At 44.5% G+C, this 56,903-nt stretch carries 60 protein-coding genes and 1 riboswitch; of the genes, 34 read left to right on the top strand and 26 right to left on the bottom strand.

Translation table 11 applies throughout. The annotated features are described in order from the left end of the window. Nucleotides 1-211: 211 nt before the first annotated feature. On the top strand, nt 212-1,450 hold the full coding sequence (locus tag GLW00_RS18620) for a dicarboxylate/amino acid:cation symporter (protein WP_160916616.1): 1,239 nt from the start codon (nt 212-214) through the stop codon (nt 1,448-1,450). Between the two features lie 857 nt (nt 1,451-2,307). Then, a complete protein-coding gene (locus GLW00_RS18615; RefSeq protein WP_160916614.1) occupies nt 2,308-2,529 on the top strand; it encodes a hypothetical protein in 222 nt (73 codons plus the stop codon). On the opposite strand, the gene GLW00_RS18610 is transcribed toward GLW00_RS18615, so the two are convergent. Continuing rightward, nucleotides 2,526-2,684, bottom strand: coding sequence for a hypothetical protein (locus tag GLW00_RS18610; RefSeq protein WP_160916612.1), 159 nt, complete (start codon nt 2,682-2,684; stop codon nt 2,526-2,528). The genes GLW00_RS18615 and GLW00_RS18610 overlap by 4 nt on opposite strands. Nucleotides 2,685-2,841: 157 nt before the next feature. Between GLW00_RS18610 and GLW00_RS18605 the strand changes: the two genes are divergently transcribed. The 4 genes from GLW00_RS18605 (at nt 2,842) to GLW00_RS18590 (ending at nt 6,793) form a co-directional block, all read left to right on the top strand. Continuing rightward, nucleotides 2,842-3,399 (top strand): methyltransferase family protein, encoded by a 558-nt coding sequence (locus GLW00_RS18605; RefSeq protein ID WP_160916610.1) that lies wholly within the window; start codon nt 2,842-2,844, stop codon nt 3,397-3,399. A 12-nt stretch (nt 3,400-3,411) separates the two neighbouring features. Beyond that, nucleotides 3,412-4,923 carry a phytoene desaturase family protein gene (locus tag GLW00_RS18600; RefSeq protein ID WP_160916608.1) on the top strand — a complete coding sequence of 504 codons (1,512 nt, stop codon included), beginning with the start codon at nt 3,412-3,414 and terminating at the stop codon, nt 4,921-4,923. A gap of 149 nt (nt 4,924-5,072) precedes the next feature. Next, nucleotides 5,073-6,059, top strand: a complete 987-nt coding sequence (locus tag GLW00_RS18595; protein WP_160916607.1) for a sodium:calcium antiporter — start codon at nt 5,073-5,075, stop codon at nt 6,057-6,059. 98 nt (nt 6,060-6,157) lie between these two features. After that, nucleotides 6,158-6,793, top strand: coding sequence for a uracil-DNA glycosylase (locus GLW00_RS18590; RefSeq protein ID WP_160916605.1), 636 nt, complete (start codon nt 6,158-6,160; stop codon nt 6,791-6,793). 69 nt (nt 6,794-6,862) lie between these two features. On the opposite strand, the gene GLW00_RS18585 is transcribed toward GLW00_RS18590, so the two are convergent. Together GLW00_RS18585 and GLW00_RS18580 are read right to left on the bottom strand one after the other, a co-directional pair. Further along, complete coding sequence (locus GLW00_RS18585) at nt 6,863-7,507, bottom strand: hypothetical protein (RefSeq protein ID WP_160916603.1); 645 nt, start codon at nt 7,505-7,507, stop codon at nt 6,863-6,865. After that, the gene (locus GLW00_RS18580; RefSeq protein ID WP_160916601.1) at nt 7,500-8,066 is read right to left on the bottom strand and encodes a sigma-70 family RNA polymerase sigma factor; all 567 of its coding nucleotides are present in this window, start codon (nt 8,064-8,066) and stop codon (nt 7,500-7,502) included. The genes GLW00_RS18585 and GLW00_RS18580 overlap by 8 nt, the downstream gene beginning before the upstream one ends. Before the next feature lie 169 nt (nt 8,067-8,235). On the opposite strand from GLW00_RS18580, the gene GLW00_RS18575 reads away from it, so the two are divergent. Next, nucleotides 8,236-9,192 carry a YndJ family transporter gene (locus GLW00_RS18575; RefSeq protein WP_160916599.1) on the top strand — a complete coding sequence of 319 codons (957 nt, stop codon included), beginning with the start codon at nt 8,236-8,238 and terminating at the stop codon, nt 9,190-9,192. A 194-nt stretch (nt 9,193-9,386) separates the two neighbouring features. Here the strand turns inward: GLW00_RS18575 and GLW00_RS18570 are convergent, their stop codons facing one another. The 5 genes from GLW00_RS18570 to GLW00_RS18550 all read right to left on the bottom strand — a co-directional run bounded on the left by GLW00_RS18570 (nt 9,387) and on the right by GLW00_RS18550 (nt 14,964). Further along, a complete protein-coding gene (locus tag GLW00_RS18570; protein ID WP_075037849.1) occupies nt 9,387-9,482 on the bottom strand; it encodes a putative holin-like toxin in 96 nt (31 codons plus the stop codon). Nucleotides 9,483-9,697: 215 nt separating this feature from the next. After that, entirely contained in the window at nt 9,698-11,107 is a 1,410-nt protein-coding gene (locus tag GLW00_RS18565) for an ammonium transporter (RefSeq protein WP_160916597.1), read from the bottom strand. A gap of 29 nt (nt 11,108-11,136) precedes the next feature. After that, complete coding sequence (locus tag GLW00_RS18560; RefSeq protein WP_160916595.1) at nt 11,137-11,478, bottom strand: P-II family nitrogen regulator; 342 nt, start codon at nt 11,476-11,478, stop codon at nt 11,137-11,139. A 215-nt stretch (nt 11,479-11,693) separates the two neighbouring features. Continuing rightward, on the bottom strand, nt 11,694-12,734 hold the full coding sequence (locus GLW00_RS18555; RefSeq protein ID WP_160916593.1) for a ribonucleotide-diphosphate reductase subunit beta: 1,041 nt from the start codon (nt 12,732-12,734) through the stop codon (nt 11,694-11,696). A 16-nt stretch (nt 12,735-12,750) separates the two neighbouring features. Then, nucleotides 12,751-14,964 (bottom strand): ribonucleoside-diphosphate reductase subunit alpha, encoded by a 2,214-nt coding sequence (locus GLW00_RS18550; protein ID WP_160916591.1) that lies wholly within the window; start codon nt 14,962-14,964, stop codon nt 12,751-12,753. Nucleotides 14,965-15,121: 157 nt separating this feature from the next. After that, nucleotides 15,122-15,295, bottom strand: a riboswitch (cobalamin riboswitch). A 170-nt stretch (nt 15,296-15,465) separates the two neighbouring features. Between GLW00_RS18550 and GLW00_RS18545 the strand changes: the two genes are divergently transcribed. Then, nucleotides 15,466-16,146 carry a class I SAM-dependent methyltransferase gene (locus GLW00_RS18545; protein ID WP_335808495.1) on the top strand — a complete coding sequence of 227 codons (681 nt, stop codon included), beginning with the start codon at nt 15,466-15,468 and terminating at the stop codon, nt 16,144-16,146. Between the two features lie 122 nt (nt 16,147-16,268). On the opposite strand, the gene GLW00_RS18540 is transcribed toward GLW00_RS18545, so the two are convergent. Then, on the bottom strand, nt 16,269-17,117 hold the full coding sequence (locus GLW00_RS18540; protein WP_160916589.1) for an alpha/beta fold hydrolase: 849 nt from the start codon (nt 17,115-17,117) through the stop codon (nt 16,269-16,271). A gap of 208 nt (nt 17,118-17,325) precedes the next feature. Between GLW00_RS18540 and GLW00_RS18535 the strand changes: the two genes are divergently transcribed. Beyond that, nucleotides 17,326-17,751 carry a pyridoxamine 5'-phosphate oxidase family protein gene (locus tag GLW00_RS18535; protein ID WP_160916587.1) on the top strand — a complete coding sequence of 142 codons (426 nt, stop codon included), beginning with the start codon at nt 17,326-17,328 and terminating at the stop codon, nt 17,749-17,751. 37 nt (nt 17,752-17,788) lie between these two features. Here GLW00_RS18535 and GLW00_RS18530 read toward each other — a convergent pair whose 3' ends face one another. After that, nucleotides 17,789-18,670 carry a cation diffusion facilitator family transporter gene (locus GLW00_RS18530; RefSeq protein ID WP_160916585.1) on the bottom strand — a complete coding sequence of 294 codons (882 nt, stop codon included), beginning with the start codon at nt 18,668-18,670 and terminating at the stop codon, nt 17,789-17,791. Between the two features lie 182 nt (nt 18,671-18,852). Continuing rightward, the gene (locus GLW00_RS18525; RefSeq protein WP_160916583.1) at nt 18,853-20,226 is read right to left on the bottom strand and encodes a DUF2254 domain-containing protein; all 1,374 of its coding nucleotides are present in this window, start codon (nt 20,224-20,226) and stop codon (nt 18,853-18,855) included. A gap of 248 nt (nt 20,227-20,474) precedes the next feature. Between GLW00_RS18525 and GLW00_RS18520 the strand changes: the two genes are divergently transcribed. Together GLW00_RS18520 and GLW00_RS18515 are read left to right on the top strand one after the other, a co-directional pair. Further along, nucleotides 20,475-20,915 carry a GNAT family N-acetyltransferase gene (locus GLW00_RS18520; protein ID WP_160916581.1) on the top strand — a complete coding sequence of 147 codons (441 nt, stop codon included), beginning with the start codon at nt 20,475-20,477 and terminating at the stop codon, nt 20,913-20,915. A 73-nt stretch (nt 20,916-20,988) separates the two neighbouring features. Further along, entirely contained in the window at nt 20,989-22,443 is a 1,455-nt protein-coding gene (locus tag GLW00_RS18515) for an aldehyde dehydrogenase family protein (protein ID WP_160916580.1), read from the top strand. Nucleotides 22,444-22,482: 39 nt separating this feature from the next. On the opposite strand, the gene GLW00_RS18510 is transcribed toward GLW00_RS18515, so the two are convergent. Both GLW00_RS18510 and GLW00_RS18505 read right to left on the bottom strand, forming a co-directional pair. Then, nucleotides 22,483-22,686 (bottom strand): hypothetical protein, encoded by a 204-nt coding sequence (locus tag GLW00_RS18510; protein ID WP_160916578.1) that lies wholly within the window; start codon nt 22,684-22,686, stop codon nt 22,483-22,485. Between the two features lie 236 nt (nt 22,687-22,922). Then, nucleotides 22,923-24,095 carry a pyridoxal phosphate-dependent aminotransferase gene (locus GLW00_RS18505; protein ID WP_160916576.1) on the bottom strand — a complete coding sequence of 391 codons (1,173 nt, stop codon included), beginning with the start codon at nt 24,093-24,095 and terminating at the stop codon, nt 22,923-22,925. Nucleotides 24,096-24,231: 136 nt separating this feature from the next. Between GLW00_RS18505 and GLW00_RS18500 the strand changes: the two genes are divergently transcribed. Both GLW00_RS18500 and GLW00_RS18495 read left to right on the top strand, forming a co-directional pair. Next, nucleotides 24,232-25,560, top strand: a complete 1,329-nt coding sequence (locus GLW00_RS18500) for an FAD-dependent oxidoreductase (protein ID WP_160916574.1) — start codon at nt 24,232-24,234, stop codon at nt 25,558-25,560. Nucleotides 25,561-25,626: 66 nt separating this feature from the next. Next, nucleotides 25,627-26,718, top strand: coding sequence for a nitric oxide synthase oxygenase (locus tag GLW00_RS18495; RefSeq protein ID WP_160916572.1), 1,092 nt, complete (start codon nt 25,627-25,629; stop codon nt 26,716-26,718). A 104-nt stretch (nt 26,719-26,822) separates the two neighbouring features. Here the strand turns inward: GLW00_RS18495 and GLW00_RS18490 are convergent, their stop codons facing one another. Next, nucleotides 26,823-27,605 carry a carbon-nitrogen family hydrolase gene (locus GLW00_RS18490; protein WP_160916570.1) on the bottom strand — a complete coding sequence of 261 codons (783 nt, stop codon included), beginning with the start codon at nt 27,603-27,605 and terminating at the stop codon, nt 26,823-26,825. 406 nt (nt 27,606-28,011) lie between these two features. On the opposite strand from GLW00_RS18490, the gene GLW00_RS18485 reads away from it, so the two are divergent. The 7 genes from GLW00_RS18485 to GLW00_RS18455 all read left to right on the top strand — a co-directional run bounded on the left by GLW00_RS18485 (nt 28,012) and on the right by GLW00_RS18455 (nt 34,436). Next, nucleotides 28,012-29,757 carry a sensor histidine kinase gene (locus GLW00_RS18485; RefSeq protein ID WP_160916568.1) on the top strand — a complete coding sequence of 582 codons (1,746 nt, stop codon included), beginning with the start codon at nt 28,012-28,014 and terminating at the stop codon, nt 29,755-29,757. Next, entirely contained in the window at nt 29,754-30,482 is a 729-nt protein-coding gene (locus GLW00_RS18480) for a LytR/AlgR family response regulator transcription factor (protein ID WP_160916566.1), read from the top strand. The genes GLW00_RS18485 and GLW00_RS18480 overlap by 4 nt, the downstream gene beginning before the upstream one ends. 142 nt (nt 30,483-30,624) lie before the next feature. Then, on the top strand, nt 30,625-32,067 hold the full coding sequence (locus GLW00_RS18475; RefSeq protein ID WP_160916564.1) for a carbon starvation CstA family protein: 1,443 nt from the start codon (nt 30,625-30,627) through the stop codon (nt 32,065-32,067). Nucleotides 32,068-32,272: 205 nt separating this feature from the next. Beyond that, the gene (locus tag GLW00_RS18470; protein WP_160916562.1) at nt 32,273-32,548 is read left to right on the top strand and encodes a GNAT family N-acetyltransferase; all 276 of its coding nucleotides are present in this window, start codon (nt 32,273-32,275) and stop codon (nt 32,546-32,548) included. Nucleotides 32,549-32,562: 14 nt separating this feature from the next. Beyond that, entirely contained in the window at nt 32,563-33,021 is a 459-nt protein-coding gene (locus GLW00_RS18465) for a GNAT family N-acetyltransferase (RefSeq protein WP_160916560.1), read from the top strand. 26 nt (nt 33,022-33,047) lie between these two features. Then, complete coding sequence (locus GLW00_RS18460; protein ID WP_160916558.1) at nt 33,048-33,929, top strand: diacylglycerol/lipid kinase family protein; 882 nt, start codon at nt 33,048-33,050, stop codon at nt 33,927-33,929. Between the two features lie 63 nt (nt 33,930-33,992). Then, complete coding sequence (locus tag GLW00_RS18455; RefSeq protein WP_160916556.1) at nt 33,993-34,436, top strand: YueI family protein; 444 nt, start codon at nt 33,993-33,995, stop codon at nt 34,434-34,436. A gap of 61 nt (nt 34,437-34,497) precedes the next feature. Here the strand turns inward: GLW00_RS18455 and GLW00_RS18450 are convergent, their stop codons facing one another. Then, nucleotides 34,498-34,689 carry a hypothetical protein gene (locus tag GLW00_RS18450; RefSeq protein WP_160916554.1) on the bottom strand — a complete coding sequence of 64 codons (192 nt, stop codon included), beginning with the start codon at nt 34,687-34,689 and terminating at the stop codon, nt 34,498-34,500. 1,066 nt (nt 34,690-35,755) lie between these two features. Here GLW00_RS18450 and GLW00_RS18445 point away from each other — a divergent pair. Beyond that, on the top strand, nt 35,756-36,424 hold the full coding sequence (locus GLW00_RS18445) for a lytic transglycosylase domain-containing protein (protein ID WP_439108905.1): 669 nt from the start codon (nt 35,756-35,758) through the stop codon (nt 36,422-36,424). Between the two features lie 85 nt (nt 36,425-36,509). On the opposite strand, the gene GLW00_RS18440 is transcribed toward GLW00_RS18445, so the two are convergent. Then, nucleotides 36,510-37,061, bottom strand: a complete 552-nt coding sequence (locus tag GLW00_RS18440; protein WP_160916552.1) for an NADPH-dependent FMN reductase — start codon at nt 37,059-37,061, stop codon at nt 36,510-36,512. A gap of 316 nt (nt 37,062-37,377) precedes the next feature. Here GLW00_RS18440 and GLW00_RS18435 point away from each other — a divergent pair, with 316 nt between their 5' ends. The 6 genes from GLW00_RS18435 to GLW00_RS20835 all read left to right on the top strand — a co-directional run bounded on the left by GLW00_RS18435 (nt 37,378) and on the right by GLW00_RS20835 (nt 40,798). Beyond that, nucleotides 37,378-37,659 carry a YkvA family protein gene (locus GLW00_RS18435; RefSeq protein ID WP_160916551.1) on the top strand — a complete coding sequence of 94 codons (282 nt, stop codon included), beginning with the start codon at nt 37,378-37,380 and terminating at the stop codon, nt 37,657-37,659. Between the two features lie 73 nt (nt 37,660-37,732). Continuing rightward, the gene (locus GLW00_RS18430; protein ID WP_160916549.1) at nt 37,733-38,149 is read left to right on the top strand and encodes an organic hydroperoxide resistance protein; all 417 of its coding nucleotides are present in this window, start codon (nt 37,733-37,735) and stop codon (nt 38,147-38,149) included. A gap of 148 nt (nt 38,150-38,297) precedes the next feature. Beyond that, nucleotides 38,298-38,582 (top strand): iron-sulfur cluster assembly accessory protein, encoded by a 285-nt coding sequence (locus GLW00_RS18425; protein WP_160916547.1) that lies wholly within the window; start codon nt 38,298-38,300, stop codon nt 38,580-38,582. 106 nt (nt 38,583-38,688) lie between these two features. Continuing rightward, nucleotides 38,689-39,300, top strand: coding sequence for a metal-dependent hydrolase (locus tag GLW00_RS18420; RefSeq protein WP_160916545.1), 612 nt, complete (start codon nt 38,689-38,691; stop codon nt 39,298-39,300). 327 nt (nt 39,301-39,627) lie between these two features. Further along, a complete protein-coding gene (locus tag GLW00_RS18415; protein WP_160916543.1) occupies nt 39,628-40,644 on the top strand; it encodes an AimR family lysis-lysogeny pheromone receptor in 1,017 nt (338 codons plus the stop codon). A 22-nt stretch (nt 40,645-40,666) separates the two neighbouring features. Continuing rightward, complete coding sequence (locus GLW00_RS20835) at nt 40,667-40,798, top strand: hypothetical protein (protein WP_272482827.1); 132 nt, start codon at nt 40,667-40,669, stop codon at nt 40,796-40,798. A gap of 60 nt (nt 40,799-40,858) precedes the next feature. Here the strand turns inward: GLW00_RS20835 and GLW00_RS18410 are convergent, their stop codons facing one another. Next, nucleotides 40,859-42,367, bottom strand: a complete 1,509-nt coding sequence (locus GLW00_RS18410) for a BCCT family transporter (RefSeq protein ID WP_160916541.1) — start codon at nt 42,365-42,367, stop codon at nt 40,859-40,861. A 90-nt stretch (nt 42,368-42,457) separates the two neighbouring features. Then, nucleotides 42,458-43,009: a GNAT family N-acetyltransferase gene (locus tag GLW00_RS18405; RefSeq protein WP_160916539.1), complete on the bottom strand. Its 552-nt coding sequence runs from the start codon at nt 43,007-43,009 to the stop codon at nt 42,458-42,460. Nucleotides 43,010-43,134: 125 nt separating this feature from the next. Here GLW00_RS18405 and GLW00_RS18400 point away from each other — a divergent pair, with 125 nt between their 5' ends. From GLW00_RS18400 to GLW00_RS18380, 5 genes are all read left to right on the top strand, one after another. Further along, nucleotides 43,135-43,701, top strand: coding sequence for a nucleotidyltransferase domain-containing protein (locus GLW00_RS18400; protein ID WP_160916537.1), 567 nt, complete (start codon nt 43,135-43,137; stop codon nt 43,699-43,701). Between the two features lie 195 nt (nt 43,702-43,896). Continuing rightward, nucleotides 43,897-45,411, top strand: a complete 1,515-nt coding sequence (locus tag GLW00_RS18395) for a glycine betaine uptake BCCT transporter (protein WP_160916535.1) — start codon at nt 43,897-43,899, stop codon at nt 45,409-45,411. A 255-nt stretch (nt 45,412-45,666) separates the two neighbouring features. Further along, on the top strand, nt 45,667-46,482 hold the full coding sequence (locus tag GLW00_RS18390; protein WP_160916533.1) for a DUF368 domain-containing protein: 816 nt from the start codon (nt 45,667-45,669) through the stop codon (nt 46,480-46,482). A 71-nt stretch (nt 46,483-46,553) separates the two neighbouring features. Next, nucleotides 46,554-46,871, top strand: a complete 318-nt coding sequence (locus tag GLW00_RS18385; protein WP_160916531.1) for a thioredoxin family protein — start codon at nt 46,554-46,556, stop codon at nt 46,869-46,871. A 55-nt stretch (nt 46,872-46,926) separates the two neighbouring features. Then, nucleotides 46,927-48,009 (top strand): FAD-dependent oxidoreductase, encoded by a 1,083-nt coding sequence (locus tag GLW00_RS18380; RefSeq protein ID WP_160916529.1) that lies wholly within the window; start codon nt 46,927-46,929, stop codon nt 48,007-48,009. 105 nt (nt 48,010-48,114) lie between these two features. On the opposite strand, the gene GLW00_RS18375 is transcribed toward GLW00_RS18380, so the two are convergent. The 5 genes from GLW00_RS18375 to GLW00_RS18355 are packed head-to-tail and all read right to left on the bottom strand — an operon-like array spanning nt 48,115 to nt 52,573. Further along, entirely contained in the window at nt 48,115-48,759 is a 645-nt protein-coding gene (locus GLW00_RS18375; RefSeq protein WP_160916527.1) for a TVP38/TMEM64 family protein, read from the bottom strand. Beyond that, nucleotides 48,756-49,721 carry an ABC transporter ATP-binding protein gene (locus GLW00_RS18370; RefSeq protein WP_160916525.1) on the bottom strand — a complete coding sequence of 322 codons (966 nt, stop codon included), beginning with the start codon at nt 49,719-49,721 and terminating at the stop codon, nt 48,756-48,758. Before GLW00_RS18370 ends, GLW00_RS18375 begins: the two co-directional genes overlap by 4 nt. Continuing rightward, on the bottom strand, nt 49,718-50,518 hold the full coding sequence (locus tag GLW00_RS18365; protein ID WP_160916523.1) for an ABC transporter permease: 801 nt from the start codon (nt 50,516-50,518) through the stop codon (nt 49,718-49,720). The genes GLW00_RS18370 and GLW00_RS18365 overlap by 4 nt, the downstream gene beginning before the upstream one ends. Next, nucleotides 50,515-51,366 (bottom strand): ABC transporter permease subunit, encoded by an 852-nt coding sequence (locus GLW00_RS18360; protein ID WP_160916521.1) that lies wholly within the window; start codon nt 51,364-51,366, stop codon nt 50,515-50,517. The genes GLW00_RS18365 and GLW00_RS18360 overlap by 4 nt, the downstream gene beginning before the upstream one ends. Next, nucleotides 51,347-52,573 (bottom strand): ABC transporter substrate-binding protein, encoded by a 1,227-nt coding sequence (locus tag GLW00_RS18355; protein ID WP_237417573.1) that lies wholly within the window; start codon nt 52,571-52,573, stop codon nt 51,347-51,349. Before GLW00_RS18355 ends, GLW00_RS18360 begins: the two co-directional genes overlap by 20 nt. A gap of 157 nt (nt 52,574-52,730) precedes the next feature. Here GLW00_RS18355 and GLW00_RS18350 point away from each other — a divergent pair, with 157 nt between their 5' ends. Together GLW00_RS18350 and GLW00_RS18345 are read left to right on the top strand one after the other, a co-directional pair. After that, entirely contained in the window at nt 52,731-53,333 is a 603-nt protein-coding gene (locus GLW00_RS18350) for a class I SAM-dependent methyltransferase (RefSeq protein WP_160916519.1), read from the top strand. A gap of 19 nt (nt 53,334-53,352) precedes the next feature. Beyond that, a complete protein-coding gene (locus GLW00_RS18345; protein WP_160916518.1) occupies nt 53,353-53,604 on the top strand; it encodes a DUF2164 domain-containing protein in 252 nt (83 codons plus the stop codon). A gap of 15 nt (nt 53,605-53,619) precedes the next feature. Here the strand turns inward: GLW00_RS18345 and GLW00_RS18340 are convergent, their stop codons facing one another. The 3 genes from GLW00_RS18340 to GLW00_RS18330 form a co-directional block, all read right to left on the bottom strand. Beyond that, the gene (locus GLW00_RS18340; protein ID WP_160916516.1) at nt 53,620-55,359 is read right to left on the bottom strand and encodes a methyl-accepting chemotaxis protein; all 1,740 of its coding nucleotides are present in this window, start codon (nt 55,357-55,359) and stop codon (nt 53,620-53,622) included. 12 nt (nt 55,360-55,371) lie between these two features. Further along, entirely contained in the window at nt 55,372-56,325 is a 954-nt protein-coding gene (locus GLW00_RS18335) for a BMP family lipoprotein (protein WP_335808494.1), read from the bottom strand. Between the two features lie 355 nt (nt 56,326-56,680). Beyond that, nucleotides 56,681-56,903 (bottom strand): IS3 family transposase (locus GLW00_RS18330; RefSeq protein WP_160914866.1); only part of this gene is annotated, 223 nt, incomplete at its 5' end.

Here is a 56,903-nt window from a genome sequence, read left to right as displayed (position 1 = left end):
ATAAAGCACATTTACACCCGCGTTGGTTGCAACCATCTATGCCGAGCCTGAAACACATTCTTCAAGGCTCTAATGTAACAAAACCCATACTATTAGTAAGTCTTTTTTTAATGTTTTCTGATGTGGTTAGGCCCATGTCGCCTTTGAAATTTTTCACTTTTTAAACAAAATAATAAGTAAGCGTTTTCATAATGTTGTAGGAGGTAACTTCATGAAACTAACAACCAAGATTTTTATAGGTTTGATTCTTGGTGCTATTGTAGGCCTGGGTCTTCATTTAGCTGCACCGGATCTGTTCAGTACGTTAGATGCTTATGTTTTTGGTCCTTTAGGTACGGTATTCTTAAATCTTATTAAAATGCTCGTTGTACCGATCGTATTCTTCTCTATTACACTGGGTACCGCTTCTCTTGGCGATCCTAAGAAATTAGGTAGAATCGGTGGGAAGACCATTGCGTTCTTCCTTGTTACAACGACGATTGCGATCAGTATCGCGATTTCCCTTGCTTATCTTTTCCAACCGGGAAGTGTGGATATCAACCCAGCTGGCGCAGAGTATGAAGCGCAGGAAGCACCTGGTGTCGTTGAAACATTTACAAACATTATCCCGACGAACCCGATTCAGGCCATGACAGAAGGAAACATGCTTCAAATTATTGCCTTCGCTATCTTCATCGGTTTCGCGCTAGCGATGCTTGGTAAGAAAACCGAAGGGATTTACAAGCTTGTCGAACAGGGAAATGAAATCATGATGTTCCTTGTAAACCTAATCATGCGCTTTGCTCCTTATGGTGCCTTTGGTCTCCTTGCTTCTGCAATTGGAACAATGGGGATTGACGGTATGAAAGGGATGGCTATGTACATGTTCGTCGTCATCTTAGGATTGGTCATTCACGCCATCGTCACGTACGGTTCCGCTGTCGCTTTCCTTGGTAAGATGAATCCAATCAAGTTCGCTAAGGGTTTCTTCCCTGCGATGACCGTTGGTTTCAGTACATCAAGCAGTAGTTCAACACTACCGATATCCATGAAGACAGCTCAGGAAAATCTGAATGTGCCGAAGCCTGTCAGTAGTTTCGTGCAGCCTCTGGGTGCAACCATCAACATGGATGGTACAGCCATTATGCAGGGTGTAGCGACCATTTTCATCGCTCAAGTCTACGGTTCTGATCTTTCCTTTGCGCAATTGGTCATGGTTGTCCTGACAGCGGTTCTTGCGAGTATTGGTACCGCAGGGGTTCCTGGTGTAGGGCTGATCATGCTTGCGATGGTTCTTAACCAAGTATCTCTGCCAGTCGAAGGGATTGCGCTGATCATCGGTATCGACCGCCTGCTTGATATGTTACGTACATCCTTGAACATCACTGGTGATGCTGCATGTGCCGTCGTAGTCGCTGAATCTGAACGAAAATATGGCATCGATGAAGATGCCAAACGTATGGAAGCATAAAGCATAATAAACAAGAGTGCAACCTTTTTGGTTGCACTTTTTTTATTTTATTTAAAATGAAGTCTCCCAATCATCCATTTCCTTATATAAGTTATTAAACTAAATGGCAGGATTGTTGAAGACTTAGTTTCGAGACTTTCCAGGGTTCGTTGCCCGGGTTGAGCGTCAGGGGTGGCTGGGAAGCTACTCGCTTTCCTGTGGGGGAGCGCCGAGCTTCCTCGGACTGCGTCCTGCGGGATCTCGCCTATCTCCTTCTCCCACGGGAGTCTCGCAGCTTCCCAACCACCCCATACAATAAAGGTGAGAAACGACCACCTTTGCCTGGTATGAGTCACTTTCACAAATCCTGAATCTATAGTAATAAAGCGTTCTATAACAGGATTTATACATTCATAATGCGGTTGGAGAATCCATGTTGCTTCACTTTCCTTAGGATTCCCTTTCCTGGAAGTGGTTTCGAGATACTTGTATGGCAAAGGGGCGGAGGGGAATGGCGAGACTCCTGCGGGAAAAAAGTGCTTGGTGAGACCCCACAGGACGCAGTCCGAGGAGGCTCACCGCGCTCCCGCGGAAAGCGAGTCATCCCCCGCAGCCCCAACCCACCGCACAAACATCTCGAAACCAAGTCTTCAAGAAAAGGGGGCGTTTGTGTAAGGGGAATAATTATTTATATGAGTCCGGCTGTCATCTTCAAGCAGCCGGACTTTTTTTATAAGGAGCACGAATTGTTAGTAGGAAACAAAGGGTTTTGGCCGGGAAAGCAGAATATTAGTAACGAAGAATAGGAGAGGGGTGACGTGTATCCGAGGCCTCTGATGGGTATAGTAACAGATAGATAATTTGGAAGAGGTGATACGATGTTTTATTCAGTGACTTTACAAAAAATAATCTTTCTTACAGGGATCGGTGTCATTATTGGTGCCATCATCGGCTTTTCGTCTGTCCTGGGATTCGGTCTTGATGGTTCCGTATTCGTCCTTTCTATGTTCTTGAGTATCATCAGTGTTTATGCGACGGCTATGTATGCGGAACTCTATCATATCCGGGAAGCGATCAATAAACAAAACAAGGATTTTTAAGGTAAATCATAGAAAAAACTGAATAATAGAATGGATATGTATAGGGCGCCTACAATCGCCATGGTCCAATATGTGGACTTCGTCAATTTTTTAAAAATCACGAAGAAAGTGGCGATGACAGCGCAGATGATAAAAACACTATAAAAAAGGTCCAACGTCTATAACCCCTTTCTTTATTATTGTTGCTATTGTAATGGAAATGGAACGAATATGCGAGGGGTGGAATGGATGAAAATGAGTAGGGAGCCGCGGTTTATATGCAGGCCGTAAAGGGAAGAATGGAAGATAGTATCCAGAGAGGATGGGTGCTCCATGACCCTGTTTGACGGATTATTTTTAGTAGTGACAACCTTTTGGCTGGCAGAGTTTTTTATCTTCAGAAATGATCGGTCAGGAGGAAGTGGTTCTTATGAACGCCGTTCTTTTCTGCTGATTCTCGCGACCGTGGTCGTGACGCTCGTGTTTTCTCTTTTTATGCAGGAATGGAACATTGGAATTTTCTATCATCGTGGTATCTGGTGGATGGGGTTGTTGTTCTATGCCTTTGGAGTGGGTCTGAGGTATTGGGGGATTCTTCATCTGAAAGATCAATTTACCCGAAACGTCTCAGTTCAGGAAGGGGACCGCCTTGTAAGCAGTGGTCCATATCGTTTACTCAGACACCCTCTTTATACAGGGCTTTTATTCATCATTATCGGGTTTTGTTCAGGACTCGGCAACCTGTATGCTGCACTCATCAGTGGAATTTTCATGACGATCGCATTACTACATAGAATTAAGCTCGAAGAAGCGATGCTCGTGGAGCAGCATGGAGACAGGTACAGGGAATGGCGCCGTACTAGGTACCGGCTGATTCCTTTTGTTTACTAATTTTGGAGGTGGATGGTTTTGAAAAAGAAAACAGCGGTTGTAGTGGGAGCAGGTTTAGGTGGTATGTCAGCAGCAATTCGATTGTCAGCGGATGGATATGACGTAAAGATCATTGAAAAAAACAGCAACATAGGTGGGAAGCTGAACCGCAGGGAAGGGAAAGGATTCACGTTTGATACGGGACCTTCGATATTGACGATGCCCTGGGTTCTTGAACAGCTTTTTGAAAGTGTGCACCGTCGACTTGAGGACTACATCACTGTAGAGCGGGTTGAACCGCAATGGCGTACCTTTTTTGAAGATGGTACACAACTTGATGTCACAAGCGATCTACCTAATATGCTGGAGGAGATGGCCAAGGTCACCGAACGGCCGAACCGAAAGTTGACAGATTTCCTGTCCTACAGTCAGGATATGTATGAACTATGTATGAAGAGTTTTTATAAATATAGTATCGAAGACTTAAAAGATTTGAAGAAGCATCACAAATTGAGTGAATTATTCCAGATGGATCCAATGAATACAGTAGCGAAAGCGACGCACAAGCACTTTGATAACAAATATTTGGAACAGCTGTTCAATTATTTCGTGATGTACGTAGGTTCCAATCCTTATGCTACACCGGCTATTTTAAATCAGCTTGCTTATGTTCAGCTTGGGCTTGGTATACATTATGTAAAAGGCGGCATGTACAAAATTGCGGAAGGCATGGGGCGTCTGATGGAAGAGCTGCGTATCGATGTGGAACTGAATACTCCGGTCCAGCAATTGGTGGTGGATGGTGATCGTGTCATTGGTGTAGAAACGGCCGAAGGAACGATTCACGAAGCGGATGTTGTTATTTCGAACCTTGAGGTCATTCCGGCATACCGGAAGCTGGCCCCGCAAACATCCAAGGTGAAGAAAGAAACAAAAGCGCTCGAGAAAAAATTCGACCCGACTGTATCGGGGCTTGTGTTGTTGCTGGGTACAGATCGCAAATTCGAGAACTTGAAGCATCATAACTTCCTTTTCTCTGATGATCCGGAAAAAGAATTCAAACAAATTTTTGAGGAAGGCAAGCCGGCGGATGACCCGACGATTTATATCGGAATTTCTGCTAGGTCTGATGAAACGCAGGCGCCTGAAGGCAAAGACAACTTGTTTGTTCTGACGCACGTCCCACCGCTTGAAAACAAGAAGCGTAAACCGATCGACTGGGATGCTTACCGTGAAACGGTGTTGGATAAGTTAGAACGCATGGGCATGGAAGGGTTGCGTGATTCGATTGAATTTGAGTACCGTTTCACTCCTGAAGATCTCGAAGCTTTGTACGGTCCGAATGGCGGATCTATTTATGGAATAGCGGCTGATCGCAAGTCTAATGGTGGATTTAAGATACCTTCCAAGAGTCAAATTTATGAGGGGCTCTATTTTGTCGGCGGCTCCACCCACCCAGGTGGGGGCGTACCGATGGTAACATTGTCCGGTCAGCTGACCGCGGATTTAATTAAAGAGAGAGAGACAGAACCTGTTCACCAGTAAAACAAAAGCTCAGTGCCGCCGAGGCGCTGAGCTTTCTGTGTGAGAAGGGGAAATACTTGTCGCGTTCCATTCATTTACTGTTTACGGGTGTGGAGGGAAGGGAATGGTTGAAAAATGCCATATTGAAGTTGATTTGAAGGAGTTTTTTTATGAGCGACTGGATGATTTTTGCTCTATTTTTTATATCAGGAATCTTAACCTTTTTCATAGCCTCAAGGCTTGCGGTGTTTGGGGATGCGGTAAAAGAAAAAACGAGAGCGTCTTCCGCATTCATGGGCGCGATCATTGGTATAGCCATATCGCTACCTGAACTGACCTCAAGCGTTACGGCGATTGTCATCGACAGTCCTGACCTGGCTGTTGGAAACTTAATCGGAAGCAACCTGTTCAACATCATGGGGCTTGCGATTTTTGATATTGTCTACCGCCGCTATCAAATATTGACACACGCAACGGTGGAAAGTAAGTTGTATGGCTGGCTTGTGATTTTTATGACACTCATCGTCATGGCCGGTTTGAGCTTGACTCTTCCGACCCATATTTTCCACATAAGTTACACATCCATTGTCATTGTGGTTCTCTACTTTATTGGTTCGAAGTTCATCAATGACCGGACAGAGTACCAAGGTAGAAAAGTGAAACGGCAAAATGAACGATACAAAGAATATTCATACAAAGATGTCCTTTGGCGCTTTATTCTATATGCTTTTCTCATTATGGTTATCGGTAGTGTGCTGACCATTACGGCTGAGAGGATTTCTGTCATTACAGGAATCGGTGCTTCATTCATTGGTGCCTTCTTGGTAGCCATCAGTACGTCTTTACCGGATGCCGTCAGTGTAGGAACCGCCCTCAAACTCAGGAATTTCAATCTTGGAATCAGCTCGTTGCTTGGGAGTAATGCTTTTAACCTGATGATTCTTGCGATTACAGATTTTATCTATTTAAAAGGAAACCTTCTACAGCAGTCCTCTCCTGCAAACATGGTTACAGGAGTGACATCCATCGTGTTCATTCTGTTGATTATTTACAGCATCACACGTAAGAATGTTCGCGCATGGAATTACTTGATCCCTTCTTTTTTAATTATTGTGAGCTATTTTGTCACTACGTATCTAGCGTTTCAGATGAAATGATAGAGTTGGCGCGAAAGAGAATGGATGTATTTTCAACCAGGCAATTTCTGAACGAATGAAAGAGGAAAAGATGATGAGGAATAAAAGGGGGTGAGAGGATGGAGTGGCCTGAACATTTAGTGAATGAAGCGAAAAAGAGAATAGAACCATATGATGTCGAAGGTTTCGTTCTTGGAAAAGGTGACGATCGTGGGAGGGTCATGATTGTCGGCGAAGCTCCTGGTGAAAACGAAGCGGTGAAAGGGGAACCCTTCATTGGGAGGGCGGGGGACGAACTGGACAAACAGCTCGACTACCTCGGTTTGTCCCGAGAAGATGTTTACATCACCAGTGTAGTGAGGAGCCGCCCCTACAAGTGGGTGAAGACGAACAAAAAGGGGATGGGTGGCAGAAGGAGAGCCAACCGAAAACCAAATCAAAAAGAAATCTATGCTCATGCTAAGCTGCTCGATTACCAAATTGAACAAATGAAACCCGATATCATTATCGCTCTTGGGGGAGTGGCTTATGAGCGGTTGACCGGTAACAAAGGAAAGCTTAGTGATGTCGTTGGTGAAGCGATCACCACTTCCGTTCAGAAGGAGGAAGATGGGGGATATGGGATGTCGGAGGATGAATATACCGTCGTTCCTCTCTACCATCCGGCTGCTGTTTTTTATAATCCGAAAATCAAGGAAGACATCTATCGGTCCCTTGATCAATTGAAAGGTTATTTGAAGCGTGAGGGAGAGTAATATTGTCCATCACTAGGAATTCGGATGAAGGGGAGAGCTGCCATTAACGGGGGCTCTCCGTCTAAGGGGTCAGCTTTCTTTATTGTGGTTGATCTGAACTTTTTCAAATACAAAGTAGCCTTGTGTACTGGCGGTTACAGATCCTATCCCTGTACTTCTCCAACTTCGGATGGCAATTCGCCCTTCTTCTTCCCCTCTGATTCTGTAAATCTTTGTTTCGGGAAGAAAAGCGGTCACACTGTCTAGTGCATCAGACTCCTCGCCAGGGTTTTTGTGATTGATGGATCCAATTACTTCTCCAAGCTCTTCGGGTGTGACTCTCTTTGCTGTTTGAAAAAATTGCTCGTCCTCATGAATGACGTACGTTTCCCTGACCATCATCGATGTCTTATGTTTTTGCGAGTTGTCGGCTTTTATAAAAGTAGATGGAGCCTTTACAGCTGCTGTCTTCAGCTCGGGAATGGTGTCTTTAGTCATCAATAAACCAGCCGTTTGTGGTGGTTGTTGGTCTTGTGAAAGCTGCCAGCCGGTAAACAGAAGAATGGTTGCCGTTGGGATGAGAAGAGTCTTCGCGCCTCCGTGTGGTTGTTTCTTTGGCTTTTTTTTAGAAGATTTCAAGACCATTTTTTTCATATGTCTTTTATCAAATGGGACTTGATCATACTTCACGCTTTGATCCATTTTTTTTAATTTGCGATCAATCAAATCACTCACTCTGGGAACTCCCTTCCGATGTTAACCGTTCTTGCAGTAGTTGGCGTGCGCGCCTTAAACGAGTCTTTACTGTGTTAGGACTTGTATTCAGCACGTTAGCCAATTCATTGATGTCGAACTCTTCAAAGTAATATAAAATGATAATTTCCCTGTATTTATCTTCAAGTTTCAGCACGTGTGCCAGCAGTATTTCATCCTCATCCTGCTGCAGCACAAATTCTTCCGGCGTCTCCTTTGTTGAAGGGATGGAGCGGAAAAGTTCCGTGCCTTTTTTGACAACCCTCTTCATGTAGGAACTTTTTAAATGATCTTTACACAAGTTAATAGTGATCTTGTACAACCAGGTTTTGATGGTTGATTCTTTTTTGAAAGTGGCATATTTCTGGTATGCTTTAATAAATGTTTCTTGAGTGATATCTTCTGCAATTGCATAATCTTTTACATACGAATAAGCGAGCCATTTTAAATCATGGCCGTATTCTTGAATCCATTCTTCCAGGCGTTCCTCACCATGTTCTTCGGGTTCATATGTAGATTGTGAGCGTTGGTTCCGTATCAATTTTTCCCACCTCATCTGTTAGACGACACTCCCCGAGAATAAGTTTTGGTTGGTTTCATTTCTTATGATCTTATCTATGTATTCGATAGACATCACCGTTTTCCTTTTTAAAAAAGAGGGGAGGGTCGTGGGTGTATGCGGTCCTCTCCCATTATCGGAGGGGTTTGGAATGCAAAGACCTGGACGTTGGCTAGCTGTTGCGGGGTTTTTCTTATGGCTGATATGGAAGTTTTCCTTTTCTGTGGAGTGGCTGGAATTTTCGATCGGTTTCAGTTTATTTATCCTTGTTCCGCTTTTGCTTGAAGAAGCAGTCAAAGAGTCCAGGGGAAATCGTGCGGAACATTGGTTGTGGCAGTGTCTGGTCTGTTTACTCCCATTTTCCATAGCGGGCGTCTTGTCATTATCCACGCAGGCTGGATGGGAAGCAGCAGCCTGGGGGTTGATATGGTTCCTATACACATTATCCGTGGCAGTGGGAGGGGTTTGGCGCTTTCGGCTGCGGCAAGGGGCGAAGGTGGAAGAGCTGAGCATTGATGTTGGATTTCTATATTTAGCATTCGCTGGCCTTTTCCTTTTCATCTCCCGTCTTCCTATTAAGAATTTCGGTTCACTTTCGACACGGGAATGGATTGTTTTAGCTTTGTTTTTTCATGGAGTCGCTTTTTTATTGGCGGTAATCACTGGATTCTTTGGCCGGTATCGAAAAGAGATGGCGGTTAAGCCAAGAAAAAAAGTCGATCGTCCTTACCGCTTTTTAGTGATCATGGTTCTCATCAGTCCGGTGATTGGTTTCTTCAGCCTCTTGTACGGAACGGAAGCCATCATTCTTTCTGTCGCCATCTTTTCGGTGCTGCTCATTTGGATGTGCCTTTGGTGGTTCTGGTTATCGGTTGAATTCAAGCCGTGGGTACAGACAGCGTTGATACTAACGAGCCTTATGGGATTCAGTATTGTTGGTAGTGCGTTGTGGAAGGGTTTAAGCATTGGGCGTTTGAGTAGTGTCGGGATGCTTGCGACCATTCCGCCATATGGTTTCTTTTCTGCCTTACTCTTTTCATGGCTGATCGTTTTTGCGTGGAGGGGTGTAAATAAACCTCGGAGAATGATGCCTGAGAGTGATGGATAGGATGGAAAATGTTTCACGTGGAACTTCGGTTATCCTGTCGATGTTTGTCTGTGGTGCTAGGAAGAAGAGCTGAAGCTTCCTCTTCAGTTATTACGGATTTATGCTATAATAAAAGTGAAACGGCGACAGCTGCAACTGTCGCCAGGATACCGTTCGCATAACATGAATTTTTGACCTCCGTTACGTGTGGAGGTCTATTTTTTATTGTTCATTTTTATGATGAGCGCAAGGAGCGTAATGATGAACGTTCCGAACGCTAACATGATCATAAGAGATTCATATGTGCTCATCGATGGCCTCACACCCTTTCTACCACAGTCTTTATCTTGAAATAGAGAACGGTATCTATCTACAAGGATACCATATTTTGCGAAAAATAAGAACGTGTGTTCGCAAAATAGCCAGAAGGAACTAAAAACTCCGGCTCACCTTAGGGGGAACCGGAGTTTTTTTATATGATTGACCTTGGAATAATAGGGGGACCAAGGTGAATCTGTGATTGGTTTTACTGTGCTGTTTTTGTCTCTGCGGGGGTTTGTGTTTTTGTTTTAGATTCAGAATTCAACCCGTCGAGTCTGTGGAGTAATCCGACACCGAAATCGCCGTCTGTGCTTGGGTTGATGTTCTCGTTGAAAATTCCACGGCTTGTTTCGTAGGCTTGAGACCCGTGCTCGGAGAAGTCGAGACCGGATATTTCCTCTTGTCTTGACACGCGGATGCCGACTGTACTTTTTACAATGAAGACAACAGCTGCTGTTGTCAGCATCGTCCAGGCAATGACAGATAGGACACCGATCGCCTGAATGCCTAGTAGTCCTGCGCCACCTCCGTAGAAAAGACCACCTTCAACAGCGAAAAGACCGACGGCAATCGTACCCCAAATGCCGCAAATGCCGTGAACAGCGATAGCTCCGACTGGATCGTCAATTCGGACAACTCGATCAAGAAACTGAACCGCCTCTACTAAAATAATACCGGCAATCAAACCGATGGCCAGGGCTCCAACTAAGGAAACATTGGCTGTTCCTGCTGTGATCCCTACTAATCCTGCAAGCGCACCATTCAACGTAAGAGAGGCATCTATACGTTTGAACTTTGCATAGGAATAGAAGGCGGAGCTGATGATTCCTGCGGATGCAGACAGCAGGGTGGTTGCAATGACAGAAGGGACCAGAGATGGATCGGCAGCCAGTGTACTTCCGCCGTTAAATCCGAACCAGCCAAACCATAGGATGAAGACACCGAGAGCCCCTAATGGAATGTTATGCCCGGGAATGACGTTTACTTTCTTGCCACTGTATTTACCAAGGCGGGGTCCTAAGAACATCACGGTGACGATCGCACCAAGCGCACCTGTTAAGTGAACCACTGTGGAACCGGCAAAATCAACAAATCCGAGCTCGGAAAGCCATCCGCCACCCCAAACCCAATGTCCTACGACAGGGTAAATGAAGCCTGTCATAACCACCGTGAGTAGAAGGTAGGAGCCTAGTTTCATCCGTTCTGCAACAGCACCGGAAATGATGGTTGCACAAGTGGCTGCGAATACCGCTTGAAACACGAAGAAACCGATCTGGTCTTCTTGACCGCTTAGGAAAAACCCGTCCATTCCGATCATTCCCCCACCGGAAGTACCGAACATAATACCAAAACCAACGACAAAATAAAGGACAGCGGCGATAGACATCGTCATGAAGTTCTTCATAAGGATGTTGAGGGCATTCTTTGAACGGGTGAATCCGGATTCGACCATAGCAAAGCCTGCGTGCATGAAGAATACTAAGAAAGCGGCAATCATGATCCAAACCATGTCGACGGATTGCAGAACGGCTTCAGCAGATACCGCTGTTTCAGCACTTGCAATAATCGGAAATCCAAGAAGAGCGAATAAGAACAGAGGAACAATTTTTTTCATAAATGAATTCTTCCTTTCGAAATAAAGTATTAGATAAGTGCCTGCTTGCCGGTTTCTCCTGTTCGGATGCGGAACACTTCATCAATTGTAGAAACGAAGATCTTTCCGTCGCCAACTTCATCTGTCGCGCATGTATTGATGATCACATCAATGACCGCTCCTAGTTCGTTGTTCTCGACGACCATTTCCACCTTCACCTTTGGATAAAGTTTAATTTCAAAACGGCTGCCTCTGAAGATTCCTTCCTGGCCTTTTTGTTGGCCGCACCCGGCAACCTCGGAAACCGTCAGTCCTTTCACACCCAGCTCATCCAGGCTCTGCCTCAAATCTTGAAAAGCTTCTGGACGGATGATTGCCTCTACCTTTTTCATGACTATAGTCCTCCTTTTTACCATTGTGTAAGGTTTCCTTACACAATGGGTAAGTAATTAAATCTAACTATAAAATAAATATTCTGAAAAATCAATACACTTTTTGGCGGTATGTAAGAAAAGTTGACATAAAAGCGCTTACTTGGATAAAAAGGAAGACCAGGTCATCCAGAATATGGATGACCTGGTCAGGTGAAAGTTGGTAAATGATTATATTATAGGTCGTCGAAGCCGTTGGTTTCGGATACTTTAGTATATTGCCGTGATTTTTGTTCGAAGAAGTCGGACTTTCCTTCATCGACCTCCTGGTAAGCCCGGATCCATTTCAATGGATTTTCTGTATAAGTAGGGAACGGTTTTTCTGCTCCGAGGAGCCTGCATCGTTTGTTGGCAATGTAACGAATATAGTCCTCCAGATCCTGAAGCGGAATACCCGGAAATTGATTTCCGATCAGGTGACGTGCCCATTTGATTTCTAAATCAGCCGCCTGTTGGAACGTATCGGTCACGAATGTCCGGTAGTGGTCGTGATCCAACTCTGGGTTTTCGTTTAATGTTTCGTTAAAGATATGACCAAACAAGCTGACATGGATTTGTTCATCACGGTTGATGTAGTTGATCATCGTGCTCGTGGAGACCATCTTCTGATTCCTCGCTAGGTTATAGAAGAAGGCGAAACCGGCATAGAAGAAGAGGCCCTCAAGAACGACATCATATACGATGGACTTCAGGAAGCTGTCCACGGAAGGATCATCAGCGAAGGTCTGATATCCATCGGTAATAAAAGTATTCCTTTCTTTCAGCACTTCATCATGCTTCCAGTAATCAAAAATCTTCTCCTGTTCTCCTTGATCGACGAGCGTAGACAGAACGTAAGAATAAGACTGGTTATGGACAACTTCCTGAAAGGCGAGCACTTGCATTAAGGCTGATAGACTTGAGTCGGTCAAATAGTCCGCGATTTTCCCTGAATAATCCGTTTGTATGGAATCCAGGAAAGCGAGCAGTCCGATGATTTTTTTGAACGCCGTCTGTTCCTGCTCAGAGAGCGAAGGCCACTGCTTCAGGTCGTTGCTCATGTTGATTTCATTGGGAATCCAAAAGTTTGAAAGCATGGTCTTATACATCGGGTAAGCCCATGAATAGCGGGTGTCATCCCAATTCAATATGTTCGAGCTTTTTCCGTTGATCACCCCGGTAGAGGCGTTTGGTGCTTCGTAATCGACAAGTTTCCTTTTTTGTAGCGATGCCGTCATGGTGATTTTCCTCCTTTTATGATGAGCAGACTTCACAATCATCAAATTCTCCCTGACTGGATGTTGACCGCGTATAATAGGTTGTTTTCAATCCGTGTTTCCATGCTGACAAATGCAAATCCAGCAGCTCTTTCGCCTGAATGTTGTTGCACACATAGAGGTTGAAGGAGACGGATTGATCGATATATTTCTGTCTAATGCTGTTCTGCCTAATCGAAGCATGTTGGTCAACATCATAGGCGGATGGATAGTATCCATAAGTTTCATGAGACAAGTCAGGGGCGGTGACAGGGATTTTATAATCTTTTTTCTCTTCGGAATAAAACTTTTTGAAGACCGGGTCAATGCTTGCTGTGCTCCCTGCAATGAGAGACGTGCTGGAGTTAGGTGCAACCGCCATCAAGTATCCATTCCGCATTCCATTCTTAGAGACCTTATCCTGCAAGACTTTCCAGTTCCATGTCCCCTCTTGGTCAAACGTTCGTTTAATGAAAAAATCCCCTGTTTGCCAGTCGGATCCTTCGAATAGAGGGTAGCTTCCTTTTTCGGCAGCCAAATCAGAGCTTGCTTCGATGGCATGATAAGCAACAGCTTCATACACTTCCTGTGTATAGTTGAGTGCTTCCTCGGATTCCCAGGCAATCTTCTTCTTGGCAAGAAGGTGGGCCCATCCAAAGGTGCCAAGCCCGACACCGCGGTAAGATTGATTGGTAAGCTGTGCTTGTAGAACAGGGATGGTATTACGGTCGATGACATTATCGAGCATACGAACTTGAATGGCGATCAAGCGCTTAAGTACACCGCTCGTGACGGCCCGCCCAAGGTTGATGCTCGACAGGTTACAGACGACAAAATCTCCTGGAGTCTTCACTGAAATGATTTTACCGCCTTCTACGTATTGTTCATCCTGAATGGTCGGCTTCTGGTTCTGAGTGATCTCTGTACAAAGATTGCTGCAATAGACCATACCTGCGTGACCGTTCGGGTTCATACGGTTGACTTCATCCCTGTAAAACATATAGGGCGTGCCTGTTTCAAGCTGACCAATCATGATGCGCTTCATGATTTCAATGGCCGGAACTTTCTCTTTGGAAAGGTTTGGATGGGCGACGCAAGCGGCGTATTTCTCCCTGAAAGATCCGTCACCCTTTTTTTCATCAAAGGAGTCTTCCAGCGAATAGCCCATGATGGTGCGAACTTCATGAGGATCGAACAAGTACCAGTCTTCACGATTTTCAACGGCCTCCATAAAGAGGTCGGGGATGGAAACTCCTGTGAAAAGGTCATGCGTTCGCTGGCGTTCATCCCCGTTATTCAACCGGCTGTCGAGGAAAGGGAAGATATCTTTGTGCCAGACATCTAAATATACAGCCACCGCACCTTGACGCTGACCCAATTGGTCCACGCTGACAGCCGTATTGTTCAGTTGTTTCATCCATGGGAGAATTCCTGATGAGACGCCTTTAAATCCACGGATGTCACTTCCACGGCTTCTGATTTTCCCTAAGTAAACCCCGATGCCCCCGCCGTGCTTACTTAAGTTGGCGATGTCGGTATTGGTGTCATAGATAGACTGTAAGGAATCATCGATGGTATCTATGAAACAGGAGCTCAGCTGTCCGTACCGCTTTCCTGCATTGGCAAGAGTAGGAGTGGCGACTGTCATATACAAATGACTCAGGGCCCAATACGCTTCTTTAACGAGAGGAAGGCGCTTGGATGCTTTTTCTTCTGCCATCAACACCATAGCGATGATCATGAAACGTTCTTGCGGGAGTTCATACACTTCTTTCGCTTTACTTTTCGCAAGGTACCGGTCACTTAACGTCTTCAAACCAATGTATGTGAAGAGGTGATCGCGATCCGGTACAATCGTGTCTGCCAATTCTTCTATATCCTTTTTTGTGTAATATGTAAGAAGATTCCTGCTGTAAATGTTCTTTTCGGTCAATGTTTGAATCAGCCCGTAGAAGTCCTTATAAGGTTCGGATGTGGATCGATTGTGAGCGGACTTTTCATACATATCTTCCAGGTGGATGCGACTCGCTACATATGTCCAGTCAGGGCTCGTTTCATCGATCTCCGCCAGACATTCCAGAATGAATGCGTGTTTGTCATTCTTGAGGGTAGGGGACTTTTCGATGAGTCGTTGTACATGTAAGTGCGGGAATTCTTCTTCCCATTGTTGAATTCTCTCTTGCCAGGACGTGTTTCTTGTTATGGTTTCCATTCTTTTTCACTCCTTGAAAATGGTTCATTGAAATCAGGACACGGAAAAATAAAAAAATCCGCTCAACGAAAATTGAGCGGATGAAACCATGAAACGAAGAGAAGACAAGAGAGCCTCCGTTCCATCGCTTCATCTTCTCAATCCCCGAAGAAGTTGAAACTGCGACGAACGAAGACAGGTCTCCTGGCTGACACTCGATCTTACTCAGGTCCTTCCCGTGCAAAGCACAGTGGAATGTCCATTTCGCGAGTGATGACAGTTGCGGGGGCAGCTCCGGATTCTAACCGGATTCCCTATTAAGCCTAGTGGCATCTTCTATTCGTAGATACTATATATAGTGTTTTTTAATTTTTTAATTAGCTTATATTGTGTTTCTATCATAACGCTGAAAAAAGGAACATGCAACTCTTTTTTATCGAGCTTCGACAAGAATAGAGCTATCATCTCTTTTATGATCCGCTATAATGGAGGGTAGGAAATATTTTTGAAAGGGATGATGGTGTGGCACAAACATTTAATTGGCATAAAGAAGCGGAGAAGCAATGGAACGATCGTGCAGAAATGTGGAACTCAAAAAGTCGGGAGATGTGGGACGGTGGAAGCAGGTGTACAATCGTTCCTTTTTTGACCAAGCATGTAACTAAGGGGAAAATCGCTGATCTCGGATGCGGCGATGGTTATGGCTCCTATCTCCTTTACAAAGCTGGCTTTGATGTTACGGGTCTTGATTTGTCAGAGGACATGGTGAGACGAGCGAATGAACGAGTGAATGATGAGCGGATTTCATTTGTCCAAGGTGACCTGACAAATCTTCCGTTTGAGGATCACTCTTTTGATGCGGCGATGGCGATCAATTCACTGGAATGGACGGAAGTCCCTTATAAAGGTCTGGAAGAGATGAAGCGGATTTTAAGACCGGGTGGCCGTTTGTGTGTCGGTTTACTCGGACCTACAGCGATGCCGCGCATCAATAGTTATCGGAGAGTGTACGGAGAAGAGGTCATTTGCAATACGATGATGCCATGGGAACTTCAAAAAATGGCAGAAGAGACCGGGTGGACGCATGTAGAGGGCCAGGGAGTGTACAAACGAGGGGTGGAAGACCATCACATCGCCGAGCTGGATGAAGAATTAAAACAAGCCTTAACCTTCATGTGGATCTTTATCTTCGAAAAAAAATAAACAACAGAAAAAGCACCCGTTGAGCGGGTGCTTTTTACTTTTTACATGGGAATAAATGTATGACCTGGTACACCGGTTAAATGCAAAAATGTAAATAAATGTATAAAATGGTCAATCTGTGTTTACTTGCCCTCCTCTGACCAGAGGAACTCTTTGAGGAGTTGGTCGACTTCTTCGAGTTCGTGCAGGCCGGAATGTGTGGCCAGCGGGTTGTAGAGACGCTTTTCTTCATATTGTCCAAAAGGGACGATATCTTCCAATCCACTCACACTTGACGCGTGGACAAGTCCGTCCCAATGCTGAGCTTCAGGGTCCTCGTTATTGATGACACCGGCTACAGCAAACACTTCCACATCATTAGGGAATTGATCTTTGTTCTGCACCATCTGCTTTAAAGCTTCAGACTCCGGCCGCAGGTCAGTCGTTGCCGCTCCGTAGTTTGATGCAAAGTAGCCTTCTTTTTCAATGCCTTTGAAGGGGCTGGCAATGACGGACAGTTTCTCTACTCTGGGAACAGAATAGTGATGCTCACTCAAAAGGTAATTAACTGAGGCAAGGCCTCCCATCGAATGGCCGACAAGGTTCACTTGTTGGATATTGTAGTCAGCTTTTAACCGCCGCATGATTTCAGAAAGCCAATGGGTTTGATTATAAATACTTGCCCGATTGTTTTCGAAAAGCACTTGGATGAATGGATTGTGCGTTTCACCAAACCCACCTCGGATGGTAAGATCTCCGCGGCTGGAGACATATACCGTCATGTGTTTCTGTCCCCATTGCAAGTTCTGCATTCGGTCCATCATTGTTTCAAAGCTTCGCGGGCCACCCTTATATCCATGCACGAACAATGTGGGCACAATATCTTCGCGGTCCACCGGTTCAGAACTTCCGGGTCTCGAGTTAATCATAAAAAAGAGCAGGCCGATCAGAACGGAGCCCATTAAGATCGGCGTCCATTTTTTCCATAGCATAACGTTTTCCTCCTGAAAAACAGATCTATGAATAGTGTAACGGGTAATGCATGTCGCTTCCTGGTATATTTATGAAAAAAGAATGACAATGTGTCGAAGATATCATTAGCATACCCGGATCTGTCAATGGGCATCGAAGGGTTTATCTCCCATTTTTCAGGGAAAACTGAAATTGTAAAAAGATTGAATTACGGAAAGGAGCTTTCCATTGAATCAAGAAGAATTGAAAAAGAAGATCCACGAAGTCATGGAACAACATAAAGTTGGTACACTCGCTACAGTGAAAAATAATAAACCTCATTCGCGTTATATGACGTTTTGGAATGACGATGAGTTCACTTTCTATACCCCTACGAACAGGGAGACTCATAAAGCGGATGAAATCGAAGCGAACCCCCATGTCCATATCCTCCTTGGTTACGAAGGGGAAGGCTATGGAGATTCGTATTTAGAAGTCGAGGGACAGGCAAAAATCCGTGAAGACCAGGAGATTAAAGACAAGTTATGGAATGACCATATGGACCGCTGGTTTGATGGCAAAGAAGACCCTGAGTATATCGTGCTCCAAATCTTTCCGGAAAATATTCGCTACATGAATCAAGGACAAGACACACCTGAACGTCTTGATCTGTAAAAGTAAAAAGAGTCCGGCTGAATCAGCCGGACTCTTTTTATTGCAGAGAACAAGGTTCGTCTTCATATTCAATCTCGAGAGTGATGTGCTCGAGTGAAATAGGATGTAAGATTTCTTTGACTTCTTCTTTCACTTTACAGATCTCATCCTTTGTCGCCTCTGCACGTACAACGATGTGAGTGGAGAAGGCATGATTTTCTCCATCCATTGACCAGAGATGGGTGTGGTGAGTGGATTGAACATCACTCAAATCATTGATTTTTCTTGATAGACCCTCAAGGTCAACGCCTGATGGTACACCTTCAAGAAAGAGACGCATCGTCTGAATGAGATTTTTCAAGACATTATATAAGATGAATAATGTAATTCCAATGGAAGCAATTGGATCCAGAATCGGTACATCAAAAAACAGCATGATAACACTGACGACAAGAACAGCTACCCATCCAAGGACATCCTCAAGCAGGTGCCAGGTCATGACCTTCTGGTTCATGGAGTCTCCCCCTTTAAGGCGGAAAACGGCTGCACCGTTAACTAGAATCCCTAAGATGGAAAGAGCGATCATCCCACCAGCGTTGGGCTGCTCTGGGTTCAAAAGACGGGGGACGGCCTCTGTCAAAATGAAGACAGACCCGACAATCAAGACCACGCTGTTAATCAAAGCTGCTAAAAGCGAGAAACGGCGATACCCGAATGAAAAATGATCCGATTGTTCTTTTTTTGAGTACTTCTGTAAGAACCAGGCGAGACCGAGAGAAAGAGAGTCTCCGAGGTCATGTAAAGCATCGGACAGAATCGCCATACTATTTGTCAGTAAACCACCGATCAATTCAATGATGGTGAAAAAGAAATTGAGAAAAAAAGCTGTTTTGATTTTACCGGTGGTTGAATCGATATGATGGTGGTGATGATGTCCCATATGCTCACCCCTTTCACTGTATATGATTATATGTTCATATATATAACGTATGAAAAATGAAGAGTCTTGTCAATCCTTTTAGGTTTTACCTGCACAAGGATAACTATGACTCTTCATTAGATATTCTTCATTCCTGGTAAAGTTCAGCAACACGTTTCCAGAATGTGATCAACACATTAAGTTTAATCGATAGGGTAGAACTTTCGGTGGATAGAGTAATAGTCGAGTTTGTTGTCGGTTACTTTTGATAATCTCTCCATAGCCTCTAACAGGAAGGTTTTGTCCAACTGGTAGATGACTTCTGTTTCGATATGGTCGATGGTGCTGCAGGCAAATTCCCATAGCATGTGGTGCTTAGAACTGTCGATTGATTCGGCAACCATCGCAATGGAATCAACGAGCTCTGTGATAATCAGGTGATTGTCACGAGCGTAGTGCCGGATGTAGCCGAAGCCACGGTAAATGTAGGAATCAAAGGATTCGGAAAGAAGAATGACACGGACCTGTTCCTCGTTATCCATCAAGTAAGGAGTGAAGGTAATGTAATCCTCTACGGTAAGCATCAGCTCGGCCATCTGGTGGATGGTATTAGTCGCGGTTTTCGGGTCGTTGTTTCCAAGTGATTTAATCGCGATTTCCGCTAGTTTATGCATCCCCATTTGAATATCCTGAAGTTCTGTTTCTTTGTAATCAATAATAATCATCTTGCAATACTTTTGTTCATCAATGTCATCAGACCCTGGACCCCAATAGCTGAGCAATTTGTTGTTCTTCAGAATATAATCACCCACTTGGGCGTGAAATTGAATGATGATGTTATCTTTTCTTGCTTCTTCGATCATCTTCCTATAATTCACTATCTGAATGTATCCGGATTTTATAGCTCCGATAGGCTTCTCATTCGAGCGCTCTGCTTCCATCAAGTCTCCCGGTTCTTCTGCACGGTACTGTTCGAGGTCTTTCCTGAGCGTCTGGTTAATCATCTGCTCAGACGAATGCTTCATCGTATCGGTAATGTTGTGCACTTGCATCCATGTGGTTGCATGGTTGATGAAATAAATGAATGTAACGGCCGAAGTAAAGGCAAGGAAAATGGTAACAATCGGAACCGCTACGAAAAACTCGTGCCTCGTGTTTCCGATAAACAGGAAGACGAGAAGCACATAGACGAAATTCCCATTGAATATTCCAAGTGCGTGCTGTGTCCTGCGGTCGGAGACAAAGTTGAGGAGCATTCGGGGAGAGAACTGACCACTAAATGTCGTCAATACGACAAGCAAGGAGTTCAATGTGAAAGCACTCAGTGTCAGAATCCCCCCGATGAGTGTACTGACCAGCATTCGGGTGATTTCAGCATTGATCCTGAAAAATTCAAACGTGTATTGCTCGATTTGAAAAATGAGATCCAGCAACAAAGTGACCACAACAAAAACTATGGACAATAATATATAGAAAAAAGGCATGTACCATAAGGTCATCTGCATTTCGTGCTTTCGCTGGCGTTTAGACATTTTCGCATACTTCTGTATAGATACAGGTAGCAACTTTAAAAACATAAGGCTCCTCCTCTCTAGTGAGAATAATAATCGTAATCGTAGTTTCCCCTTCGTCTGAATCGATAAAACGAGAATAGGACATTTTTCTACAGAAATTTTCATAGGACAAAAAACATTTAGTGATTACGATTCAAGCCAGTAGATTGGATAGGAATTTGGTTTCATACAGATTGATCGCCTAAAGCTTTGTCAGTTCATAAGCAGTGAGGTATATTGAAAAGATAATTATGGAAATGGAGGGATGAAACATGTGGATACATAAAACATTCGCTGAACTTACGAAGAAGGAATTGTATGGGATTCTGCAGACAAGGGTCGAGATTTTTGTTGTTGAACAGGAATGTCCTTACCCTGAAGTCGACGGAAAAGACGAGGATTGTTTACATATATGGCTGGAAAAAGAAGGGGAGATGGTGGCGTACTGCCGCATTGTCCCGCCAGATGGAGGGGAACATTACCATAGTATTGGCCGTGTGCTTGTTAAAGAAGCGCATCGGGGTTGTGGCTATGCTCGTCAGGTGATGGACCGTGCCATCAAAGTTTTGAAGGAAGATTTTAAGGTCAAACACATCTCGCTGCATGGGCAGGAGCACCTGCGCCATTTTTACGGCTCTTTTGGATTCAAGGAAGTTTCAGAGGTTTATCTTGAAGATGGAATTCCTCACGTAGATATGCGGATGGAAGTTTGAATCGTTTCGTTTCTTCCATAACCGGGAATGTTAGCTTTGTGATAAGTTTCCGAATCCAAATGGAGGTTTTAGAATGAGTCCAAAAACATTTACTAAACAATACATTAACGGTCAGTGGAAGAGTGGTTCCAGTGAGAAATATGTAGATAATGTTAATCCTTATACACAGCAAACGATTGCTTCCATCCCATCTGCAAATGAAGATGATCTTAACGAAGCATATGAGTCGGCTGTTAATGCTCAGGAGTCATGGATGACGATTCTTCCTGGCAAAAAGCAGGCGCACTTTGATCAGTTGCTGAAAGTGGTCCATGATAGAAAAGATGAAATTATCGATTGGCTCGTGAAAGAAGCGGGCAGCACGCTTGTCAAAGCAGAAGTTGAATTTCAGGCAGCTGTCGGCATCATCCGGGAATCGGCCAGTTTTCCGACACGGATGAGCGGGCAGATTTTACCTTCCAACACACAAGGAAAGGAAAACCGCGTCTACCGTTCTCCGAAAGGTGTCATCGGCGTCATCGGTCCTTGGAACTTCCCTTTTCATCTGGCCATGAGATCCATTGCTCCAGCTTTGGCTACAGGGAATACCGTTGTCGTCAAACCGGCGTCTGATGCACCGGTTACTTCAGGGTTGTTGATTGCTGATCTATTTGATGAAGCTGGTTTCCCTGAGGGTGTTATCAATGTGGTTGTCGGTAGAGGTTCAGAAATCGGGGATGCTTTTGTGAAACATCCGGCAGCGAAACTGATTTCATTTACAGGATCGACGGAAGTGGGCAGCCATATCGGTGAACTCGCAGGAAAATATATTAAGGAGACAGCTTTAGAGCTTGGCGGTAATAATGCCATGATCGTTCTGGAAGATGCAGATATTGATCAGGCGGTCGAAGCAGCAGCTTTTGGTAAGTTCCTGCACCAGGGACAGATTTGCATGTCGTTGAACAGAATCATCGTAGATGAACATGTACATGATTCATTCATCGAGAAATTCAAAGAAAAAGTAGAGAGCTTAAAAGCTGGCGATCCATCAGAGAAGGATACGGTCATAGGTCCTCTGATCAACAAAGACGCTATTGAACGAATCCAGGAGGATGTTAAGGAAAGCGTCGGTCGTGGAGCTGAAATTCTCACGGGCGGTGAGACAGATGGCAGTGTCATGCAGCCCACTGTTTTGACAGGGGTAACAAGTGATATGCCGATTGCAAAGAATGAAGTCTTCGGCCCTGTTGCTTCTGTTATCAAAGTTTCGTCTGAACAAGAAGCGATTCAAGCAGCGAACAGTTCTCCTTATGGGTTGAGTGGTTCCGTATTTACTCGTGATGTTCATCGTGGTGTGGAAGTGGCTAAACGTGTGGAAACGGGTATGATTCATGTGAACGATCAATCCGTGAATGACGAAGCGCATGTAGCTTTCGGCGGTGAAAAAGAATCTGGACTCGGTCGTTTTGGCGGCGAATGGGCTCTGGATAAATTTACGACCGTTAAATGGATCGGCGTGATGAATGGTTATCGTGAGTTTCCCTTTTAATTCAAAATCGTTGGAATCGAAATAGGAAAAAGCAGAAGCTCAAGAGATTGAGCTTCTGCTTTTTTTCATTTCATATATTAAATATTCCTGTACTTCCCACTTCGGCCCGGATTGTATATATCCATTCAATTTTTCAGCATATTTCACAGCTTCTTCCTCTTTGGGGAAAACCCTGTCTCTACGGTCAATCGGGTCTTTTAGAACTTCTAATAAACGGTCATCTCTTCTGACAAGCGTATACACTCGTGAATCCCTCCTGTACAGTATGCGTATGGTATTTGTATAAGATAATTAAAATACATTTTGAACAAGTATTCAATCATTATTTTAAAAAAAATTATCCAACCATCAGACTTATTTCGACAACAGGTGGAGGGATTATGCAGAGTTACTCAGCTTCTTGTAACTATGGAAGCGTTTACTATCGTGGTAAAATAAAAAGACAGTACCTTTGAGTTGAAAAAGTACTGCCCTGGATCCTACTTCTGCTTAAATGCTTTAAATCGCTTTACCGCATCCCGCAATGCTTCTTCCGAATTGTTCAGACCTATACGCACATAGCCCTCACCGTACGTACCGAAGCCGATTCCAGGTGCAACGAACAAACCTGTCGTTTCTAACAAATCGTCTGCAAAGCCTTGGGATGTATAGCCTTCAGGTACTTGCAGCCATGTAAAGAAAGAACCTTGGCAGGGAGCGACATGATAGCCCGCTTCTTCTAACCCACTGACGAGAAGATCACGTCTTTTTTCATAGGTTTCAGCAAGTTCTGTAACACATTCCTGGGAACTCAATAAAGCGGTGGCTGATGCTTTCTGTAGCCCGCCGAAAATACTGCAGAAATAGTGGTCCTGGATGACCTCAAGCGCTTGAATGACGCTAGGGTTTCCGACAGCAAAAGCGACACGCCAGCCGGCCATATTGTACGTCTTGGACATGGTATAAACTTCAACCCCGACATTTTTCGCGCCTTCGAATTGCATGAAGCTGAGTGGTTTATTCCCGTCAAATCCAATGGCTCCATAAGCAAAGTCGTGAACGACACACACGTCGTTCTTTTCTGCTTCTTGGATGGTTTCTGCGAAAAAGTCCGCATCAGCCATCGCACCCGTCGGATTATTCGGGTAGTTTAAGAACATGAGCTTTGCTTTTTCCCAACTCTCTTCATCAATTTCCGCGTAGTCAGGCAAAAAGCCATTTTCTTCACGAAGAGGCATGGACTTCATTTCTGCACCGACCATTTCAATACCGGACCAGTAATCCGGATAACCAGGGTCGGGAACGAGCGCAACATCTCCTGGGTCAAGGAAGCACTGGCTAAGCTCAACCAGCCCTGTTTTGCTGCCGGGCATAATGGCGACTTCAGTTTCAGGGTCGATGTCTACGTCATATTCACGCTTGTAAAATTCAGCCACGGCTTCCTTGAAGAATTCATACCCGTGGAAGGGAGGATACTTGTGGAAATCAGGGTTTTCGGCCGCTTCCTTTAGTGACTGCACAATGTGGGAGGGGGTGGGTTGATCAGGATTTCCCTGTCCTAAGTTCAAGGTGTCATATCCCCGGTTTTTGTATAGATTTAGTTTATCGATCATGGTTGCGAAAAATTGGTCCGGAAGCCGTTGAATGGCCTTGGATGTTTGAAATTGCTTCATGTCCTTCACCTCGAATGATTTTTTTGAAAAGTCGTACAAAAAGATAATATCGTTAGTTTAACATGAGAGAAGTTTGAGTGGGAACCATATAGGCAAAGAATAAGAGAATAGAAGGTACATAAAAGGAGTGATTGGGATGGACTTCGTTATTATCGGAGGAGATGCTGCCGGAATGAGTGCAGCTATGCAAATCGTAAGGAATAGTAAGGGGCATTCAATAACCGTGTTGGAACAAGGGGGAATCACCTCGTATGGACAATGTGGCCTGCCGTATGTATTAAGTGGGGATGTCGGGTCTACTGAAGACCTCATCGCACGTGACCCTGAAACGTTTCGCGAAAAATATGGCATCGACGTCCGAACCCATCACACGGTAACAGAAGTAGATTGTGACCATAAAGTCATTTACGGAAAAGATGATCAGGGTGAGGGTTTTGAATTGTCCTATGACCGTCTGCTTGTAGCTTCCGGGGCAGCACCGGTCATGCCTCCGTGGGAGGGACAGGAGCTTGAAGGGATTTATTCGCTGAAGACCATACCTGATATCAAAGAGATTATGGCAGCGACTACGAGCGATAAGCAACATGTGACCATTATCGGCGGCGGGTACATAGGACTTGAAATGGCCGAAAGCTTTGTGTCGATTGGAAAGAAGGTACGGTTGATAGACCGCGGACCTCAACTGGCGAAAATTTTCGATGAGGACATGGGAGAGCTGGTGCATGAAGAAGCCGAACGAAACGGCGTGGAATTACATCTTGGGGAATCGGTTGAAGGTTTTAAAGGGGATCAGCATGTCCAATCCGTCATCACGGATAAAGGAGAATACCAAACCGACCTGGTCCTTGTTGCCGTAGGAGTGGCACCGAATACCACCTTTATGAAAAACACGGGTGTATACAAAGGGGTGAATGACGCGATTGCCGTGAATGCTTTTATGGAGACGAGCATCCTGGACATCTATGCTGCCGGGGATTGCGCCACACAGTACCACCGTATCAAAAAGAAGGATGATTATATTCCATTAGGCACGCATGCCAACAAACAAGGGCAAATCGCCGGTCTGAACATGATTGATCATCGAAGATCGTTCCGGGGAATTGTGGGTACGTCGATTTTGAAATTCTTTGATTTAACGCTTGCCCGGACAGGTCTTTCTGAACAGGAGGCAAAGAACGAAAAGATCCCGTTTAAAAAAATTACGATTGAATCCACCCATGCTGCCGGTTACTATTCCAAGGAGGATCCAATGACGTTGAAAATCGTTTATCATGAGCAAACCGGTCAGTTGCTCGGGGCTCAGATCATCGGAGGTCTGGGTGCTGATAAACGCATCGATGTCCTTGCCACTGCGCTGTTCCATGAAATGTCCATCGATGAATTAGAAGACTTGGATCTTGCCTATGCGCCACCTTATAACAGCGTGTGGGATCCTGTACAGCAGGCCGCCCGCAAGGCAGACTGAATCGTGTAGGAAGTTCTTCATGTATGGTAGGATAGGAATGAAGCACCATACAGGAGGATTCATGCTGTGAATACAGATTTATATAAAAAGGCGGAAGCATTCATTTGCCAATACTATCAGGAGCAACAGCTTTGTGATACAGATGAGAGATTGAAGGAAATCCAGCGGGAAATTAGTGAGACGGGAAGCTATACGCACACCTATGGTGAGCTTGAATATGGATCAAAAGTCGCCTGGAGGAACAGTAACCGCTGCATCGGACGTCTTTTTTGGAGCAGTTTGAAGGTCTTTGATGCAAGAGATGTCGATACAGAAGAGGGCATGCGTGATGCACTACTCAACCACCTGGATTACGCGACAAATGGGGGACGCATCCGCTCGACAATTACTATTTTTAAACCCAGGACTTCGGAACATGTCGTGCGTCTTTGGAATCACCAATTGATTCGTTACGCCGGGTATGAAGAAAACGGCAGGGTGACAGGGGACCCTGCTTCTATTGCGTTTACGAAGGAATGTCAGAAACTCGGATGGAGAGGAGAAGGCACGTCTTTTGATGTGCTGCCTCTCGTCATCCAAATGGATGGACGGGAGCCCGTGTGGTATGAGATCCCGTCTGAAAAAGTGAAAGAAGTACAGCTGCGTCATCCGGATTTTGCATGGTTTGAAGACCTGGGACTACGTTGGTATGCAGTGCCGGTGATTTCAGATATGCGCCTTGAAATCGGTGGCATCGATTATACAGCTGCTCCGTTCAATGGCTTTTATATGGAAACAGAGATCGGGGCCCGCAATCTTGCCGATGATTTCCGGTATGATCTTTTGCCTGTTGTAGCTGAATCCATGGGACTGGATACGAAGCGGAATTCATCCTTGTGGAAGGACCGTGCCTTGATTGAGCTCAATCAGGCAGTTCTGTTTTCTTATCAATCCGAAGGGGTAACCCTTGTTGACCATCATACCGCAGCTCAACAGTTCCATCAGTTTGAGAAAAAAGAACATTCATGTGGACGTGAGGTCACGGGTGACTGGACATGGCTTATCCCTCCCGTCTCGCCGGCATCTACTCACATTTTCCATTCCGCCTATAAAAACCGGATGGACACACCAAACTATTTCTATCAAACACCGGCCTATGAAAAAAATCCTTCCCAATGATTGGGAAGGATTTTTTTTCTTTTCTTATTTATGTGAGTTATAGACTGAATGAGCAATATATCAATTCAAGATGATAATTATCCATCCGTTAATCGAATAAGAGCTTATTCATACAGGTCCGGCCGCCGGTCTTGGAAAATAGGAATCTGCTCGCGGATCGCTTCGACAGCTGTGAAGTCAACATCTGCATACACGATTTCTTCATCCAAACCACCTTCAGCTAAAATGTTTCCCCAAGGGTCTACAACAATGGAATGCCCTCCAAACTCATTGTTTTGATCCGCACCTACACGGTTGCAGGCGATGACGAAGCATTGATTTTCAATGGCTCGGCTAATCAATAGATTGCGCCAATGCTCCACCCTTGGTTTAGGCCATTCCGCAACGACCAACAGCCCTCTTGAACCATTCAGCATGTGAGTTCTCATCCATTCAGGGAAACGGATATCATAACAAATGACGCCGGCCACCGGCACATCTCCAAGTTGGAAGTTTCCTTTTTGATTTCCTGATTCTAAAAACTTCTCTTCATTCATCAAACGGAACAAATGCGCTTTCCGGTAATTGACCAGCCGGTTACCTTCCGCATCGTAGGCGACGAAAGTGTTATAATACTTCCCGTTTTCTTCTTCAGCTATGGATCCGGCAATCGTGATCTTATATTCCCTGGATAAAGTCATCAACAGCTCATGCGTGGGTCCTTCGAGCGTTTCTGCTATTTCGTCAAAGCGGGAAAGATCATAGCCTGTCGTCCACAACTCAGGTAACAAGATGACCTCACTTCCTTGTGCAGCAGCTTCTTTTATTTTCTCTTGCGCAAGTTTCCGGTTCTCTTCAGGATCACCGAAAACGATGTCCATTTGAATCATGGCTATTTTTGTTGTCATCCTATCACCTCATTTTCTTCTTAGTGTATCAAAAAATTCTGACGTTTCCCTAATGTTTTCGTAAGGGATTTTGCCTGGATGGTGAGAATTGATCTCCTGCCTTCATTCTGTGTATCGAAACAGACCGCCCATGCTACAATAAACATAAACCGCTATTCAATGATATGACAGGTTTCTTGAAAACTCGGTTTCGAGACCTTTGTTAAGTAGATGGGGCTGCGGGGAATAACTTGCTTTCTGCGGGAGCGCGGCAAGCACTTTTGTCCCAGGAGTCTCGCCATTCCCCTCCCACCCCTTTACCAAGTAGGATTCTTGAAAACCAGGCAACGAACCTCGAAACATCTCGAAACTGATTCTTCAAGAATAGGGAGCATATCTGCTAGAAAGAGTAAAAGGACGTGGGAGTATGTTTGAGTTGTTTCTTCCGATGCTTGAAAGGCTCGGGATTATCGTAACGGTCGCTTTCATTATTACCCGTTTCCGGTTTTTCCGAGAGTTGATTGATAAAAAGACGCTGGACCAACGTCAGCGGTACATGGCGATCGCGTTTTTCGGGTTGTTCGGAATTATTGGTACATATACAGGCATCACCTATGACACGAGTTCCCTTGATTATGGACGCTGGGTTTATAATCTTGTCGAATCCGAAGCACTGGCAAACTCAAGAGTGATCGGAATAGTTGCAGCCGGTCTTTTCGGAGGTTACCGGATCGGTATAGGGGCGGGAGTCATTGCTGGACTGCATCGTCTGTCTCTCGGAGGGTTTACAGGGGTCGCTTGCGGGATATCCGCAGTGGTAGCTGGAATCATTGCAGGTTACTTTCATAAAAAAGAGGAGCCTCTGAAACTGAAGACGGCATTATTTGTTGGTGCTCTTGCAGAAACAGTCCAGATGGGAATCATCCTCCTCATCTCCAATCCATTTCCTCGTGCGTGGGCCCTTGTCCAGGAGATTGGAGTACCTATGATTGTAGCCAATGGTGTTGGCTCCGCCTTGTTCTTATTGATCATTCGCAATGTTCTTCATGAAGAAGAGAAAGTCGGAGCCATACAGGCCCAAAAAGCGCTGAAGTTGGCAGAGTCGACGGTATCTCATCTGCGCAAAGGGTTAACGATGGATTCTGCAGAAAAGGCATGCCGGATAATTTATGGAGAAGTTCAAGTGAGTGCAATCTCCATGACTGATAAACAAAGGATTCTTGCTCATGTAGGACAGGCTGATGACCACCATAAGGCGGGGGAGCCGATCCAAACGGACGCTACTCGTGAAGTTATTGAAACAGGGAAGCGTGTAGTAGTCAGACATGAAGAGATTCAATGTCAACAGCCGGATTGTCCTCTTGGGGCTGCGGTCATCGTTCCATTGAAGAAACGTCAGGAAGTGGTTGGTACGCTAAAGTTTTATGTATCGTCACAAAAAGAAATCTCCAATGTTTTATTGGAATTGATCCAGGGATTAAGTGCACTCCTCAGCCAGCAGCTGGAGCTTGCGGATGCTGAAAAAGCACAGGGACTTGCACGGGAAGCGGAAGTAAAAGCCTTACAGGCCCAAGTGAATCCACACTTTTTGTTCAATTCGTTAAACGTCATCGTTTCGTTGACCCGCACGGAACCTGACCGGGCAAGAGCCCTTCTTATAGCGCTTTCCAAATTTTTCAGACAAAACCTGGGAGCAACGACCAAAACCTGGACCTCTTTAAAAGAAGAGTTGAAACATGTAAAATCCTATCTTCTCATCGAAGAGACGCGTTTCGTTGATCGCCTGCATGTCCACTATGATATTGATGAAACAGCGTTATCCGCTCGTATCGCTCCTTTAACCTTACAACCCCTGGTCGAAAACAGCATCAAGCATGGGATCAAAGACCAGGAAGGGGGAGCGGAGATTACGATTCGTGTTCGTAAAGATGGTGGTAGCGTAAACATCAGCGTAGCAGATAACGGAAAAGGCATTGAACCGATGAGGCTGCGTACTTTGGGAGAACAATCGGTCACGTCTGAAAGAGGGACGGGATTCGGGTTATATAACGTCAACAAACGATTAGAATACATGCATGGAAAGAGTGCGAAGCTGCAAATTAGGAGTGAACAAGGACAGGGGACCACCATAGCCTTTACGGTCCCTCTTCACGAAAAGGAGACAGGGTCATGAGTGGGAAAATCACGGTTCTCATCGTTGATGATGAGCGCTTTAGTCGCGAAGAATTGAATTTTTTACTAAAACCTTACGAAAGCATAGAAGTCGTAGGTGAAGCAGGATCCGGAGATGAAGCCGTCATGCAGACGATAAAGCTTCAGCCGGATGTTCTTTTTCTTGATGTGGAAATGCCGACGATGGATGGAATGGCAGTAGCGAAGGCGGTTCAGGAACTCAAGAAGGTGCCGGAGATTGTGTTTGCGACCGCCTATCCGGATTTTGCTGTCGAAGCCTTTCGTCAGAAGGCTATCGATTACTTGCTTAAACCTTTTGACGAGGAACAGTTGAGTGAAACTTTAGAAAGAATAGAGAAGAAATTGAAGCCGGTGGAAGAGAAGGTGGGCAACGCTCCTTCCAAGTTGGCCGTTGAGGTGGAAGAAACGATCGAATACCTCGATCCCTCAGAAATTATGTACGTCTACCGGGAGGATCGAATGACGAAGATCGTCGGGAAACAAAAAGTCTATGAAACGAAAGATGCGCTTAAAGATGTGGAGAAGAGGCTGCAAGGCTTCTCTTTCTTCCGGATTCATAAAAGTTATCTTGTGAACCTGGATTATGTACATCGGTTAACTCCGTGGTTCAATGGAGCCTACCAGTTGGAATTGCAGCACACAAAGGAAAAACTTTCTGTCAGCCGTAACTATGTAAAGGAATTAAGAAAGAAGCTGGAGTTGTAATCTGACGCTGTCTTTCATTCTACATTTACGACATCTTGGGCATTAATCCTGACATGTTAGTCAAAAAACTCACTTTTGGAAGCGTTCTCTTGATATATTTTTTGTAAGCGATTACAGAAACGCGCGAAAAGGAGGATATACAATGATTACTTTTCTAGTGAGTATTGCACTTTTAATTATCGGTTATCTAACGTACGGTAAATATGTTGAAAAAATGTTCGGCGTAAACACAGGACGTGAAACGCCTGCTTATTCTCATGGTGATGGTGTCGATTACCTGCCAATGGGAGAAAAAAGAAATGCTTTAATTCAGCTCTTGAACATCGCGGGTGTAGGTCCCATTTTCGGTCCTATTCTCGGGGCTTTATATGGACCAGTCGCTTTCCTGTGGATTGTGTTTGGTGCCATTTTTGCCGGAGCGGTGCACGATTATTTGACAGGGATGATTTCCATCCGTAACCGTGGTGCCCACCTGCCTGAGCTTGCAGGGAAGTTTTTAGGAAAAGTCATGAAGCACGTAGTCAACGCGTTTGCCATTCTTTTACTTGTCCTTGTAGGAACGGTATTCGTTACAGCACCTGCAGATTTATTACACAATATGACGAGCAGCTGGCTCGCTCTTCCGGTTATTCTGGTTGTGATTTTTGCTTACTATTTGTTAGCGACAATGCTTCCCATTGATAAGATCATCGGACGTTTTTACCCGGTTTTTGGTGCTCTTCTACTCATCAGCGCTATTGGAGTCGGTGTATCACTTGTCGTCACAGGTGCACCCATCCCGGAATTGACTTTAACCAATATGCATCCGGATAACGCACCGATTTTCCCATTGTTGTTCCTGACGATTTCTTGTGGTGCTCTCTCAGGCTTTCATGCGACACAGACCCCGATTATCTCAAGAACGACACAAAAAGAAAAACAAGGGCGTCGCATTTTCTACGGCATGATGATTGCTGAAGGGATCATAGCCATGATCTGGGCAGCGGCAGCCATGAGCTTGTTCAACGGTTCAGCAGGACTGAATGAAATTCTTGCAAGTGGTGGACCAGCAGCCGTTGTGAGTGAAGTTTCCATCGCTATGCTTGGCGCTGTCGGTGGTACTCTGGCCGTGCTTGGTGTCATCGTTCTGCCAATCACATCCGGAGATACAGCATTCCGAAGCGCCCGTATGATTATTGCTGACTATATTAAAGTACCTCAGAAGAAAATCATGAGTCGTGTATGGATTGCCCTCCCATTGTTCGTCATTTCCTTTGCTTTGACACGAATTGATTTCACGTTACTCTGGAGATATTTCTCCTGGGCAAACCAATCAACAGCCGTCATTGCGCTGTGGGTAGGAGCGATGTACTTGTTCCTGTCCCGTAAGAATTACTTTGTTGCGGCCGTGCCTGCGACCTTCATGACAATGGCTACATTCACCTACATCCTGAATGCACCGATCGGATTCGGATTGTCCTTGAATGTTTCCTACGTTGTTGCAGCCATTGGTACCGTTGCGGTGGTCACAGCCTTTATCATTGCCGCCCGTCGTGGACTAAAGAAGGATATTCCTCTGGAAGAGGATCTGAAGCAAACCGCTTAATGTTAAAGAGCACCTACTTTTTGAAAGTAGGTGCTCTTTTTTGTCTGTGGGCCCTTAAGGAGAGGGCGGAATGTGGAGTATTTCTGTTCATCATGTCGAATCCTAAAATAACGATGTCGAATACGTTATGTCCGCCAAGCACTCGTTAGGGAATGTTTTTCTTAAGGATGAAAGGGTATCCTTTATAGGGAAAGGAGAGATTTTTGTGGGACAAGAAATCCAAGAAAAACAAGGAACTTTTTTCATAGGACAAGAAGAAGACCCAAAGGCTCAGCTTCTATTTGAAGAAAATGAAAATACAATGGTCATTACAAGTACTTTCGTTGCGCCGTCTGAACGTGAACAAGGTTTTGGCGGGGAATTGATCGATTATGCCGTGAACTACGCACGTAAACATAAATTAAAAATTGACCCGGTCTGCTCCTTCGCCCGGGAAGTTATTGATCATACACCTGAATATCAAGTGGTGTTAAAAGAGTAGAGGGGGAGTTTCTGATGGTGAAAATAAGGGAACCTGAAGAAAAGGATTTGATGCATTTTACAAGATACAGCATTGATTTTCTTCATGTGACCAGCTCAGAAAGGCTGAACAATGAAGAAGTGAGAAACCGCAAGTATTGGGCAGCCGATCAATTCCTAGCAAAAAACCCGAAACAGAAACTGTTGGTTGCTGATATGAATGGAAGAATGATCGGGTATGTTCTTGGCATTATCGAGTCCCATGGGGAAGCAGATGTGTATGGATATATCCGGGAAGTATTTGTGGATGAATTTTATAGACGTGAAGGTATTGGCACAGACTTGTGTGACGAACTGGTTGATTGGATGTATCAGCAGGAAGCAAAAACAATCCAGGTAAGTCTCCGCCCTCATCAGAATGGGGTGAGTGAATTCATCCGCCATATCGGTTTTTCTTCAGTCAGCACCCTTTATGAATACCAGCCAGAGAGATAAAGGATGTTTTGGAGAGGAGATAGAGAATGAAAAAGGCTATGCTGATCGTCAATCCTTCTTCAGGAAAAGAAGAGGCTGTCGATCATGTTGAAAAAATCGAGCAAATTTTATCGGAAAAAGATTATGACGTGGAAGTTTCTCAAACAGAGAAAGAACTGGATGCCACAAAGTATTGTCAAAATGCCTGCAGAGATGAGTACGATCTCGTCGTTTCCATGGGGGGAGATGGTACGCTCCATGAAACAATCAATGGAATGGTAGACGAAAGCCATCGACCGCGCTTGGGAATCATTCCACTTGGCACAGTCAATGATTTTGCAAGGGCTCTTGATATTCCTCTGAAAGTGGAAGAAGCAATCGATGTCCTTCGTTCTGATCAGACCAAATCTGTGGATATTGGAAAGTTCAATGACCAGTATTTTGTTAATATCGTAGCAGCGGGTGCCCTTGCTGAAGCGACCTATGAAGTGACACCCGAACAAAAAACGAAATTCGGTCCGCTTGCTTATATGATGGAAGGGATGAAAACCTTAACCCAGAACAGCAGCTATCCTATGCGGATCGAATATGACGATAAGGCATGGGAAGGGGAATCTTTTCTTTTCCTGGCGGCTTTAACGAATTCAGCCGGGGGATTCGAAAAATTATCCCCGGAAGCGAAAGTGAATGATGGGAAAATCCACGGCTATATCGTACCTAAAGTAAATATGATTCGTCTCGCTTCCATTGTTTCTGCTATTCTTCGAGGTGGACTCAAAGACGAGCGGGATGTGGAATACTTCAAAGCGGATCATATCCGTGTGATTTCGGAAGAAAACCTGGTGACGAACGTCGATGGAGAAGAAGGCGATTCTCTGCCTGTGGAGTTGTCTGTCCTTCCATCTCACATATCTGTCGTTGTAAAATAGGTAAAGGCTGTCATGTGTACAGCCTTTTTTCTGTGCCATACTAGGAGTGAATGAGGTGCATCTATGAAGAAACCAGATATGGAAGATTACTTGCAGGAAGGCATTTATGGAAGTCGGCAAACAAAACCAGGGGAAAGAAAGCAATACCTTGGTACGTTAAGAGAACGAGTCCTGGTCGCACTGACGAAGGGGCAGGTGATGCGGGAGCAGGGGCAGGAAGAGTTGGTAGATCTCATGAAAAGCTACCAGGATGCCGAACTGCTTTTGAACGGAGATGTAAGCTATCGGTTTTTATCTCCCTACATGGATTTAGCCGAGGAGCATAATATTCACCACTCCATCGTTTCGAATAAGGAAACCCATTCTGAATTCGGGGCTGTGCTCACATTGGATTACGCTGTTGAAAAAGAGCATATCAGGGTTGAAGAAGAAAAGGAAGTCGTAGAATCATCTGACCAGAACGGGTGGACAAGCTTTTTCAAATTTCTTTTTAAACCATCTAAATAAAAGAAAGGCTGCGGATGCTCCGCAGCCTTTTTACACGTCCTTCAAATAGAGAGGCCATTTTTTATTTGTACTGATTTAAGAATCTTGCCAGACCTACGATAATAATAGCAAAAGAAAAAAGTATCATTGCAATGTAGCCGGCGTAGAACAAGAATTGATCGAAAAAGTTCCCGGAAGTTTCACCGATGCTGTAAAGCGCATACCCGGAAAGTAGAGCAGCTAGGAACAGAAACACACGGTTGTTGAAGTCCATCTTTATTCCACCTCCTTTGTACTTCAAATATATGATGTACAAACGTGGAATATTTAACTTTTAAAAAATATTTTGCCGGCTTGTCCACACAGAGCGCGGATCTTGTCTAATATTATGTCATTCTCCAACTATTTGGCAGGATTCTTGAAGACTCAGTTTCGAGACTTTTATTGAGTGGGTGGGGCTGCGGGGAATAGCTCGCTTTCCGCGGGAGCGCGGTGAGCTTCCTCGGACTGCGTCCTGTGGGGTCTCACCAAGCACTTTCTTCCCGCAGGAGTCTCGCCATTCCCCTCCGCCCCTTAACCAAGTATGGTTCTCGAAACCACTACTTAAAAATGAGCTTGTATGGATATGAGATGTGAATGATTTAAACTCTACCTCGTTGATGTTTAGCATACGCAAATGCTTGATAGAACACACTATATGCCTGCCTAGGGGGGGGTGAATTGGAACCTTACTAATGAATACAGGTGTTCGAATCATCCACTTCCCTCAACCATTCATGCTACCCCTTTTAGAATTAGTTTCGAGACACTTATAAGGTAAAGGGGCGGAGGGAAAGCGAACCTTTTCCCGGAGCCCCTAGAATCACACAAACATCTCGAAACTGAGTCTTCAACAAAAGGGAGCTTTAGTGTTATAAAAGAGGATAAAAAAAGCCCCCTTTTGAATGGGCAAAAGGGGGCGATGGTATATGTCTTTTCATTGAAGGAAGACAGACCATGAAATCTACAGGTTATTTTTCCTGGCGGGGAAAAATAATAGGGTGATTCGACGTAAGAGACAAAAGAGAGTACTCTAGAAAGAAATGAATTCTATTGAACAAATAAACCATGTGCTTCGTCGTGGACAACCAGCACGACCGCGCACTGCACGATTCAGTATCTCTTTTGCTATTCTTTATTGTATCACCTTTTCCCTGGTTGCTGCTTTGGGAAAAAAGCGTTCAAAAAGGATAACTGAATAGAGGTTTAGAGAAAAAATTTTCTCAAGTTTTGACTACTATTGGTAAATTGTAAAATATATTCAAAAGAATAATTGTTGAAAAAGCAGGAATCTTGTACACTTGAACTATCAACTATATGGAGTGGAGTACATGGATGTCAGTAAAATCCAATTAATGATTCAAATGCAGGCCATGTCTATGTTAGGGAATCGTAACTCGGACACTTTTTCAGGTGGGATGCAGGACATGACGTTTCAAAGTCTGCTGAATGCAGCGATGGAGCAGTCATTTTTTGCGAGTGAGCCTTCTTCAGCAAAGCGTCTTTCACCACCCGTTCATACATTTATGGAACAGCAGGCCCCCGTTTCTGTGAAGGAAAGCCAGGAAGGGATGGGCATTGCCAATGTAACCAGTGGAAATGAAGATTTAGATCAGCTCATAAAGAAAGCATCCACGCGCTATGGGGTCGATGAAAAATTAGTGCGGTCTGTGGTGAAGGCTGAATCGAACTTTGATGCTGGTGTAGTCAGTCACGCAGGAGCTCAAGGGTTAATGCAGCTGATGCCAGCAACAGCAAAGGGTCTTGGCGTTACAGATCCATTTGATCCGGAGCAGAACTTGATGGGCGGGACAAAGTATTTGAAGCAGATGCTTGATCGTTATGAGGGCGATACTGAATTAGCACTTGCTGCTTATAATGCTGGTCCTGGCAATGTAGACAAGTATGAGGGGGTCCCCCCTTTCAGGGAAACGCAGAATTACATAACTAAAATAATGGGAAGAGCATAAAATTGCGCGGGCGTCTTAACAAAGACCCCGCGCTTTTTGATCCTAGATGGGTTTACAATGTCTTAGTTTTGAAAACGAGCAGTGACTATTTATCTGGTTCAAGTTCCCGACTCATCTGCATGTATTGATCAAAAACGACGGTCATTTCTTTTAAGCGGTTGCGGACGTCTTCGTCAATCAGCTCTCCTTGAGTGGAAAAGTGATTCGTGTGTGTGTACACGTAATTTGGTGTTACCATGCACCGGAAGTAGTTGAGGATTGGCTTCAATTGATTCTCTACGACGAGGTGATGCTGCAAGGTCCCCCCATTGGCGACAATCGACACGGGTTTATAACGCATGGCCAGAGGTGATACGGCATCGAACACGTTTTTTAAAGTGCCTGGGATCGATCCTTGAAAAACGGGCGTAGCGATGACATAAGCATCGGCTTCCTCGATTTCATGGATCAATCTTTTCATATCATCATTGTACTCTTCAGCTGGGCGGCCATCTACGAATTGAAGTTCGTAATTCTCGAGGGCAACGACTTTGGTGGTGTGTTCCGTTGGCAGCTGTTGTATATATTTTTCGATTTCATCAAGGAGCGTCCGGGTCTTTTTCCCGACGATCGTTCCGTTCAATAGTAGGATCTTCATGACAACTTTCTCCCCTTCAATTTTCTTTGAGCTATGATATCCTATGCAGAACTTAAAAAAATGGGCTATGTAGCTAAGGGTAGTATGTGTTTGGAACGCCCGAATATCTTATGAAATTCTGAATTATAGTGCGGCACAGCATTCAACCGTTTTCCGACACGTGGAGTAGGTGTAAATCACCGTAACGGTTGCAATTATGTGGTATAGTCTCTTTTCTTTTTATGGTAAAGTATACGTCTTATTTAAGCAATTGTGAGGATTGTGCTTGCTTCCTGTCAGAATAAGAAGGTTATAATAGAGGAGAGGAGGGAAGCTGATGATCCGTTTATGGCGAAGAATTAAGTTTCTTTTCAATGTCAGAAAATCTGTGCCGTTTCTTGTACAATTTTTCAAATCAAAAGATGTGAGTGCCGGGAAGAAATGGTTTTCCGTTGTACTCTTAGTGGCATACCTTTTATTCCCTTGGGACATCATCCCGGACTTCCTCGTATTCTTCGGTCTTGTCGATGACCTTGCTGTTTTTACTTACATCATGCAATGGATGGTGAAGATGGCTCCTGTGGATCTGCAAAAGGAGTACCGGGTCTATGATGAATAGAAATGTTTAATCAACGGCAAGATGAGGAATGTAACTGTAGTAGATTCAATAATTAGTCAAGGAGTGATGGATAATGAGTAAAGTAATGTTTACCGCACATGCAACAGCACAAGGTGGAAGAAATGGCCACGTTAAGTCAGATGACGGTTTAATTGATTTGAACCTTTCCATGCCTGGTGAAGGTGATGAAAAAGGATCGAATCCAGAGCAATTGTTTGCTGCTGGTTATTCCGCTTGCTACGATGGAGCATTGAACCTGGTTGCAAGTAAACAGAAGAAAGACATCGAATCTGAAATCACTGCTGACGTCAGCCTTATGAAAGATGAAGCAGACAATGGTTTTAAAGTAGGCGTTGTCCTTAATGTGAAAGTCAAAGGCGTTTCTCAGGAAGAAGCGGAATCACTTGCTGAAGAAGCACATAAAGTATGCCCTTACTCTAAAGCAACGAGCGGGAACATCGACGTTGAAATCAATGCGAGCGCTGTATGAAAAATAACCCCTTGATCCCTGGTGGAAACTCCACCAGGGATTTTTATTTGAAGGAAGGGAAGAATAGTTACAGCGCATAAGATGCGATTCATATCATTACCAGGAGTGCTGGCAATTATGGTATTTTATAGTCGAAGGGGTGAAGGCGATGAAGATCACCGACCAAGCGAGAGATTTGTTAAATCAAATCTTAGAGGATGAAGATGCAGGATGCCTGCGCTTATTTTTTGCTGGTTACGGGTGTGGGGAACCGGATATCGGTATGACGATTGGTGAACCGGAAGGGGATGATGAGCTTCATCACATCAACTCTATTCCTGTAGCCATAGACAGTAGAATTGCCCATATGACGGAAGCCTTGACGATTGAAGGGAAACAGACCATGGAAGGGCCGAAGTTTCAGATGCTTGGGCTTCCTGAAAAAGACTGTTGAAACAATACCCACGGTTTTGTGGGTTTATTTTTTTAGGAAACGTTCCACGTGCAGGGTTCTTCCTAATGAAACGTATATAGTAGAAAAGAGGGGATCGCTACACACCATGATGGCATCAGGACACCAGGTTGTGGGTTTCACATTCGGGGTGGGAGCCATGACCTTACTCCCTACATTCGAGTGGATGCCTGAACAGCCTCTTCAAACGGTTTTATTTTTTGTGTTCGTCCTTTTCGGCTCACTTTTGCCGGACATCGACACACCAACATCCACCCTTGGCCACAAGTTTTGGCGAGGACTTATGACGGTCTTTACCGTCGCCTTTCTCTGTTACTTGTTTGTACCAGAGTATTTGGACACCTATCGAGAACAACTGAAAATTTTCGTCATGCTGCTTTTACCCATCCTCATCATGATCCGCGGACATAGAAAAATGACCCATTCCGTGTTGTTTGTCGGTTTACTTATCGGTTACGGTATTATCCTTGAACAAGCCTTCTCCATCCCCCGTATGTATATCGGAGGATTGATCATAGGCGTGGTTTCGCATTTATTTGGTGATTACATAACGAAAAAAGGTATCCCGTTGGTTTATCCTTTTTCAAAGAAGCACATACAATTCATCTTCACCTTTCGAACAGGCTCCAATAGTGAGCGTCTCATTGTCTACAGCCTGCTTTTATGGAACGTATGGTACCTCACCTCAAACATTTTCTGACACTACATTCAAGTAGTGTCTTTTTTATATCCAAACCTTATCAAGCTTTAATGTGCTGCGGAGTGGCCCACTTCTCTCAATCATATGAGCCGAAATTTTAGAAGTGGTTTCGAGCAACTTACCCGGTAAAGGGGCGATGGGCATGACGAATCTTTTCCCGGAGCCCCTAGAATCACACAGAAATATCGAAGCTGAGTCTTCAAGAAAAGGAACTGTTGATTAAAAGGAAATATAATCCATAAATATTTCATTATCTTTAAATATTTATGGACATATTTTCGAAAATTCAATAAAATAGAGGAAAGATAGATAAGGAGGGCGAACGTTGTGACAGAATACCAACTAATTGAACCAAGCCCCTTGCGAAAGCTCCAAATGGGTCGCGCTTCCTCTTTATATGATGTTTACCTCGATTACTTAAGGAAGTACCCTAGAAGAGATGCTGTCTTGAAGACGAAAGACTATATCCTCTCCCACTTCCCCTCTGCTATTGATGAACAAATCGTCTGCATGGAATTTTTTTATATGAATGATTTTTTTGAGGAGCTCTCTGTCATTACAGATTCTCCGTACATAAATAAAGAGGCGGGCCATTTATATCGGGTGATTCTGTCTCAGAATGAAAGAGATAATAACAAGAATTATTTAGATGAACTAAAAGATCTTCAATTCACGCATCCATCGTTACGTTGCCTGCATTTATTCACCCTCGTTTATTCTTATCAGGATTTAAAAGTGTTTACAGCCTTGGATAAGTACTTGGATGAATGCGATCAGACGCTTCAGCAGGTAGACGAACCTTTGATGTACTATTATTTGAACCAACGTTATCAAGAGCTCCTTTTCTATCACTACTGGAAGACCAATAACTCTATTCTTGCGAGTCGTTATGCCTATAAAATGATCAACACAGAAGTTTCATCACGAAGAAAGAGCCGTATGCACCATGATTTGGCATTATGCCAGCTCTTTAATGGCTATGAATCTTCTATGGAATCATTACAAAAGTCTATGGAAATCGCTGAAAAGGATGGGCATTTTCGGTTTTTGCAAATGGTGAAAAATCACTCGCTTCCTTTCATATCCTCCTTCCATCAAAGAACAGAAGGGATCACCTCTACAGACCCAGTAGAGCAGGCCCACCTTGCTCTTGCTAGGGGGGATTATAAAAAGACACAGGAGATTCTGGATTCCTTTTCGTCACTCACGCCTTTTCAAGAAAGTTATCTGGGACTGGCTACAGGAGACAGGGAGATGCTCAGGAATTCCTATCACCGTTTCATCCAGGAACAGGGCGATTATTTTTTTGCTCAACTGCCACTCGCTTATTTAGAAAGAATATAAAAATAAATGGAGGTTTTCTACTATGAAAAGGTTAGCCGGGTTGTTTGTTGTTCTTTTGCTGACGCTCGCAGGGTCATGGGGGATAGGGGATAGTAAGACTGCCCAAGATCCGATTGATGGAGGTTATTGGAGTATAGATGATCCACAGGTCTAAAAGTATGAAAAAGCAGAAAAGGTGTCACTCCAATTATTGGAATGACACCTTTTTTCTCGCTCATTCGTTCTTTCTTTTGCGTCTTTCCGGTAGAGGCTCTTTTCGTATCATCTTTGTAAAAGCATAGACGAAGAGGATGATAATCACTGTAAACGGAAGAGCAGACACGAGGGACGCCGTCTGCAATGCATCCAGTCCACCGGCAACCAACAGCACACCAGCAATGGCTGCCATCAATACACCCCAAATTACTTTAATAGCAAGGGCAGGGGTTAAACTGCCATTCGTCGTCATACTCGCCAGAATATACGTGGCGGAGTCTGCAGATGTAATTAAGAACGTTGCAATTAGTAGAATGGACAAGAAAGACAGAATACCTGTAAGAGGCAGATATTCATAGGCTTTAAAGAGTGCCACCGTCACATCATTGTTGACGGCTTCAGCAATCTTCGTTCCATTATTCAAGTCACTGTTCAAGGCCGTTCCACCGAAAACCGCGATCCATAAACATGCAATCAAAGGTGGTACGACAAGGACACCGAATATGAACTCTCTGATCGTACGGCCCCGTGAAACGCGCGCAACGAAAGCCCCCACAAATGGAGACCAAGCAATAACCCATGCCCAATAGAATATGGTCCAGTCCCGGAGCCAGCTCCCCCCTTCATAAGGAGTCAGCCTTAGACTATACCCCACAAAGTTGGAAATATAATCGCCGATCCCTAAGGTGAAACTATTTAAAATAAAGACAGTCGGGCCGGCAAAGAAAACAAATAGAAGTAAAACCAAGCAAAGGGCCAGGTTCAGGTTACTGAGCCATTTAATTCCTTTTTCTAATCCAGTACTGGATGAAGTTAAGTATAAGACGAGCAGTACGCCTGTTATGATAAGCTGGATCGATGTACTATTCGGTATGCCGAACACCGCGTTTAAACCACCGTTCATTTGCAGGATTCCCAGTCCAAGGGACGTGGCGATTCCCATAACAGTAGCGATAACGGCTAATGAGTCGATGGTGTACTTCACAGGCTTTGATTTCCCGAGCACAGGTTCAAGAGCTGTCGATACGAGACCATTCTTATCTTTTCTGAACTGCAGGAAGCCTATGAGCAGGCCCACAATGGCGAAAACGGACCATTGGTTAATTCCCCAGTGGAAAAAAGAATACCCCATGGCAACACGTGCGGCATCTTCGGTTTGGGCATCCAAATCTGAGAATGGCGTTTCAAAGAAGTGGCTCATCGGTTCTGCGACTCCCCAGAATACGAGTCCTACACCGAATCCGGCAGAGAAGAGCATGCCGATCCACGTGAAGAAAGGGAATTCAGGCTTTGAATCTTGTGGTCCGATCTTAATTTTTCCGTATTTACTTAGTCCGAGAGCGGCTAGGAAAATGACAAAGCCGAAGACAGAGATGAGATAAAACCAGCCGAAATTAACCGTAGTAAACTCGAATAAGGTACCAGCGACAGTACCGAAGCCTTCAGGGTTGACGGCTCCTACGATGACGAGGACAGTGATGACGGTTGCAGAAATGAGGAAAACAGGGTTTTTGAGTTGATCTTTCATCGTGGACTCCTTTCATGAATCATAGATTATAGATGAACATGAATATGATGATCGATTTGTTTATTCCCTACATTTTCCTGCGAAAAACATTCAACCCTGGAATTCAGAGCGAAGCATCCCCATGAGGATGGTGTCATGATAGGCACCATCCACATATTCATTTTTCCTAAGTCGCCCTTCTGTCTGGAAACCTGTTTTTTCATAGAGTCTCAGCGCTTGTGTATTGCCGCTCCATGTATCCAGTTGAACCCGTTCAAGGTTCAAGGTGTGAAAGAGATGTTTCAACAATGTTTGAATGATATCTCTGCCATATCCATGGCCCCAATACTCTCTTTCCCCGATGCTTAAGCCGATTTCTGCAGCCCTTGTCACTGGATTAAGGCTGCTGTAACTGCATTTACCTATAGGCGCTTTGGTGCTGATTGTATAGACCATAAACACACGGCCAGTTTCCCAAAGCGGTTGTGCAGTGAGGTTCTTTTCATAAAAAGCTTCAATGTCTTCCTGCGGATTGTTATTTTGATAGGCGGAACCACTTCCGTGTGCAAGGTTCGCTATTTCTTCATCATTCGCCCACTTAAACAAGTGTTTCAAGTCCTCCTTTGAAACAGGACGTAGTTCAACAAGATTTCCTTTCAGCATATCCATTCCCCCATGTGAAGATCTATCTTCCATCCTAAAAGAAAACTTTTCCAAAAGAAAGAGTGGAAGAATGATTGGGATAAGCGATTTTAAACTCGGGCAAAATGATAGAGAGGAGGTTTCGCATGTTTAAAAAATGTACAGAAGTCCGCCAGTGGTTAAGTGGATTTGAGGGAGAGTGGATGTTTGCAGGGGGATGGGCTATTGATCTTCATATCGGTGAAGAAACGAGACATCACGAAGATGTAGAAGTCGCCATTTTCCGTGAAGATCAACAAGCATTATACAAAACATTGAAAACGTGGGATTTGCATATCGTTGAAGAGAAGGAACTCAAGCGCTGGGAAGGGGAAAACCTTACACTCCCTGTCCATGAAATCCATGCCTCTTCTCAGGAGGGTCATCATTTTGAAATTCTTCTCAATGAACAGAACAGGCGTCGCTGGCAGTTCAGAAGAGATCCTTCCATCACCTTTGAAACCAGCCGTATGCAACTGCAATCAGAACAAGGGTATGCGTACTTGAACCCAGAGATCGTGCTCCTCTATAAATCCACTCATACAACAGAGAAAGATGAACAGGACTTCGTCCATGTCTTCCCATACTTGAATGAACATCAGAAAGAGTGGTTGAAGCAGGCACTGATGCATCATCAGCCAGAACATCCGTGGCTGGAAGCTTTACTCTATTAATCACGCAAAAAACTTATAAATGGATAAAGCCCAGAAGACACCCGTCTTTTGGGCTATATTTATGTCGGAAAAATTCGACTAATTGTTTATTTTTTCTTGGTTTGGGTATTCGATATACATACATCAGTCATTTCCCCCTCAAATGAACATCCCTCTGTATCGAAAATACGCAAAGGTTTTGGAAAGGAGTTTACAATGAAAAAAGTCACTTCCGTTTTTTGGGTTACATTAGCTATTGCATTATTCTCAGTCGTTTGGGGTTCGGTTGCCCCGAAGAATCTTGAAAGCATTACAGGTAGTATTCAATCTTACATCTCAGTTCACTTTGGATGGTATTACTTGCTGATCGTTACTGGTTTTGTGATTTTTTGTCTTTATATGATTTTCAGTCCTTATGGAAAAATGAAACTCGGAAAGCCTACGGACAAGCCTGATTACAATTACGCCACATGGTTCGCGATGCTTTTCAGTGCCGGGATGGGAATCGGTCTCGTCTTCTGGGGAGCGGCAGAACCGATTTACTTCTATTCCAATAACGCTCCGACCGCAGAGACGGGTACAGCCGCCGCTCTAAATGAATCCATGCGTTTCGTGTACTTCCACTGGGGGGTTCATGCATGGGGAATCTACGCCATCGTTGCTCTAGTCCTCGCTTATTTCAAATTCCGTCGAGGGGCCCCAGCCTTAATCAGCTCCACACTCGAGCCTTTATTCGGGGATAAAATGAATGGTCCATGGGGGAAAGTTGTCGATATCATCGCTGTATTTGCGACTATTGTCGGTGTGGCCACGACTCTTGGCTTTGGTGCGGCACAAATCAATGGTGGATTGACGTTCCTCACACCGCTGGAAGATTCCTTCGGTATTCAGTTGCTCATCATAGGTGTGGTGACTGTTCTGTTCATGATCTCCGCTTATACCGGATTGAGCAAAGGGATCCGCTATTTAAGTAACACCAATATGATTTTAGCTATAGCATTGCTTGCGATTATGCTGATTGTAGGTCCTACGCTGTTTATTATGAATATGTTTACAGACACGATTGGTGCCTACTTACAAAACCTGCCGTCCATGAGTTTCCGTCTTGCACCGAACAATGAAGAGAACCGTACATGGATCAACAACTGGACAGTATTTTACTGGGCATGGTGGATTGCATGGTCTCCATTTGTAGGAATCTTTATCGCTCGTGTGTCCAAAGGACGTACGATTCGTGAATTTCTCTCCGGTGTCCTACTTGTACCTTCTGCTATAGGTTTTCTATGGTTTTCTACTTTCGGATCATCTGCAATTAAAGTTCAGCAGGATCAGGGAGGACTTTCCGATCTAGCTACAGAGCAGGTGATGTTCGGGACATTCGATAATTACCCGTTGGGATTAGTTCTTTCAATTATTGCAATGGTATTGATCGGGACATTCTTCATTACATCCGCAGACTCTGCGACCTTTGTATTAGGAATGCAGACGACAAATGGATCCCTGACACCGCCTACTATGGTTAAGTTCGTATGGGGGATTGTCCAGTCGTCCATGGCCGCTGTGCTGTTATACTCCGGTGGATTGCAGGCGCTTCAGAACGCGCTTATATCAGCAGCCTTTCCATTTTCTTTCATCATGATTTTAATGGTCGTTTCCTTATATAAAGCCCTTCGTGCAGATAAAATCGCACTTGATCGAGGGAAAGATAAACAAGAAAAAACATCAGCTTGATTACAGAAGGAACTTTCACTTTATGTTGTGGGAGTTCCTTCTTCCATCAATTTTTCTATTCTCAAAAGGTGCTTGTTATTGAAAGAGTGATAGAGTCTTGGGGGATGATTTCTAATCGTAGGAACCGAAATCACAGGGAAGTGGGCTTTTATTTTGTAAAGATTGTATTTATTTTCATGAAAATGTATCATAAAACCTTAGAGAAATCTGATAGAATAATAAGGAAAAGGGTTAGATATAAAAGGAGCCAAAGATATGTGGGAATGGAGAAATATTTACCGAGGCATGCTGATGGGAGCGAGTGACGTCGTTCCAGGTGTGAGCGGAGGGACAATTGCTGTCGTTCTCGGCATTTACGACCGCCTGATCGAAGCCATTAACGGTTTTTTTAGTAAGGAATGGAAAAGACATTTAAAATTCCTGCTGCCACTAGGAATTGGAGTGGTCATTGCTATCGGTTTGATGGCAAATTTAATTGAGTGGTTGTTTGAACACTACCCGGGCCCTACACAGTTTTTCTTTCTGGGTCTGATCATCGGCGTGCTGCCGTATTTAACACATAAAGCAGATGTGAAGCATAATTTTAAAGCGAAACATTTTTTGTTATTGCTGATCGGAGCTGTCCTCGTTGCCTCGATGGCATTTTTCCAGACAGCGGAATCCGAACCGATGCAAAATCTCTCATTCGCTGGATACATTTTATTGTTTTTCTCTGGATGGATTGCAAGCAGTGCGATGATTTTGCCTGGGATTAGTGGTTCATTCATTTTGTTGATTATCGGAGTTTATACAACCGTCACTTCAGGGATCTCTGACTTTCGTATTGATATCATTGCTGTCGTAGGGGCAGGAATTGTTTGTGGAATCGTGGTAATGAGTAAGATTGTTAAGTTTTTCCTTGAAAATTATACGTCTGGAACCTTTGCGGTCATCATCGGTCTAGTCATCGGTTCTGTATTCGTTATTTTCCCGGGATTGCCCGGCACAGGTGTGATGATGCTTGTAAGCATTGTTGCTTTCCTTGGAGGGTTGCTTGCCGCATGGCTATTGGGCCGGGTGGAGTATAAGTAAGCCTGAGGAAAGACAAATGCATACATTTTGGGTATGATAATAGTAGTTATAAATAAAGGAGATTGAGTTTGATGGAAGCCATTCATACAACGGATAAATTCAACGAGACAATTGCAAGCGATCGTCCGGTCATCGTAAAATTCGAAGCAGACTGGTGTCCGGATTGCCGACGAATGGAGATGTTTATCGGAGATATCCTGGAGGAATACAGTGGGTACGATTGGTATAATGTCAATCGCGATGAACTACCGGAAATCGCGGAAAAGTATGAAGTGATGGGGATCCCAAGCATCCTGATTTTTAAAGATGGCAACAAAAAAGCCCACCTTCATAGTGCGAATGCTAAAACTCCAGAGGAAGTAGAGGAGTTTTTACAGGCAAGTCTTTAAAGTACACGTCCACATGGTTCTGCCATGTGGGCGTTTTCTGTAAGGAGGTGCTCTCTTGTCAAAAAGGTTATTGCTCGTTGGTGCAGGTCATGCCCACTTGGAAATAGTAAGTCGACTGCGGAATGAAAATTGGAGACAGGTCGATGTTTGTATGATTACACCTTCCCCCTATCAGTATTATTCAGGAATGTTTTCAGGTTTCACTGAAGGGCTTTATTCGGAAGAGGATATTCGTGTAGATATTCGACAGTTAGCAAATTCAGCCAACGTCCATTGGATCCCCAAAAAAGCAGCCTTTATCAAACCGAAGCAAAAAAAAGTCGTTTGTGAAGATGGGTCTGTATATCCCTTTGATGTTGTCAGTTTTGATATAGGATCTAAAAGTTTACCCTTAGCATTTGAGGATTCAGCTGCTCGGACAATTAAGCCGAATTACGAATTTACAGATGAGATGAGAGATTTGAGAGAGACGACTAAACCCCTCATTGTCGGAGGAGGTGCTGCCGGCACAGAGCTTGCGATGTCTATTCAAGCCTATAAGGACAAACACAAGATTCCGGGGCAGGTCCGTTTAATTACATCTGACCGAATACTTGCTGATGGACCGAAATGGGTCTCTGCAAGATTGAAAAATTTACTGGATAAAAAAGGCGTGCGTGTCTGGCAGAATGAACGAGTGGAAGAGGTTTTTGAGGAATTCGTCAAAACGGACAATGGCAATCGAGTACGTCATACGGGTGTGCTATGGCTGGGGGGTGCCATTGGAGATCCGATTTTTGAAAACTCGTCACTCGCCATAGATGAACGCTCTTTCGCACTTATACGATCTACTCTCCAATTCCGTGACTTTGATTACATGTTTGGTGCCGGGGATTGTGTGACAATGATTGATTATCCGGACCTGCCAAAAAGTGGGGTGTATGCGGTAAGACAAGGGCCGGTCCTTTGGCAGAACTTGAAAAATTATCTTTCCGGCTTATCATTGGATTCGTTCGTCCCACAGAAGAATGCCCTATATATTTTATCAACAGGCGGAAAGAAGGGGTTTCTTGTGTATGGACTTGTCAGTTCACATAACAAGAAGGCATGGCAGTTAAAAAATAAAATTGATCGTGAGTTCATGGCTAAATATAAGTAAAAAGAGTCTTTGATGCGTCCTCTTTGACGCGATCAAAGACTCTTTTTTTTCCAGAAACATTCAAGAGTGAGTCTTTTGTAATCCTGCTGGATCATGGAATCCCGTTCAGAGTTTGAGCCAGGTTCTTACTTTGTTGCGGAAGAGGTAGGTGGTGACGAGGAGGAGGATGAATACACTGAAGGCGATGAAAATCAGTGTACGGTCTCCACTCGCGAGACTGGTGCCCACCAGGCTGTAGGCAAACGTTCCGGGAAGCATCCCAATCACCGTCGCCAGAACAAAAGTGAGGAACTTCACTCTCGTCATTCCTGCCAGATAACTTAATATGTCGAACCCCACGAGTGGAATAAGGCGCAGGATGAAGACATAAAGGAAACCTTGGCCTTGCATCCGCTTATAGATGGTACCCGCCCATTTCGACTGGTGGAATTTAAGTACAGAGTCTCCGAAAAATCTCCCCATGATATACCCGGTCACTCCAGCTCCTGTTGCTCCGATGACGATATACAGCATGCCGGGCCAGATTCCATAAGCGAAAGCCGCAGCGAGTGAAAGGACGGAGGTAGGAAATACGACGATTGGGCCGATGATATACAGCCCCATGAAAATAAGTGGTCCCAATGCTCCGAAAGATAGAATATAGGCGCGGATGTTATCCGCACTTACGTCAAAACGGGAGCGGACAAACCAGGCAAGAGCAATAAATAGGCCAAGGAAAAAAGCCGTCCGTACTATGTTTTTTTTGTTCATAGGGTCTCTCCGCTGAAGGTCCTTATGGAATCAGTCGGAATCGTAACCTGGACTTCCCGCGAGGGGAACGTTCCGTCGAACGGAAGAGATACTTTTTTCTTAAGATCGATGACATATAAATGGGCAATCGGACGTCCGTGCTGGTAAGTGATATGCTCGACAGTAGCCTGGAAGTTCACCCCATCTTCCACTGTTTTTTTAGTCCCTACTTGAACATCATGTAAAGGAGCGAATTCGTGATCATTTAAAATCAAATGGCCCCCTAAAAAGGAAGCAACCCTCAAGTTGGCTGGAGACTTGTGTAACGTCTCAGCAGTGCCAATTTGTTGAAAGTTCCCGTCTTCAAAGACAGCGATTTGATCACCCATAATCATCGCTTCCTCCATATCGTGTGTAACGAATACCGCGGTCGTTTCTCTTGAGGAAAGAAAGTCCCGCACCCAGTACCTCAAATCCTGCCTTAAAGATGGATCCAAACTACTGAAGGGTTCGTCAAACAGGATCACCTCAGGTTCTGTAGCCATCGCACGGGCGAGGGCCACCCGCTGCTGTTGCCCGCCCGAAATTTCAGAAGGATAATGATTCTGGAAACGCACCATTCCGATAGCTTCCAGTAAAGAATCAACCTTTTCTTCTTTATATTTTTTTGAGACTTTTGCACCGTAAACGATGTTCTCTTTTACGGTCATATGCGGGAAAAGCAATGGCTGCTGAAAAACGAGACTGATGCTTCTCCGGTTCGCTTTCTGTTTCGTAATGTCTTTCCCATTCATGATGATTTTGCCATCGCTCGGTTTTTCAAGTCCTGCGAGGATACGGAGCAATGTCGTTTTGCCACTCCCTGAGGGTCCGACAATGCTCATGATTTCACCTTTCTCCAGATGGAAAGTAAGTTCACTCAAAATCTTATCCTGATGAAAGGTTTTCGTAATGTTTTTCATTTCTAATTTCTTCTGTGTCATCTATGATTCCTCCATGGCAATCGAGAGTAGGGGAGAAACATCATCAAAACTTCGATGATGATGTACATGGAAAGGGGGATAAGTGCGAACCAGATCGAGAACGCCGCCATGATTGACGTGTTCGCATTATCCAGAAAAGGAAAAAAGACCAATGGCAACGTCAGCACCCGCCCGCCACCGATAATGGCAGTAAGGGCATATTGACTCAGACTAATCACAATCGTTAAAAAGGTGAGACTCCGGATCGCAGGTCTGAGTAAAGGAAGTTCTACAGTGAAGACCTGTGTCCAAAATCCTGCTCCAAGAATGTGAGGCTGCTCCATCATGGCTTTTCCCATTTGCTGATAACTGTTATGAAAAATCTTGATGCTGTATGGGACAGTCGGTACTAAATGGATGAGCATGACGCCCCAGATGGTGTCTGCAAGGCCGATGCGAATCATAAATAAATGCAAGCCCATGGCAATGGCCAGGGATGGAATCAAAATGGGCGATAAAAGCAGAGCCTCCAACCAGGCTTTTCCACGGTAAGCGTAGGAGACCAGTGCTTTTCCTGTAAACAAACCGATTGTGACATTCATGAACAGCACAGCAAACCCGATTCCAATGGAAATGAACGTCGCTTCCCACAACTGTGGGTTTTCAAATAGGATGGCGTACCCCTGCCATCCCCAGTCTAGGCCTTGTCCCGTATGGAAGCGCCAAGGGGCACTTAAGCTTTGCAATAGCAAGGCGGTCAGCGGTATGACGAAAAGAAGCAAAGTTAAAATCAGAAACCACGCTTTTTTACGAATCATGGTCGATTCCCCCTCATCGCTCTCCACCTAGGGCGGCTTAATATGAAGTAACCCACTAATGTCAGGATCAGGAGGAATAAACTGGTCAAGACCATGGCGGCAAAGGCCAGTGGGCGGTCATCCCAGGAGCTTCCATAAAACCACTCATACCCAAGCACGGATATCATCTCGGGGAAGGTGGTTCCGATGAGTGCTGGAACCTCATAGGCTGCCAGAGTGAAGGAGAAGATAATCAAAAATGACTCCACGAGAACAGGGAGGAGGTTAGGCAGATCGACCGTAGTAAAGCGGTGCCACGCATTGCCTCCAAGGCTGTCTACAAGAGCATAATACTCCGGACGGATAGATGCATACACAGGAAAAAGCAGCAAAATCACAAGAGGGACCTCTTTCCATACATAAGTGATGATGATTCCTATGCCTTGCGGATCACGGGTCCATACGGGAAAGTTTGATCTGTCTTCCAACCAGCCGGCAGCTGTGAAAGCTTGAGCCATCCATCCTGTTTCCGAGAGTAGAAGAATAATCATATATCCCCAAACGAAATGAGGAAAAAGCATGGGAATCCAAACCATCACCCTGTGTGAGGTATGGGTCAACAACGGGTAAAACCATTTGGTGAAACCAAGACCAAGGATGATGGAAAGAATGGTCGCTATCCCTGCTGTTCGGATACTAAACCAGACAGAAGACAGAAAACGTTCGGAGTTTAAAATCTCATGATAATGAGTGAACCCTTCTCCACCTAAGCTTTGAATGACCGCATAAAGGAATCCGTAGAAAGGGATAATCAAAAAGGCGCCCGCAGGTAGGAAGAGAAGGAAGGTTTTATTTTTGAACAACTTCATTGAACCACTTTTCCTTCATCCAATCCACATAGGCGGCTTCTGATTCTGGCAGGAAGCTTTCTTGAAGTTCCTCTGTTGATAACACGCTTTCCCCTCGTTCGACAGCCTTGAATTCTTCTTTGATGTCTTCAGGCAATTGATCGAAACTGATCGGTGTATTTTCTCCCCAGTCATCCGGTTTATATTTTTCAAGCTGGGCTTCTGGTGAAAGCATGAAGTTGATGGCGGCTAATGCCCCAGGTTGATTCGGGCTGTTGAAAGGGATGGAGAGAAAATGTGTATTTCCGATGGACCCTGGTTCCATGACGAACGAACGAGTAGAAGCAGGGAATACGCCTTCTTCAATCAGTGATTCCGCACGCGATTCGTTATACCCCATCGTCATCCATACTTCTCCTTGACTGTACAAACGGTCTAACTCTGTCAGGCTGTTTGGGTAATGCTCCCCTGAGCGCCAGAGATTGTTCTCCATTTCATTCAGATAGGACCATGTACGCTCGGCAGTTGGAGTGATGTTGTTCTCTTCCAATGGTTGTTCATAAATATCCGCAGGCTGTTCTGCTTGAGCATACAAGACGTGTCTTAAGAATGCATTGCCTGTAAATTCCTCCGCACTAGGATAGGTGAACTTGCCAGGGTTTTCAGCTACCCACGTTTGTAATTCTTGAAATGTAGCGGGAGGGTTTTCAAACTTTTCTGAATCATAATGAAACACGAACTGGACTTTGCCCCAAGGTGCTTCCATGCCTTCCACTTCCGTACCGAAATCCCTTTGGAAAGCTGGATCTTCAGTATTGTAGTAGTCATTGAAGTTAGGAAGAACTTCTGTAAAAGATCCCATCAGCAATTCGTTTTCTTTCGCATTCTTAAAATTCTCTCCATTGATCCATATCACATCAATTGAGCCTTCTTGTTTATTCGCTTGCTTTTCTGTTTGGAGCTTTTGAAGAATTTCCGGTGTATCGAGAGGGACGCGTTTCAGCGAAATCCCATATTCGTCTTCCACCTGTGGCGTGACATAGTCATCAATGTAGGCATTGATTCCTTCATCGCCACCCCACATGTACAGACGGACTTCTGTACCCTCTGCTTCTGCTTCGATTTCTTCCCAGGAAGCTTCTGTCCAATCTTTATTATTTGTAGATGTATCACTGCAGGCCGTCATAAACAGGATCGCCAGCAGGAAAAATGGCATGAACTTCTTCAACCGAATCTCCCCCTATGTTTCTCATTATATGGGTCTTACATAATTCCCTCTGTCATTTATCATACAAACAAACCGACCAGAAAAAAACTAATACTACTTTCGGAATGCGTGAACCTAAAAAGATAGGGGTAAAGGGGGAGAAAAGGAGGACGGGGATATGATTTATAATCAATTCGCAAAACCAAAAGGAATCACAGGCAAGTTCGCCGGAATGTTTATGGAAAGAGAAAACAGGGAGTTAAACGACTGGACCTTATCATTTCTGGATATAGGAAAGAAAGATCGCGTTTTAGAGGTCGGGTTTGGTTCTGGAGCAGCTTTGAAGAGAATAGCCGCCCTCGAACCGGAGGTTTTGTATGGGATGGATCCTTCAGAGCCGATGGTTGAAATGGTTTTAAGGAAGTTAAATGATCAAACATACTCAAATCAGGTTGGTATTTTTCATGGCGAGGCCGGTCAACTGCTGCATTTCCACAAACCTTTGGACAAAATTTACGCTGTCAACAATATCACTTTTTGGGAGGATCCCATAGAAATTCTCCGCCACTTGTGTACGCTGCTCAGCGAACAGGGGAAAATCGCCCTGACGATGGTTCCGCATGAAGAGGAGGCGACCGATGACACGACGGAAGTGCTGGGTGGTCAAATGCAAAGCCTTCTTGTAAAAGCAGGATTTAAACATGTGAAGATCCACTTCAAATCAGAAAAACCCAACGATGCGGTCTGTGTGACAGGGATGAAAGACAATATGATAGGATAAGGAAAAAGGGGGAAAGAATATGAAATTAAAGAAAGAAGAAAGAGAATATATGGTGGTTCAGGTGAAAGAATATTTTGAGTTAGAACGGGGAGAAGTGATTGGTGACCTTGCCGCTGAACAATGGGTACATAAGTTAGCGGAAGAGATGGGCCCCTTCTTTTATAACAAAGGAGTAGCAGACGCGAGACAGATGGTGGAACAAAAGGTGATGAACATCGATGAAGACCTTCGATCTCTCGAACGCCCTGCCGGTAGACCGACACGCAGATAAAAAAACACCGCTTCATTAAGCAGAAGCGGTGTAGGGTCTTTCATCGTCATCTTCAAAATCTACTTCAAGACTTTTTTCTATAGGTTTTTCTGCCTGTTGTTGATTCCATTCAAAATGCTGTAGTTGCTCGTTCAAGTCAGCCACCATATCTTCAAGGTGATCCGTTTCTTTGATCATCTGTTGGAAGGCCGCTTGCTGCTCGACGGTAGACGCAGAGATTTCCTCTGTGCCAGCAGCTGTCTCTTCAACGATACTGCTCACATTCTCTACGGAAACATAAACATTTGCACTCTTATCTTTAGATTCATCTAAGCCATTGACCAGTGATTCCAGCTGTTCGTCGATTCTCTTCACTTGGGCGCTTATTTTTTCAAAAGCTGTCTTAGATGTATCGACCGAAAGGTTTTGCTGCTCAGAAATTTGAATGGTCTCCTGCATTTCCTGTTCAATGACTTGGACGCCTTCTCTGATCTGCTTGACCATTTCAGTGATGTGTCCCGTAGCTGAAGTGGATTGATCGGCGAGTTTACGCACTTCTTCCGCTACGACAGCAAAGCCTTTTCCATGTTCACCAGCGCGTGCTGCTTCAATTGCAGCATTCAGGGCGAGAAGGTTTGTCTGTTCTGCAATATCATTGACGAGTTTGACGGTAGATTCAATTTGATCCGTATATTGGATGAAATGATTCACGGACTTTTCTACGTTCGCGATGGATGCTGCACTTCGGTCCATAAGCGCCCGTTGATCTGTTATGCTCGTCTGTCCTTCCTCGACATAAGTGAGGGCTTGCTGACTGGCTTTCCTCGAGGATTGCCCCTGTTCACGATTCATTTCAAATCCTTGGTGGAGATCATCCATAAGATTTGCCACATCCTGGACATCTTCAGAAATGGATTGGCTCCCTTGGGCAAGTTCCTCGGTTGAATGGGCTACTTGACTTGATATTTCAGAAAGGCCTCCCATTTCATTGTGAAGACGGGAACTGAAATCTTGTACATTCTGCCCGATGTGATGAACAGATTGAACGGTTCCTTCCAGATTACCGATCATTGTACGGAAGGATCGCTTCAGTTGACCAATTTCGTCCTTCTCTTTATCACTAACTTCAATCGAAGTTGTTAAGTTTCCATTAGCCACTTCGGAGGCTTTTTCAGCGAGGTCACGAATTGGCCGCGCGATAAGTTTCGTTAGTCTTGTAGTTGAAAGAATCGTAGAAACTACAAGGACGGCAGCTGCGATGATTGTGAACAGGATCAAGTTTTGTATGGTCTGTTTCTGATTCATCATTTGAGCGTCATACCAAGATTGCGCTTCTCTTTGAAGCATGTAGATATCATTGATGATCCCACCGGTACGCGCAGCTTGACGTTGTACTTCATTGGTATCGTTGCTTGCCAGGGCCCCTGATGCAAGTTCTGTCCAATTTTCAAACTTTGACTGTGCCTGGTTGTACCATTGTTCCTGAGCTTCTGTTGCAATGAGGGGTTCCATATCCCCGAAGATGCTGTCGGTTTGTTCGATCAGAACCTCGGCTTCGCTGCGTGAAGCTTCTGAAGGGTTATATCCATAGGTGGTCAAAGCCTGTTCCACACTGACGAGCTGACCATGCAGTTCTTTCCCTTCAAGTAAAATTTGAACATCTTGATTGGACGCGCGTTGTAAGTCCATCATTTGAAAAACAATGAAACTAATGAGAGCCAGGCATAAAAGTAATGGAATGAGAGTCATTGTATACAATCTTCTTCCAATAGTCATCACGTTTCCTCCTTACTTTCCTGTCGCTTCATTTAATAGATTTTGTTCCTCAGGGGTCAATTCGATCACTCGGATCGGAGCAAGTCCTACGCCATTTTCCTGAATGCCGAGCGTTTGTGTTCCTCCATCGAGCTTTTGTCCATCACTCAAACGTTTCATCACATCATAGAGAGCGACGTTAACATTTTTAAGCATGGAAGAGACGACGGCTTCTTCCGCTACGAAAAACTGGTCGCTATCCACACCGAATGCGTAAATTTCCTGTTTCTGAGCTTCTTTCAGCACGCCTATGCCTGTAAAACCTGCCGCAGGAAAGACGAAGTCAGCACCTTCTGCCACCATCTCGTTTGTGATCGTCGCTCCTCGTTCATCATCATCAAAGGTCTCTGCATATTCAGAAAGAATCTTTGCATCTGGATTCGCTTCTTTCACTCCTGCTTTGAACCCCTTTTCAAAACGTTCGACAACTGGAATTTTTTCGCCGCCAATAAATCCGACAGTCCCTGTTTTTGTTTTCATTCCGGCAATGAGCCCGATCAAGTAACTGCCTTCATCTTCTTTAAAGGTGATGGACGTTACATTTTCAAGTTCAGAGACAGCATCAATCATGACAAATGCTTGATCAGGATTTTCTTGCGCCAACTTCTCAATGGCTTCCTGCGAATTATATCCAAGCCCGATGATGACATCATGGTCTTGTTCTAATAATTCCTGGGCATTCTTTTCATAATCCTGTTCAAATGGTTCACGATAATCAAAAGTGATGCCCAACTCATCACGGGCTTGTTCGAGTCCTTGAAAAGCTGAATCACTGAAAGAATCGTCACCAAGACCGCTGTCTGTGACAATCAGACCAGCGCTTATCGGATCTTCTGTATTCGCTTTCGTTTCATTGTTCGCACATCCTGCCATTCCTATGAGCAAGGAAAGGAGGACGAATAGTATGTAGAGACGTTTCAAAATCACCACTCCTTCATATGATGTCTGACATCTATAAATATCGGCAACACCCAGGACGATTTAAATAGGAAGGAAGACTTAAAGTGTTCGGTCAATAAAAACACCTTTAGTCGAAGGCTCAGTTTCGAGATGTTTGTGTAATTCTAGGGGCTCCGGGAAAAGGAAGGTTCGTCTTGCTCCATCGTCCAGACACTCGCGTCATAAGCAGAACAGCAAAGGAATGAAAAGCACATTCCGTTGCTGTTCTGCTTATACAGTCGTGTCTACCAGTACGATTCCGCATTTGAACACTTTCCATGGGGCGGGCGGTGAGCCTCCTCACCGCTTTTGTAATGACCCCATAAAATTGGACACTATGTAGTTAAGCTGTTGCTTGATATTTATCGCGGAACTGAACCGGGCTCATCCTTAATTTAGATTTGATTCTTCTATTATTGTATTTTTCCATAAAAGCTTCGAGCTCCTGCTTGAAGTGCTCTATACTTTCAAAATCTTTATGATAAAGGAACTCTGATTTCATTAACCCAAAGAAGTTTTCTATTACCGCATTATCGTGACAGTTGCCCTTGCGGGACATACTTTGT

The sequence above is a fragment of the Halobacillus litoralis genome, from assembly GCF_009856445.1.
Taxonomy (GTDB): Bacteria; Bacillota; Bacilli; order Bacillales; family Halobacillaceae; genus Halobacillus; species Halobacillus litoralis.
Note: the sequence above shows the minus strand (reverse complement) of the source record. Positions and strands in the feature narration are given on the sequence as shown.

Excerpts from the sequence above, each read along its gene's own strand:
- GLW00_RS18565 (WP_160916597.1), bottom strand. The coding sequence starts at position 11,107 with ATGAAAAAAATTGTTCCTCTGTTCTTATTCGCTCTTCTTGGATTTCCG.
- GLW00_RS18360 (WP_160916521.1), bottom strand. The coding sequence starts at position 51,366 with ATGAAGTTGTTCAAAAATAAAACCTTCCTTCTCTTCCTACCTGCGGGC.
- GLW00_RS18540 (WP_160916589.1), bottom strand. The coding sequence starts at position 17,117 with ATGCTATGGAAAAAATGGACGCCGATCTTAATGGGCTCCGTTCTGATC.
- GLW00_RS18465 (WP_160916560.1), top strand. The coding sequence starts at position 32,563 with ATGGTGAAAATAAGGGAACCTGAAGAAAAGGATTTGATGCATTTTACA.
- GLW00_RS18370 (WP_160916525.1), bottom strand. The coding sequence starts at position 49,721 with ATGACACAGAAGAAATTAGAAATGAAAAACATTACGAAAACCTTTCAT.
- GLW00_RS18390 (WP_160916533.1), top strand. The coding sequence starts at position 45,667 with ATGTGGGAATGGAGAAATATTTACCGAGGCATGCTGATGGGAGCGAGT.
- GLW00_RS18345 (WP_160916518.1), top strand. The coding sequence starts at position 53,353 with ATGAAATTAAAGAAAGAAGAAAGAGAATATATGGTGGTTCAGGTGAAA.
- GLW00_RS18500 (WP_160916574.1), top strand. The coding sequence starts at position 24,232 with ATGGACTTCGTTATTATCGGAGGAGATGCTGCCGGAATGAGTGCAGCT.
- GLW00_RS18555 (WP_160916593.1), bottom strand. The coding sequence starts at position 12,734 with ATGACGGCATCGCTACAAAAAAGGAAACTTGTCGATTACGAAGCACCA.
- GLW00_RS18590 (WP_160916605.1), top strand. The coding sequence starts at position 6,158 with ATGGAGTGGCCTGAACATTTAGTGAATGAAGCGAAAAAGAGAATAGAA.
- GLW00_RS18440 (WP_160916552.1), bottom strand. The coding sequence starts at position 37,061 with ATGAAGATCCTACTATTGAACGGAACGATCGTCGGGAAAAAGACCCGG.
- GLW00_RS18570 (WP_075037849.1), bottom strand. The coding sequence starts at position 9,482 with ATGAGCACATATGAATCTCTTATGATCATGTTAGCGTTCGGAACGTTC.
- GLW00_RS18405 (WP_160916539.1), bottom strand. The coding sequence starts at position 43,009 with ATGCTGAAAGGAAATCTTGTTGAACTACGTCCTGTTTCAAAGGAGGAC.
- GLW00_RS18340 (WP_160916516.1), bottom strand. The coding sequence starts at position 55,359 with ATGACTATTGGAAGAAGATTGTATACAATGACTCTCATTCCATTACTT.
- GLW00_RS18595 (WP_160916607.1), top strand. The coding sequence starts at position 5,073 with ATGAGCGACTGGATGATTTTTGCTCTATTTTTTATATCAGGAATCTTA.
- GLW00_RS18530 (WP_160916585.1), bottom strand. The coding sequence starts at position 18,670 with ATGGGACATCATCACCACCATCATATCGATTCAACCACCGGTAAAATC.
- GLW00_RS18460 (WP_160916558.1), top strand. The coding sequence starts at position 33,048 with ATGAAAAAGGCTATGCTGATCGTCAATCCTTCTTCAGGAAAAGAAGAG.
- GLW00_RS18435 (WP_160916551.1), top strand. The coding sequence starts at position 37,378 with ATGATCCGTTTATGGCGAAGAATTAAGTTTCTTTTCAATGTCAGAAAA.
- GLW00_RS18520 (WP_160916581.1), top strand. The coding sequence starts at position 20,475 with ATGTGGATACATAAAACATTCGCTGAACTTACGAAGAAGGAATTGTAT.
- GLW00_RS18515 (WP_160916580.1), top strand. The coding sequence starts at position 20,989 with ATGAGTCCAAAAACATTTACTAAACAATACATTAACGGTCAGTGGAAG.
- GLW00_RS18400 (WP_160916537.1), top strand. The coding sequence starts at position 43,135 with ATGTTTAAAAAATGTACAGAAGTCCGCCAGTGGTTAAGTGGATTTGAG.
- GLW00_RS18615 (WP_160916614.1), top strand. The coding sequence starts at position 2,308 with ATGTTTTATTCAGTGACTTTACAAAAAATAATCTTTCTTACAGGGATC.
- GLW00_RS18365 (WP_160916523.1), bottom strand. The coding sequence starts at position 50,518 with ATGATTCGTAAAAAAGCGTGGTTTCTGATTTTAACTTTGCTTCTTTTC.
- GLW00_RS18455 (WP_160916556.1), top strand. The coding sequence starts at position 33,993 with ATGAAGAAACCAGATATGGAAGATTACTTGCAGGAAGGCATTTATGGA.
- GLW00_RS18410 (WP_160916541.1), bottom strand. The coding sequence starts at position 42,367 with ATGAAAGATCAACTCAAAAACCCTGTTTTCCTCATTTCTGCAACCGTC.
- GLW00_RS18550 (WP_160916591.1), bottom strand. The coding sequence starts at position 14,964 with ATGGAAACCATAACAAGAAACACGTCCTGGCAAGAGAGAATTCAACAA.
- GLW00_RS18485 (WP_160916568.1), top strand. The coding sequence starts at position 28,012 with ATGTTTGAGTTGTTTCTTCCGATGCTTGAAAGGCTCGGGATTATCGTA.
- GLW00_RS18600 (WP_160916608.1), top strand. The coding sequence starts at position 3,412 with ATGGTTTTGAAAAAGAAAACAGCGGTTGTAGTGGGAGCAGGTTTAGGT.
- GLW00_RS18430 (WP_160916549.1), top strand. The coding sequence starts at position 37,733 with ATGAGTAAAGTAATGTTTACCGCACATGCAACAGCACAAGGTGGAAGA.
- GLW00_RS18480 (WP_160916566.1), top strand. The coding sequence starts at position 29,754 with ATGAGTGGGAAAATCACGGTTCTCATCGTTGATGATGAGCGCTTTAGT.
- GLW00_RS18525 (WP_160916583.1), bottom strand. The coding sequence starts at position 20,226 with ATGTTTTTAAAGTTGCTACCTGTATCTATACAGAAGTATGCGAAAATG.
- GLW00_RS18385 (WP_160916531.1), top strand. The coding sequence starts at position 46,554 with ATGGAAGCCATTCATACAACGGATAAATTCAACGAGACAATTGCAAGC.
- GLW00_RS18350 (WP_160916519.1), top strand. The coding sequence starts at position 52,731 with ATGATTTATAATCAATTCGCAAAACCAAAAGGAATCACAGGCAAGTTC.
- GLW00_RS18375 (WP_160916527.1), bottom strand. The coding sequence starts at position 48,759 with ATGAACAAAAAAAACATAGTACGGACGGCTTTTTTCCTTGGCCTATTT.
- GLW00_RS18420 (WP_160916545.1), top strand. The coding sequence starts at position 38,689 with ATGATGGCATCAGGACACCAGGTTGTGGGTTTCACATTCGGGGTGGGA.
- GLW00_RS18620 (WP_160916616.1), top strand. The coding sequence starts at position 212 with ATGAAACTAACAACCAAGATTTTTATAGGTTTGATTCTTGGTGCTATT.
- GLW00_RS18450 (WP_160916554.1), bottom strand. The coding sequence starts at position 34,689 with ATGGACTTCAACAACCGTGTGTTTCTGTTCCTAGCTGCTCTACTTTCC.
- GLW00_RS18425 (WP_160916547.1), top strand. The coding sequence starts at position 38,298 with ATGAAGATCACCGACCAAGCGAGAGATTTGTTAAATCAAATCTTAGAG.
- GLW00_RS20835 (WP_272482827.1), top strand. The coding sequence starts at position 40,667 with ATGAAAAGGTTAGCCGGGTTGTTTGTTGTTCTTTTGCTGACGCTCGCA.
- GLW00_RS18560 (WP_160916595.1), bottom strand. The coding sequence starts at position 11,478 with ATGAAAAAGGTAGAGGCAATCATCCGTCCAGAAGCTTTTCAAGATTTG.
- GLW00_RS18475 (WP_160916564.1), top strand. The coding sequence starts at position 30,625 with ATGATTACTTTTCTAGTGAGTATTGCACTTTTAATTATCGGTTATCTA.
- GLW00_RS18395 (WP_160916535.1), top strand. The coding sequence starts at position 43,897 with ATGAAAAAAGTCACTTCCGTTTTTTGGGTTACATTAGCTATTGCATTA.
- GLW00_RS18505 (WP_160916576.1), bottom strand. The coding sequence starts at position 24,095 with ATGAAGCAATTTCAAACATCCAAGGCCATTCAACGGCTTCCGGACCAA.
- GLW00_RS18575 (WP_160916599.1), top strand. The coding sequence starts at position 8,236 with ATGCAAAGACCTGGACGTTGGCTAGCTGTTGCGGGGTTTTTCTTATGG.
- GLW00_RS18490 (WP_160916570.1), bottom strand. The coding sequence starts at position 27,605 with ATGACAACAAAAATAGCCATGATTCAAATGGACATCGTTTTCGGTGAT.
- GLW00_RS18605 (WP_160916610.1), top strand. The coding sequence starts at position 2,842 with ATGACCCTGTTTGACGGATTATTTTTAGTAGTGACAACCTTTTGGCTG.